The sequence below is a fragment of the Pseudomonas sp. BBP2017 genome (assembly GCF_003024385.1).
Classification (GTDB): Bacteria; Pseudomonadota; Gammaproteobacteria; order Pseudomonadales; family Pseudomonadaceae; genus Aquipseudomonas.
The window spans coordinates 114,504-172,174 of record NZ_PVZN01000004.1 but is presented as its reverse complement, the minus strand read 5'-3'; the positions used below and the strand labels follow the sequence as shown (position 1 = coordinate 172,174).

Annotated in this window: 48 protein-coding genes, 1 pseudogene and 1 riboswitch (2 of these 50 cut by a window edge); of the genes and pseudogenes, 13 read left to right on the top strand and 36 right to left on the bottom strand. The window is 62.4% G+C overall.

The genetic code is table 11. The annotated features are described in order from the left end of the window. The 11 genes from C6382_RS07905 to C6382_RS07855 all read right to left on the bottom strand — a co-directional run. Positions 1-67, bottom strand: the 5' portion of a protein-coding gene (locus C6382_RS07905) for a PilN domain-containing protein (RefSeq protein ID WP_107023953.1). The gene continues 476 nt to the left of window position 1, outside the view; the window shows 67 of its 543 coding nt (coding positions 1-67); its start codon is at positions 65-67; its stop codon lies beyond the left edge, outside the window. Position 68: 1 nt separating this feature from the next. Then, entirely contained in the window at positions 69-887 is an 819-nt protein-coding gene (locus C6382_RS07900; RefSeq protein WP_371919582.1) for a hypothetical protein, read from the bottom strand. After that, positions 838-2,541 (bottom strand): GspE/PulE family protein, encoded by a 1,704-nt coding sequence (locus tag C6382_RS07895; protein ID WP_107023951.1) that lies wholly within the window; start codon positions 2,539-2,541, stop codon positions 838-840. The genes C6382_RS07900 and C6382_RS07895 overlap by 50 nt, the downstream gene beginning before the upstream one ends. 53 nt (positions 2,542-2,594) lie before the next feature. Next, positions 2,595-3,128: a response regulator gene (locus tag C6382_RS07890; protein ID WP_107023950.1), complete on the bottom strand. Its 534-nt coding sequence runs from the start codon at positions 3,126-3,128 to the stop codon at positions 2,595-2,597. A gap of 229 nt (positions 3,129-3,357) precedes the next feature. After that, positions 3,358-4,002: a SurA N-terminal domain-containing protein gene (locus C6382_RS07885; protein WP_107023949.1), complete on the bottom strand. Its 645-nt coding sequence runs from the start codon at positions 4,000-4,002 to the stop codon at positions 3,358-3,360. Next, a complete protein-coding gene (locus C6382_RS07880) occupies positions 3,999-5,534 on the bottom strand; it encodes an ABC transporter substrate-binding protein (protein ID WP_256589040.1) in 1,536 nt (511 codons plus the stop codon). Before C6382_RS07880 ends, C6382_RS07885 begins: the two co-directional genes overlap by 4 nt. A gap of 5 nt (positions 5,535-5,539) precedes the next feature. Next, positions 5,540-6,172: an SCO family protein gene (locus tag C6382_RS07875; protein WP_107024088.1), complete on the bottom strand. Its 633-nt coding sequence runs from the start codon at positions 6,170-6,172 to the stop codon at positions 5,540-5,542. A gap of 26 nt (positions 6,173-6,198) precedes the next feature. Further along, positions 6,199-6,858, bottom strand: a complete 660-nt coding sequence (locus tag C6382_RS07870) for an SCO family protein (RefSeq protein WP_107024087.1) — start codon at positions 6,856-6,858, stop codon at positions 6,199-6,201. A 2-nt stretch (positions 6,859-6,860) separates the two neighbouring features. Further along, positions 6,861-8,849 (bottom strand): cytochrome D1 domain-containing protein, encoded by a 1,989-nt coding sequence (locus C6382_RS07865; RefSeq protein WP_107023948.1) that lies wholly within the window; start codon positions 8,847-8,849, stop codon positions 6,861-6,863. A gap of 19 nt (positions 8,850-8,868) precedes the next feature. After that, positions 8,869-14,745: a manganese-oxidizing multicopper oxidase MnxG gene (mnxG, locus tag C6382_RS07860; protein WP_107023947.1), complete on the bottom strand. Its 5,877-nt coding sequence runs from the start codon at positions 14,743-14,745 to the stop codon at positions 8,869-8,871. Between the two features lie 155 nt (positions 14,746-14,900). Further along, positions 14,901-15,506 (bottom strand): lytic transglycosylase domain-containing protein, encoded by a 606-nt coding sequence (locus tag C6382_RS07855; RefSeq protein ID WP_107024086.1) that lies wholly within the window; start codon positions 15,504-15,506, stop codon positions 14,901-14,903. Between the two features lie 177 nt (positions 15,507-15,683). Between C6382_RS07855 and gspG the strand changes: the two genes are divergently transcribed. Together gspG and C6382_RS07845 are read left to right on the top strand one after the other, a co-directional pair. After that, positions 15,684-16,106: a type II secretion system major pseudopilin GspG gene (gene gspG, locus C6382_RS07850; RefSeq protein ID WP_038611359.1), complete on the top strand. Its 423-nt coding sequence runs from the start codon at positions 15,684-15,686 to the stop codon at positions 16,104-16,106. Between the two features lie 15 nt (positions 16,107-16,121). Next, positions 16,122-17,309, top strand: coding sequence for a type II secretion system F family protein (locus C6382_RS07845; protein WP_107023946.1), 1,188 nt, complete (start codon positions 16,122-16,124; stop codon positions 17,307-17,309). Positions 17,310-17,346: 37 nt separating this feature from the next. Beyond that, positions 17,347-17,462, top strand: a riboswitch (TPP riboswitch). Between the two features lie 123 nt (positions 17,463-17,585). Here the strand turns inward: C6382_RS07845 and C6382_RS07840 are convergent. Further along, complete coding sequence (locus C6382_RS07840) at positions 17,586-18,071, bottom strand: adenosine-specific kinase (RefSeq protein ID WP_107023945.1); 486 nt, start codon at positions 18,069-18,071, stop codon at positions 17,586-17,588. 160 nt (positions 18,072-18,231) lie between these two features. Between C6382_RS07840 and C6382_RS07835 the strand changes: the two genes are divergently transcribed. Next, the gene (locus C6382_RS07835; protein ID WP_107023944.1) at positions 18,232-18,744 is read left to right on the top strand and encodes an AAA family ATPase; all 513 of its coding nucleotides are present in this window, start codon (positions 18,232-18,234) and stop codon (positions 18,742-18,744) included. A 129-nt stretch (positions 18,745-18,873) separates the two neighbouring features. On the opposite strand, the gene C6382_RS07830 is transcribed toward C6382_RS07835, so the two are convergent. From C6382_RS07830 to gltS, 4 genes are all read right to left on the bottom strand, one after another. Beyond that, a complete protein-coding gene (locus C6382_RS07830; RefSeq protein ID WP_107023943.1) occupies positions 18,874-19,161 on the bottom strand; it encodes a DUF3303 domain-containing protein in 288 nt (95 codons plus the stop codon). A 193-nt stretch (positions 19,162-19,354) separates the two neighbouring features. Then, positions 19,355-19,573, bottom strand: a complete 219-nt coding sequence (locus C6382_RS07825) for a DUF4287 domain-containing protein (RefSeq protein ID WP_107023942.1) — start codon at positions 19,571-19,573, stop codon at positions 19,355-19,357. Positions 19,574-19,598: 25 nt separating this feature from the next. Next, positions 19,599-20,210: a cellulose synthase subunit BcsC-related outer membrane protein gene (locus C6382_RS07820; RefSeq protein ID WP_107023941.1), complete on the bottom strand. Its 612-nt coding sequence runs from the start codon at positions 20,208-20,210 to the stop codon at positions 19,599-19,601. A 286-nt stretch (positions 20,211-20,496) separates the two neighbouring features. After that, positions 20,497-21,711: a sodium/glutamate symporter gene (gltS, locus tag C6382_RS07815; protein WP_107023940.1), complete on the bottom strand. Its 1,215-nt coding sequence runs from the start codon at positions 21,709-21,711 to the stop codon at positions 20,497-20,499. Positions 21,712-21,891: 180 nt separating this feature from the next. Here gltS and C6382_RS07810 point away from each other — a divergent pair. Further along, positions 21,892-22,225: pseudogene (locus tag C6382_RS07810) on the top strand (HIT family protein); the annotation flags it as partial. A 151-nt stretch (positions 22,226-22,376) separates the two neighbouring features. Here C6382_RS07810 and C6382_RS07805 read toward each other — a convergent pair. Beyond that, positions 22,377-23,963, bottom strand: coding sequence for a winged helix-turn-helix domain-containing protein (locus C6382_RS07805; RefSeq protein WP_107024085.1), 1,587 nt, complete (start codon positions 23,961-23,963; stop codon positions 22,377-22,379). Positions 23,964-24,166: 203 nt separating this feature from the next. On the opposite strand from C6382_RS07805, the gene C6382_RS07800 reads away from it, so the two are divergent. The 4 genes from C6382_RS07800 (at position 24,167) to C6382_RS07785 (ending at position 28,159) form a co-directional block, all read left to right on the top strand. Continuing rightward, positions 24,167-24,928, top strand: coding sequence for an SDR family oxidoreductase (locus C6382_RS07800; RefSeq protein ID WP_107023939.1), 762 nt, complete (start codon positions 24,167-24,169; stop codon positions 24,926-24,928). Between the two features lie 33 nt (positions 24,929-24,961). Continuing rightward, entirely contained in the window at positions 24,962-25,375 is a 414-nt protein-coding gene (locus tag C6382_RS07795) for a cupin domain-containing protein (protein WP_107023938.1), read from the top strand. A 76-nt stretch (positions 25,376-25,451) separates the two neighbouring features. Then, positions 25,452-26,549 (top strand): HlyD family secretion protein, encoded by a 1,098-nt coding sequence (locus C6382_RS07790; protein ID WP_107023937.1) that lies wholly within the window; start codon positions 25,452-25,454, stop codon positions 26,547-26,549. Further along, positions 26,546-28,159, top strand: a complete 1,614-nt coding sequence (locus tag C6382_RS07785) for a DHA2 family efflux MFS transporter permease subunit (RefSeq protein WP_107024084.1) — start codon at positions 26,546-26,548, stop codon at positions 28,157-28,159. Before C6382_RS07790 ends, C6382_RS07785 begins: the two co-directional genes overlap by 4 nt. Here the strand turns inward: C6382_RS07785 and C6382_RS07780 are convergent. The 14 genes from C6382_RS07780 to speB all read right to left on the bottom strand — a co-directional run bounded on the left by C6382_RS07780 (position 28,146) and on the right by speB (position 46,963). After that, complete coding sequence (locus C6382_RS07780) at positions 28,146-28,958, bottom strand: class I SAM-dependent methyltransferase (RefSeq protein ID WP_107023936.1); 813 nt, start codon at positions 28,956-28,958, stop codon at positions 28,146-28,148. The two genes, C6382_RS07785 and C6382_RS07780, sit on opposite strands and share 14 nt — an antisense overlap. A gap of 237 nt (positions 28,959-29,195) precedes the next feature. Then, positions 29,196-30,164, bottom strand: a complete 969-nt coding sequence (gene lipA, locus C6382_RS07775) for a lipoyl synthase (RefSeq protein WP_371919581.1) — start codon at positions 30,162-30,164, stop codon at positions 29,196-29,198. Positions 30,165-30,194: 30 nt separating this feature from the next. Then, positions 30,195-31,319, bottom strand: coding sequence for a glycine cleavage system aminomethyltransferase GcvT (gene gcvT / locus C6382_RS07770; protein WP_107023934.1), 1,125 nt, complete (start codon positions 31,317-31,319; stop codon positions 30,195-30,197). A gap of 9 nt (positions 31,320-31,328) precedes the next feature. Continuing rightward, the gene (locus C6382_RS07765; protein WP_107023933.1) at positions 31,329-32,705 is read right to left on the bottom strand and encodes an L-serine ammonia-lyase; all 1,377 of its coding nucleotides are present in this window, start codon (positions 32,703-32,705) and stop codon (positions 31,329-31,331) included. A 27-nt stretch (positions 32,706-32,732) separates the two neighbouring features. Then, a complete protein-coding gene (glyA, locus tag C6382_RS07760; RefSeq protein WP_107023932.1) occupies positions 32,733-33,986 on the bottom strand; it encodes a serine hydroxymethyltransferase in 1,254 nt (417 codons plus the stop codon). Between the two features lie 127 nt (positions 33,987-34,113). Beyond that, positions 34,114-36,984 (bottom strand): aminomethyl-transferring glycine dehydrogenase, encoded by a 2,871-nt coding sequence (gene gcvP / locus C6382_RS07755; protein ID WP_107023931.1) that lies wholly within the window; start codon positions 36,982-36,984, stop codon positions 34,114-34,116. A 14-nt stretch (positions 36,985-36,998) separates the two neighbouring features. Further along, the gene (gene gcvH, locus C6382_RS07750) at positions 36,999-37,376 is read right to left on the bottom strand and encodes a glycine cleavage system protein GcvH (protein WP_107023930.1); all 378 of its coding nucleotides are present in this window, start codon (positions 37,374-37,376) and stop codon (positions 36,999-37,001) included. A 261-nt stretch (positions 37,377-37,637) separates the two neighbouring features. After that, positions 37,638-39,170, bottom strand: a complete 1,533-nt coding sequence (locus tag C6382_RS07745; RefSeq protein ID WP_107023929.1) for a sigma-54-dependent transcriptional regulator — start codon at positions 39,168-39,170, stop codon at positions 37,638-37,640. Positions 39,171-39,251: 81 nt separating this feature from the next. Next, positions 39,252-40,670, bottom strand: a complete 1,419-nt coding sequence (gene cycA, locus C6382_RS07740; RefSeq protein WP_107023928.1) for a D-serine/D-alanine/glycine transporter — start codon at positions 40,668-40,670, stop codon at positions 39,252-39,254. A 365-nt stretch (positions 40,671-41,035) separates the two neighbouring features. Next, positions 41,036-42,721 carry a choline dehydrogenase gene (gene betA / locus C6382_RS07735; RefSeq protein ID WP_107023927.1) on the bottom strand — a complete coding sequence of 562 codons (1,686 nt, stop codon included), beginning with the start codon at positions 42,719-42,721 and terminating at the stop codon, positions 41,036-41,038. A gap of 4 nt (positions 42,722-42,725) precedes the next feature. Further along, complete coding sequence (locus C6382_RS07730; RefSeq protein ID WP_107023926.1) at positions 42,726-44,195, bottom strand: cytosine permease; 1,470 nt, start codon at positions 44,193-44,195, stop codon at positions 42,726-42,728. Continuing rightward, the gene (locus C6382_RS07725) at positions 44,192-44,371 is read right to left on the bottom strand and encodes a hypothetical protein (protein WP_107024083.1); all 180 of its coding nucleotides are present in this window, start codon (positions 44,369-44,371) and stop codon (positions 44,192-44,194) included. Before C6382_RS07725 ends, C6382_RS07730 begins: the two co-directional genes overlap by 4 nt. Positions 44,372-44,468: 97 nt before the next feature. Then, positions 44,469-45,977 (bottom strand): aldehyde dehydrogenase, encoded by a 1,509-nt coding sequence (locus C6382_RS07720; RefSeq protein WP_107023925.1) that lies wholly within the window; start codon positions 45,975-45,977, stop codon positions 44,469-44,471. A gap of 14 nt (positions 45,978-45,991) precedes the next feature. Then, positions 45,992-46,963, bottom strand: coding sequence for an agmatinase (gene speB / locus C6382_RS07715; protein WP_107023924.1), 972 nt, complete (start codon positions 46,961-46,963; stop codon positions 45,992-45,994). A 303-nt stretch (positions 46,964-47,266) separates the two neighbouring features. Between speB and C6382_RS07710 the strand changes: the two genes are divergently transcribed. Both C6382_RS07710 and C6382_RS07705 read left to right on the top strand, forming a co-directional pair. Continuing rightward, on the top strand, positions 47,267-48,178 hold the full coding sequence (locus C6382_RS07710; RefSeq protein ID WP_107023923.1) for a LysR family transcriptional regulator: 912 nt from the start codon (positions 47,267-47,269) through the stop codon (positions 48,176-48,178). A gap of 120 nt (positions 48,179-48,298) precedes the next feature. After that, on the top strand, positions 48,299-48,937 hold the full coding sequence (locus C6382_RS07705) for a hypothetical protein (RefSeq protein WP_107023922.1): 639 nt from the start codon (positions 48,299-48,301) through the stop codon (positions 48,935-48,937). On the opposite strand, the gene C6382_RS07700 is transcribed toward C6382_RS07705, so the two are convergent. The 5 genes from C6382_RS07700 to C6382_RS07680 form a co-directional block, all read right to left on the bottom strand. Further along, positions 48,898-50,457 (bottom strand): sensor domain-containing diguanylate cyclase, encoded by a 1,560-nt coding sequence (locus C6382_RS07700; RefSeq protein ID WP_107023921.1) that lies wholly within the window; start codon positions 50,455-50,457, stop codon positions 48,898-48,900. The two genes, C6382_RS07705 and C6382_RS07700, sit on opposite strands and share 40 nt — an antisense overlap. A 148-nt stretch (positions 50,458-50,605) precedes the next feature. Continuing rightward, entirely contained in the window at positions 50,606-53,029 is a 2,424-nt protein-coding gene (locus C6382_RS07695; RefSeq protein ID WP_107023920.1) for a TonB-dependent receptor, read from the bottom strand. 133 nt (positions 53,030-53,162) lie between these two features. Then, on the bottom strand, positions 53,163-53,672 hold the full coding sequence (locus C6382_RS07690; RefSeq protein WP_107023919.1) for a GNAT family N-acetyltransferase: 510 nt from the start codon (positions 53,670-53,672) through the stop codon (positions 53,163-53,165). 90 nt (positions 53,673-53,762) lie between these two features. After that, a complete protein-coding gene (locus tag C6382_RS07685; RefSeq protein ID WP_107023918.1) occupies positions 53,763-54,938 on the bottom strand; it encodes a PLP-dependent aspartate aminotransferase family protein in 1,176 nt (391 codons plus the stop codon). After that, positions 54,935-56,311, bottom strand: a complete 1,377-nt coding sequence (locus C6382_RS07680) for a pyridoxal-phosphate dependent enzyme (protein WP_107023917.1) — start codon at positions 56,309-56,311, stop codon at positions 54,935-54,937. The genes C6382_RS07685 and C6382_RS07680 overlap by 4 nt, the downstream gene beginning before the upstream one ends. Before the next feature lie 213 nt (positions 56,312-56,524). Here C6382_RS07680 and C6382_RS07675 point away from each other — a divergent pair, with 213 nt between their 5' ends. The 3 genes in view from C6382_RS07675 to C6382_RS07665 are tightly spaced (at most 15 nt apart) and all read left to right on the top strand, a layout consistent with a single transcriptional unit that may run on beyond the window. Then, entirely contained in the window at positions 56,525-56,854 is a 330-nt protein-coding gene (locus tag C6382_RS07675) for a hypothetical protein (RefSeq protein ID WP_107023916.1), read from the top strand. Between the two features lie 15 nt (positions 56,855-56,869). Further along, positions 56,870-57,376, top strand: coding sequence for a GFA family protein (locus C6382_RS07670; protein WP_256589039.1), 507 nt, complete (start codon positions 56,870-56,872; stop codon positions 57,374-57,376). 12 nt (positions 57,377-57,388) lie between these two features. After that, a protein-coding gene (locus tag C6382_RS07665; RefSeq protein WP_107023915.1) for a YegP family protein crosses the window boundary here: on the top strand, positions 57,389-57,671 show its 5' portion. Its footprint extends 50 nt past the window's final position; only the first 283 of its 333 coding nucleotides appear in the window; it begins with the start codon at positions 57,389-57,391; its stop codon lies beyond the right edge, outside the window.

Below are 57,671 nucleotides of genomic sequence, written 5' to 3'. Positions count from 1 at the left end.
CACCCAGCAGCACCCAGGCCGACAGGGCCGTGCGCCGAGGCTGAAAGTCCAGCTCCAGACGGCGCATTTCAGGCCACCGCCCAAGTCATGCGGCACAGCACGTCCGCTGCGACGCCGCCCAGCTCGCATAGCTGCACGCCCTCCAACGCCGGACGCTGCTCCTGGCGGCCCGGTGCATGCAGGAACACCGGCAGCGCGCGGCCCTGGGCATTGAGCTCGCACTGACGGGCAATCAGCGCTTGCAGCGCGGCGTCGCTGTCGTTGCCGCCTTGGGCACTGACCTGCTGCCAGACGCCGTTCTGCGCCAGCAGGCACACCGTGCGTTGTGGCTCGGCGAGCACAAAGAGGAAGTCACGCTGGCCCAGTTGTTCGGCAAAGCGGTTATAGGCCGCCATCAGGTAAGGGCGAACCGAGCGCAGGCGCAGCCCCAGGTCACGGCAATGATCGTGCAGCCGTTGCAGCAAGGTTTCCGGCACCGCCGTGGCGATTCGAGCAAGCCCTGCCGCCTCCGGTGACACCACCAGGCGCCAGCCATCCAGGCTCTGCCCGTAATGGGCCTCAAAGCACGCCCGGGCATACTGCTGCAGCTCATCAGGACGGCTGATGGCAGCACTCCAGGGCACGATGCAGAAGCGGCAGTATTGCGCCGACAGCAACAGCTGCAGTTCGGCGCCCTTGCACGGCTGTTCAGCCAGCAGGCTGTGCAACGTGTCCAGGGCGAGCGTGGCGGCCTGGCTGCGTTCGGCGATAAAGCCCTGGCTGCCCAGCCAGTGTTGTTCCGATCCCAGGCGTTGGCACAGACCGACACCCTGGGCGCCGAGCACGGCGATAAAACGATCAGGCGACAAATGTGACACGATTGATCTCCTCCAGAGTGGTCCGGCCATCGCGCACCAGTTCCAGTGCCGAGCTGCGCAGCAGGCGCAGGCCGCGTTGACAGGCCAGGGCCCTGATCTGCGCCAGAGGCCGACGTTCAACAATCATTTGCCGCAGTTCATCGTCCAGGTGCAGCAGTTCGGCGATCGCCGTACGCCCGCGATAACCGCTGCCACGGCACTGGCCGCAACCGCTGCCCTGAACAAACCGGTAATGGTCCACCTGCCCCGCTTCCAGGCCGGAAAGGCTGAGTTCTTCATCACTGGGCTGGTGGGGGCTGGCGCAGTGCGGGCAGACCAGGCGAATCAGGCGCTGGGCCAGCACGGCGTTGAGGGCGGAAACGAAGCTGTAGGGATCGACCTGCATCTGGCTGAAGCGGCCGATCACATCGAACACGTTGTTGGCGTGGATGGTGGTGAACACCAAGTGCCCGGTCAGCGCCGACTGCACGGCGATCTGTGCGGTGTCCGGGTCGCGGATCTCGCCGACCATGATCTTGTCCGGGTCATGGCGCAGGATCGAACGCAGGCCACGGGCGAAGGTCAGGCCTTTTTTCTCGTTGACCGGAATCTGCAGCACCCCCGGCAGCTGGTATTCAACCGGGTCTTCGATGGTGATGATCTTGTCCACGCCGTGGTTGATCTCGCTGATCATGGCGTAGAGGGTGGTGGTCTTGCCGCTGCCGGTGGGGCCGGTGACCAGAATCATGCCGTAGGGCTCGTTGGCCAGCCGGCGCAAACTGCGCAGGGTCTGGTCTTCGAAGCCCAGCGCTTGCAGCTGGACGCCGCTGACGCGATCGGCCAGGTCCTGTTTGTCGAGAACCCGCAACACCGCATCCTCACCGAAAATGCTCGGCATGATCGACACACGAAAGTCGATCTGGCGGGCGCTGATACCAATTTTGAAGCGGCCGTCCTGGGGCACGCGCTTTTCACCGATGTCCAGCTCGGCCATGACCTTGATCCGTGAGATCACCTGTTCGGCGAACTCGCTGCCACTGACCTTGCTGATGCTGTTGAGCACACCATCGATGCGGTACTTGATCACCAGACCAGTGCCGGTCACCCCCAGGTGGATGTCGCTGGCGTGCATCTTCAGGGCGTCATAGAGCGTCGAGTTGACCAGTTTGACCACCCGGCTCTGGTCTTCGCTGATGCTGGCCAGCGACAGGCTTTGCAGAGTGTCGAGTTCGTTGACCGCCTCGCTTTCGGTGTCTAGCGAGTCGACGGCGTGAAAGCTTTCTTCGTGGCGGGCAAGGAAACCGGCAAGGTCAGCGGCCTCGACCAGGTACAGCGGCGCACCTTGCAGGCACTCATCGATCCAGGCCAGTCGCGCGGTGTCGAAGGGATCGGCGAATACGCCCAGGGCCTGGCCGTCAAGTTCGAGCAAGAGGAATTCGCGCTTCAGGCATTGGGCCAGGCTGACCCGGTCGAACAACGGCGTGGCGGCGAACAATGCCTGGCTGTCGAGTACGGGGTAATGCAGGGTGGCGCCAAGACAGCCGACGAATTCGGCGGGATTCAGGCCGCTCAAGCGTTGCAGGGTATCGAGCAGGCGTTCGGCGCTCAGTTCGGCAGTGGCGCGTGCCTGGGCCAGCAATTCACGCCCAAGGGGTGCGGGGAGGCATTCCTGGGTGGAGACAACAGCGAGCGACACGGTTTCCATGACTTGCTCTCCAGCGCGGGGCGCGGCAAGCCATGTTCAGGTCTGCTCGCGCGCTATTCCCCAGTGAGCAGTTGGTCGTCGTCCGGTTCCGGCTTCCTCACGCCATTGCGTCGGCGATCAGCAAAAACCCAACTACCGTCGAACAACTGCAGGGGAAAACTCTCACTCCTGCCCTGGCGCCGTTCGACGAACCCTGTGTCCGCGTTGCCCTCACTCTCGATCTTTCGCTTGATGCCCATCAGGTCGTTGACTGCACGGGCCAGTTCCGCCAGCGGAAAAGGCTTGAACAGGATATGACTGACGCCCAGCTGGTTGGCACGCTCACGGACCTCGGCGGTCGGGTGGGCAGTGATCAGCACGAAATGACAGTTCCTGCTCTTGCGCACAGCCTCCAGTACCTGAAACCCCTCCATGTCGGGCAAGCGATAATCGAGCACTATCACGTCGGGTTGGATGCGCTCGGCTTCACCGATGGCACTGACTCCGTCGTAGGCAACATGGACGTTCAGGCCTTGCGCATCCAGGTAAGCCTGGATATTGCCCGCAAGGGTCTGTTCGTCATCGACTACCAAAACTGTGTTAACCAAGATCGACTCCTTCAAGCACCACAGGCCCGGTTTCCCGGTCTGGCGAAGTGCGACCTTGTAGAGGCTTACGCATGCTTCGTGCCAGACCAGAGACACCGCTTATCAATGTGCTATGTCGTTGATTCTTTAAGAATAGACGCAAATGGGCCATGGCCCCTTCCCCAATCCTGGGGGGCAGCTGGCGTTTTGCCTCTATTGGTGTCCCCAACATTGGGGGGCCGATGATTCGTCAATCAAGCCGCTGCACCTGCCCGGCGTCACGCAGACGCTGCAGCAAGGCGTGGCGCGCCTGCGCCTGTTGTTGGTCGACCAGTAGACGTTTTGCCAGTTCCAGCCCCTGCTCATCTTCGACAGAGGTAGTAGCGTTTTGGTTCTGTGCCTGTTGCAAAGAATTCGCATTGGCCAGGTAGAAAGCACGGACCTCGACCGGATCTGGCTCCGGAACCTGAGAGGCCTGCATGAATACCTGCTGCGCGGCCAGTTCATGGCGGGTGTAGTCAGCAAAGCTGTTGCTATCGAAACCGGCATCGGCCAGACGCTGCTCAAAGCTTTTGCCAGTGCCCAGCGCCTGACGCAGTTGCTCGATCTGCGCATTCACCTCACTGTCGCTGATCTTGATCCCCTGACGCTGGGCTTCCTGCCAGAGCAGTTCCTTGTCGATCAGATCATCCAGCGCCTGCTCACGCAAGCGCTTGTACACGCTGGGGTTGCGAATGCTGGTCAGGGCCCGGCCCTGGGCTTGCAGGTAGTCGGTAAAATAGCGCTCCAGACGCATCTGGCTGATCGGCACGCCGTTGACCTGGGCTGCCAGTGGTCCGTCCTGGGCCTGTACCTGCAGCGCCACCAGACACAACAACAAAGTGAGCAGCTTCATGGCTCATTCACCTCAGCGACAGGGCGATAGGCCGCCACCGGATAAAACACCGGGCCGGGCATTTCCAGGGTCACCACATGAGCCCCGGCCAGCCCCTGACGGCGCCCCGGACCAAAGCTCAGTGGCGGAGTGAGGCCAGTTTGCACATCGTGCAGGCCCTCCAGCGCCTGGATCAGCTTTTCGCGGCTGGCATCACGCCCGACGCGCTTGAGGGCGTCACCGAGCAGTTGCACCGCGCACCAGGTGCTGACCTGCAAAACACCCTGGCGGCCGTCCAGGCCCTGGCGCAGGCGCAGGTCGGTCAGCGCCTGGCGCCCCGCCGCCGTCCAGTCATCGGGCACGAAGGGATAGGCCAGGAACAGCCGTCGCGACCACGCCGCAGGCACTTGCGGCAACTGGCTGGAGACCTGATTGGCCGCGGCAAACAGGTAGGGCGTGCGACCTACCTGCTGCAGTTGTGTGGTCAGGCGGGCGAAATCTTCGGTCTGACCAAGAAAGAACAGCGCCTGCCCCTCTGGCGCCTGCCCGGCCAAGGCCTGGGCCTTGACCTCACGCCAGCCGCGGCGTTGCAGCTGCTGCTCAAGGTGCCGGGCCAGGCTGGCCAGGCCCGGATCGGCGTAGATAATCCGCGTATCGGCCTGTGGCAGCGCCAGGTTGACCTGGGCGTAGTCGGCCAGGCTGAGCAACTGCTCCTCCAGCCCCGGTAGCGGGTCAAAGATCTGCGTGCTCTGGGTCAGCAGCGGCGCCGCCCCAATCAACGGCACCCGCGCTTGCTCCAGACGGGTCGCCAGAGTCGCATCCAGCGCTGGCGCCAGCGGCGAAATCAGGGCAAACACCTGCTCCTGCTCGAGCAATCGCTTGAGCGCCTGCTCGGCACTGGCCAGATCAGCCCCGGGATCGACGTTGATCAACTGCAATTGCCGGCCATGAATACCGCCTTGCTGGTTGAGTTGCTTGATACGGTCTTCAAGCACTGCCGCCACCACCCGTGCCGGCGCAGCCAAGGCACCTTCGCCCGGCAGCAACGTACCCAGGCGCAGGGTCTGATCCTCCACTCCCGGATCGCGGTCATCGGCCAGACGCTTTAGGTAGGCATTGAGGTTACGCTGGTCGGCCATGCTCAAAACGAAGCGCGGCATCGCCGGGTCCAGGCGATTTCCCGCCGGGTCGCGGCCTTCCTGAATCGCCCGCGTCAGACTGGACTCGGTGTAGGCCGGGTAGGCTCGGCCATTGATCCTGCGTAACCCCTGCCCAAGCGCCATGCGTTGCCAGCTCAGGGGCGGTGGACGCACACCGCCCTCGGCCCGCCCCAGTCCATCGGCGCCATGGCAACTGCCACAGGGCACGACGCTGGCCGGCACCAGCATGTCGGCGGCACCGACCCGCGCCGACACCTGGGCATTGCTGCTCGACAGGCCCTCGCGGTACAAACGTTTGCCCGCCAGTTCCGCCGGTGTCAGGTCCAGGGCCAGCGCAACGCTGCTGGCGATCAACATCAGCAGCAAGGTCCCGCTACGCAGCGCCATACTCATGATGTTCAACGCCCGGCCAGGGGTTGCGAGAGCAGTTGCAGGCGTTGGGCAATGGCCACGGGCGGTGCGTCGGGGCGGATCTTGCTCCAGCGTTTGTTGGCCACATCGCCAGCGATCAGTTGAGTGGAATGTTGCTCGGGGCTGGGGATCAGGTGACCAAGGCGCATCAGCACCAGGTCCATCTGCGCCTTGTCTGCGGTCAGGAACAGCCAGTTGGGGCCGTCAACACCCTGCTTTTGCGCGAAGGCCTTGAGCACCTCTGGCGTATCGTTGGTCGGGTCGCTGCTCAAGGAGATAAACGTCACCTTGCTTGCCGCCTCCTCGCCCAGCGCTTCGCGCACCTCGCGCAACTTGCGGGTGATCAGTGGGCAGGCATCGTTGCAATGGGTAAAGATGACATTGAGCAGCACCACCCGATCCTTCAGCACATCACTGTAGAAACGCAGGCTGCGACCGTTCTGATCCTGCACCAGGCTGTCGGTGAAGTAGGTCTGCGCATCATGGGTGCCGACTGTCGGTGTGACGGCGCTGGTGCTGGTGCCGGTGCTGGCTTCGGGCGCATGCCCTTCATGGGCAAACGCCACCGAACTCAAGATCCACAGACAAGCCAGCAAGGCCAGCCAATCGCTACCGCGCATCACCGATTTGCGTGCAGTCGCGGCGCTCACGGTTGCACCTCCTGGGCGATCGCCGTGTGTTTAGCATGCACGCGGCGGGCACTGAGGCGATCAATTTCGCTGACCAACAGCGCCGGATCGGTAAAGCCGTAGAAACGCGTCCATTTGCCACTGCGACCGTCGCCTACCAGAATCAACGGTGGATGCTCGCTGAGGTTGGCGCTGAAGCTGCCCAGCCCCTTGAGGGTTTCATTGACTGCATAGGGTGAACCGGTCAACCAGCTCCAGCCCGGCCCGACCTGAAAGGCCTTGGCATAGTCTTGCAGACGCTTGGAGTCGTCGCGCTGCGGGTCAACGCTGATCGACACCAGTTGCACCTCATCGCCAACCCGACCGCCCAGTTGTTTTTGTACCTTGGCCATGATCGAGGACACCACCGGGCACACCGTGGTGCAGCTGGTATAGATAAAGCCCATGACCACCAGGCGATCAGCCACTAGGTCCTTCTCCAGGCGTACCGGCATGCCGTTCTGGTCCAGCAGCTGGACGTCGGCAAAGCGCACCGAGGTCTTTTCCTGGTGAGCGGCGGGTGCGGTATGGCCACTGTGATCATCATGGCCGCTGTGATCGACACCGCCATGGGCCTGGGCGAAACCACAACCGACGGCCAACAGGCAGAGGCTGAACAGTCTGCAGCGATCGAGCATTTTCATTGCACACTCCTTGAACCCGAATCGGACGCTTGTTGAGCCGCGGCAGGCAGTACCCGCAGGCTGGTGTAGTTTTTCTCGGCAAAGGCGCTACCCAGAGACGGCGCTTGCACATGCAGATACCAGGCACCGGCCTCGGCCAGCTCCAGCGGTGCTTCATAGACCCCATCGCCGACTTCACGCACGCGGCTATCACGGGCCCGGGAGGACGGCGCGAGGAAGTAGCGCACACTCAGGTCCTTGATGCCATTGCGCGGGCTGCCATTGCCTTCGACGATCCGAAAGCGCGCGGTGAACGGGCTGCCCTGCACCACCACCGAGGGTTCAAGCATGAACTCCACCTGCGGCAACAGCCGATGCGGGGCGCTGGGGGAAGCGGCCACTTCAGTGCTGAAGCAGTGAATGATCTGCGGCTGATTGAGCAAGAAGGCCACATCGAAAGTGCCGGCGGCGGGCAGTTTGATGGTCGAGCTGTAGACCCCCGGTGCCACTTCACGCAGGCTGCGGTCGACCACCAAGGCCGCGCGAGCGTTATGACCACGGTTGGCGTAGCCGGACATCGGTGCGTTCATGCCTTCGGCATAGAAGTAGGTGGTGTTGTCCACCGGGTTGACCACAAACACCGAGTTCTCGTCACGGGCCACGCTCAGGCCCTGAGCCAGCGGCAAATCGCCCGCCTGGCGCGGCGCGGCCGCGCCGGCATCGAAGCCCTGGACGATCGGCTGGCGGCCCTCGCCGAGGCTGCTCAGGTTGACCATGGTCACTTTGGGTGAAGCCAGCCCGCGAATGTAGGCATAGGCCTTGGTAAAGGTCAGCTGGTAGGGTTCAGCGGCCACCGGCAGGCTATGAATCAAGCGGTCGGTACTGGCGTCGATCACCAACGCCTGGCTTTCCAGGGTGTTGAGGACGATGCCGAAGCGCCCGTCGCTGCTGAAGCGCATCGGCCCCAGTCCCTGCTTACCCTCGATCCGGTGACGCAGTTCATGGCTGCGCGCATCGATCACGCTGATGCTGCCATCGCGTCCATCAGCGACATAAACCGCCTGCGACAGCGCCGAATAGGCAACCGACAATGGGTGCGAGCCGACCTTGAGGGTTTTCACCAGACGCATTTGGCTGGCATCGATCACACTCAGGGTGCCGCTGTCGCGGTTGCTGACAAAGGCAAAACGTGAGTCGGCACTAAACGCGATTTCGTGATGACCGCTGCCGGTGGCAAAGAACTTCATGTTCTTGCGACTGGTTACATCAATCACCGTAACGCCGCTGTGTGCCGGATCGCTGGCGTTGTTGCCGACCCACAGCAGGCGCTGGTCCGGTTGCAAGGCCACCCGCAACGGCTGCTTGCCAGCCGCAATGTTGCCTACGCGCTGGAAGGTCTCGGTGTCGATCAGCGCCACTTCACCGCGTTCAGGCATCGACACGAACACCTGTTTGTCATCGTTACTGGCCGTCCAATCCATGGGCACGCCCGGCAGCTCGATGCGCGCCAGGGTGCTGGTGACCCCGCCGACCGAGACCGACGGATCGATCACGGTCAGGCTGGCGTCCTTGTTCAGTACCAGCAGGAAGTAGCTGTTAAGGTCGAGCAACGGCCGCGCGCCGATACTGCTTTTGAGAAACAGCGCCACCCGCGCCTTGCAGCTGTTACTGCGGTCCTTGGCGGCATCGCCGGTCAGCGCCGGGTCCAGCCAGGCGCCGGGGGAAACCCCCGACAGGGGTTGGCCGCTGTTCTGGTCGGTGACTTTGAAACGCACACTGGCAAACGCCCCCTCAGTCAGCACCCCATCGCTGCCCAATGGCCGGGCTTCAAACTCGACGGTGACACCGTCGCGGCTGAGCCGGTGCAGCGCCTGCGGATCGCTGTCGGCCAGGTTGTTCAACTCGCTGCGCGGGTCGCACCACAAGCTGTCGTAACTGACCCCCAGGCCGATCAGCGTCAAACCTGCCATCAGGCCCAGGTACAACGGTCGATTTTTCTTGTTCATGACCTCTCCCCCCTTTCCCTTACTGCGCTGGCGCTGTAGTCGGTGGTGCTTCTTCGGTAACCCGCAGCAGCCCCCACAGTCCCGACGCGTTGCCAAAGGCGGCATAGTCGCGGAACAGGTAGTCACCGGGTATGGCGTTGCCGCCCCCGGCACTGGGCACCATGAAGCTGAAGTGCGCAGCCGGCAGCACGCTTTCCTGGGCACCGATGAACATCGCCTGCGGGTTGTAGCCGAAGCGCACCGAGCCGATCCCCGGCAGATTCAAAGGGTAGCCGTTGATGTCGGACTTCTCGGCCTGATAGTTATGCAGCGGCCACATGTGCCCATCGAGCTGATAAGTAATGCCGCGGCTGCCACCGGTCGGCATCAGCACATGGTTACGCAACGGTTGACCAGGCTTGGCCCACAACACCGGGGTTTGTGGATCGCCGCCGACCAGGGCGTTGCTGTAGGCCATATGGGCGTTGGGCACATCCGCCCAGCCATTGCCATCGGCATGCCCGAACGGCGCATCCGGGGCCAGGCCGAAGCGGAACCACAGCGGCTCGGTCTTGTAGTTGATGGCCATGTTAGAGTTGTCTTTCGGATCCCCCGGCACGCCATTGCCCTCAGTGGCGATGCCTTCCACCGGCCGACCATCCGCCCAGCGCATGTTCAGTGCCCGCTGCCAGAGGGTGGCGAAGTCGCGGTAGGCGGGTTGCCCCGGTACCTGCACCGTGGCCGAGGCCCGGCTGGCGCCGTCTTCGGTCCAGGTGGCGGTCTGCGGCACGATACTCATGCCACCGATCAGGCCTTTCTGCCCCTGCTTGATGACGTCGGCCGGAGTGATATTGAGCCCGCCGAACTCGATGGCGGTGCTGATGATGTTGTCTACCGAGCGTCCCATCTGCATCACTGGCTTGCCTTCACGCTCCAGGTGCCCGGCGTAGTACTGGAACACCTTGCTTGGATAGGCACCACTGCTGCCGCTGCGTGGTGGTACGGTCTGCACCGGGTTCTGACCGACGTTGACGCCGTCCGACTTGGTGATGTCGTAGGCCAGCAGTTGCGTATGCAGGCCGACGTGGCTGGACGGACGCATCAGGTTATTGTTGAAGGCGGTCGAGCCTTCACTGCCCTGACGGTCACGCTTGACCACGTTTTGCATCACAGCGGTGCTCGGCAGGTCTGGCATCACCAGCGGCAGGCGGTTTTCCAGGGTGACTTTCAGGCACTCGCCGGCAGCGGCGCGCAGCACCAGCGGCTCGATCGGTACACCGGGTTTGAGTTTGCCGGTGACGGGGTCGAGGTCGGCCTTGCGCACGTAGAGGATCGCGGTCGGGTCATGCAGCGGTCCGCTGTGGCCTCCGATGGTGAAGGTTTCACCGTCTTCAGGATCGGTCACGGTAACCTGCGGGATGCTGGTGCGCCGGCTGTTGTAGACCAGGGTGCCGCCATTGGCCTTCAGCGGACCGCCGACGTGCTGACCGACACCGCTTGGGTCAGTGATGCTTACCCCCAGTGGATTGCCGAGGATGTCGTTGGCCAGGGCCGCCACCACTTCATAGCTGCGTTGCACGGTTGGCCGGGTACCTATGCCGTTGGCGTTGGCGGTGTAGCGCGGGCAGATGCCGTCAAACGCCACGGTGTTGCGCGCCGCCATCGGCAGCGGGTTGTTCGGCAAGGCAAACAGGTCGCTGCGGCTGCTGGTGTAGTTGCGCATTACCCCCCAGATACCGTTCCAGTAACCTTCGTGGGCGGCATCGAGCGAGTACAGGTAGTCACCGTTGGGTGCTGCAGAACTGGAGATCATCGACACCGGAGCCATGAAACCCAGTTGTTCGGAGATGCCGACCATCTGCGAGGCCTTCCACCCCGAGTTGGAGCTGTTGCCGAAGCCCGAGCCGTTCTGCAGCCACTTGACGCCATGCAAGGTCACGTTGTGCTCCTCTTCATGGCCACCGGCATGCATACGCAGGCGTACGTTGTCACCGGAGTAGGTGCGCAGCATCGGTGTGAACGGGTCGCCCGGTTCAGCACCGCCTTTGTTGATGTGCGGTGGGAACAGGGTCGTACCACCGGTAGGGCCGACAGCCGAGGTGATCGCCGCTGGCGACAGGTTCATCGCCGGGATGGCCCGGTCGGTACGGCTCTGCATGGCGAACGCCAGGTCACCGCCCAGACCGTCAGCCTGCATGCCGCGCTTGCCATCCGGTGCCACTTTGTTGGGGTCATAAACCCGCAGGGCCAGCGGCTCGTTGCGGTAGTTGACGACGAACATGCCCGGGTCATCCACCGAAATCGCTTGCGGGCAAGGCCGCGACGGGCAGCCCGGGAACAGGCCACCGCGGGACTCGACCACCGCTTCAAGCAGGTTCGACGCTTTCTGCCGCACAGGCGGGTTGATCGCGTAGCGGAAGCTGTCGGCGGTTGCCGGGAAGGCCTGGGCATTGGGAATACCGTCAGGACCGGCACCGACATACACTCCTGCCTCGTAGGCATGCTGGAAGTCGCTGTACTCCAGGAAGAACTCGCGGTAGCTGTCGTTGCGACCGTCACCATCGTGGTCGCCGGTCTTCACCACTGCTTGCCATGAGGTCGGACCACCGTCTTCACGCAGTGCCGGGTTGTACAGCTGCTCGCCGGTTTCAGCGTGGTACCAGGTCGATCCGGCGGGCTCGGCCAATACGGTGGCGTACAGGCCCAGTTGCTGGTGCGTCGATGGGCCGAGGTGGTCGTGGGTGAAAATGGTACCCAGGCCACGGTCGACGTTGTGCACGTTGACCACCGGGTCAGCGAACCAGCGTTGCATCGCGGTGCGCGCGCCAACCCAGTCGGCACGTCCGTAGCGACCGAAGAACGGATGCGTCTTGGCGACCGGACACTCGGCGCTGCCTTCACGCGGATCGCCGCTGGTGCATTTGTTGTACTCGCGAATAGCGTCGATGCGTTCAACCACAGTGCCGGGCGAGAGAATGCCGTCTTCGTAGTTCCAGCCGTTGGCTGAACCATCGGCCGCGGTCAAGTCCCATTTTGGCAGGTGAATGTGCTGGCCGATCACGTCGGTCGGGGTGCGCACTTGATAGTCATCCATCTCGTAGAACGACGGAATCAGGTTGGTGTGCTGGTACATCACACAGTCGAAGGTGTTCATGCGCATCACCAGCGGCTCTGGTGGGCGCTGCTTGTTGATCACAGGCCACGCATCTTCCCAGAGGGCAATGATGCGCGCCTGCGGGAAGTGGTAGCCAACTTTGTTATAGACCGCGTCGAACTGGATGTTGGCGCCCTTGTAGATCCGTGGGCGGTCGGCGGTAAAGGTCGAGGCGCCGGTGAAGCTCATGCCATCGAGGCGCTCGCCGCTGTTGTATTCACCCACGCCGACGGCCAGGGTCAGGCGCTTGGCCCGGTCGTCCATGCACGGTTCAAAGAACGGCGCGCCGGCAGTGGGCGCCGCGCCATTGGTGCGGAAGTTACGCGCCACCGTCTGGTTACCCGGCAGCACGGCATAGCTGGGGTGTTCAAGCTGGGAATGGAAGCTCATCGCGGCCTGTTCGACATCCGTGCCCTCTTCCGGCAGGAATACCGCTTTGGCCTTGGTGATCTGTTTGGTGAAGTCCAGCGCGGTGGTGGTCACGTTAACTTCACCGCCGGCCGAGATGCCGTCCAGCGCATGACGTGGCAAGCCACCGTCCCAACCGCCGACCTGGGCCGGATCAAGGTTGGCCCACAGAGCATTGCCGGTGTTTTTCAGCTGTTGTGCCTTGGCCGGGTCGAGCATGTCCAGTGGCGGGGTCGGCGGACGCTGCCCCACGGTGCTTTCAATGCCACCAATCCAGAAGGGATAGCCAGGGTTTTTCAGGCTGCCATCGGCATTGCGGTTGGCGTCACTGCGATCGACCAGGGCCAGTGAGCCAACAGCCCGCGGTGCGGCATCGTGATGAGCGGAATCGTCATCACCTTCCTGCTCGTCGTCATCGTCATCGTTTTCGGCGACCAGGGTTTCAGCCAGTTTGGGAATCACAGCGACTTTACCGGGCATCGGCGCCATGGCCTTGCCAGGTAGCGGAACGATGGCCGGAATCGGTGTACCGGCGATGATCTCCCCGTCCGGCAAGGCGCGAGCGCCTGCGGCCGGCTTGCCGCTGCGCAGGGCATACGGCTCGGTGTGATAACCGTCTGCCCCCTGGCTTGAGACTTCAAGTCGGGTGCCCTCTTCGAACACATCATGCACCCGCCACATGCTCCACATGCCCTGGGCGAAGTGCGGATAGAAGTGACAGTGATAGATCGCATCGCCCGCTACGCGGTTGCGGTTGCCCGAGCCGCCGTTGGCGATTTCATAGGTATAGCCGACACCCGGGCCAATGCCTTGGGCATCGACATAGTCGGAGTTGTCGTCGTTGGGGTTGAACAGCCACTGGTGTCCGTGCAGGTGGAAAATGTGCTGTTCATGACCATTGTGGGTATTGCGGAATTTGACGAAGTCCCCGATGTAGCTGTGGTTGACGTTGGCAGGTTCTGCCGGGAACAGGGCCATGCTGGCCTTGACCCCGACCTGGTCGGCGTCCGGTGTCTGCCCTGGGCGAATATTCTCCAGGCCGACGTTGGCCGGCACGTCCACCAGCATCGCCACATCGCCCACCGTGTGCGAGCTGAGGAAAAACTCTTCGTAGGCGCACGACAGGCAGTCATGCATCGGCCCCACACCCAGACGGTTGGCCACCACTTCTGCACCCATGCCACCCGAGCCGTAGTTGATCATGAATGAGTCGCGGGTCGGCTCCAGCACATGCCCCATTACCGGGTCAGCCCAATAGCCGGGGAACGCCTGGGTGGCGGCGGCCTCATCGGTGAACTGCGCGGCAAAGTCGCGGAACGGCTCCAGGCGATTGGGAACCGCCGGATTGCGCTTGCCGATGCTTTCCAGCGGGTAAGTCGAGGGCGGGAAACTGCCATCGGCATTCGGGCCCATGACCACGGCGTCGGTTTCGCTGTTGATGATCTCGTTGCCATCGACCATGGCAATGATCGGCGAACCCGCTTTGCCTTCACGGATCCAGGGTTCGCGCTGTGGATAGCGCGCCTGGTAATCGACGATCGGCTGACCGGTCGGTGCACGGCCGGTGGTGGCCAGGCGCATTTCTTCTTCGGTCAGGGTGTTGCGGTAGGTGCGGGCATATTTCGGCAGCACCACCACCTGACCAAACAGGCCGTTGGAAACGTTACCGGCGGCACCCTGGCCGCCGAATGTAGCGCCTTGGCTAGTGGCGGCGAACGCGCCTTCGCGCTCAGCGTACAAGGTGTAAGAGCGGCTGCCACCGGGGGCGATCAGGAAGTTGCCGTTGCGGCCGGTGTTGGCGGCAATGTCGCCGATGCTGTTGACCGCCTGCATGCCGTTGACTTGAAAGCCGACATGGCGGTCGGTGACCTGGTCATCGACCACGAAACCATGCTCGCCACCGGCTTCATTATCTTCGGCGCCTTCGTTCTCCTCGGCTTCGTTCTCCTCACCTTCATTTTCTTCTTCGTGATCGATGCCGTGCTTGTTCGGGTTGGCCTGGTAGGCCAACAGGTTCTGCAGGTTCACGGTGAGACAGTCACCGGCCGCCACCCGCAGCACGATCGGCCGCGGCCGCTTGTCCGGGCGCAGGGTGACCTTGCCCGGTACCGCCGCGCCGCCGTTGTCCAGCGACACCTGATTGACGTCGACCACGTCGCGGCGCAGGGCGAACATCATGCCGTTGGCATTTTGCGCACCGAGACGGTTGAACATAAGTGGCTGATCGAGTGCCACCACATTCGCCACCAGATTGCGCTCGCAGCGCACGGCGGCCTCGCTGACGGTTTGCCAGCCAAAGGTGGCGGCGGTGATCAGCAGTGAAGTCAGGACTGAGCCTTTGATCGGAGTCATCATGGCGTGCCTCGGGTGGTGCAAGTGGACCCTGGAAGGGCTGGAGCAAGCCTCATGCCATAGTTTTTTATTGTTGTTTTTCAGTCACTTGAACTATTGATTGAATCTCAATTGGGGGGTATTCCCCGGTATTCCCCACTATTCGGGGGGGCACAGGATCACAACGGCGCGTCCATAGCCAAGCCCTGCAAGCGCCGGTACTGACGTATTACTTTCGGCACATAACGCTGGGTCTCGGCATAAGGCGGCACCACCCGACCGCGGCGCATCACCGCATCAGGGCCGGCGTTATAGGCGGCCACGGCGAGGGTGATGTCGTTATCGAACAGCGTCAGCATGCGTTTGAGGTAGCGCGCCCCACCCTGCACGTTCGAGGCCGGATCCAGCGAATTCTTGACCCCTAATTCCCGGGCGGTGTCAGGCATCAGCTGCATCAGCCCAACCGCGCCACTGGGCGAGCGCGCATTGGGGTTGTAGCGGGACTCGGCCTGGATCACCGCATGCAGCAGTGCCGCCGGCAAGTCGTTGGCCTCGGCTGCCGCCGCCACCAGTTCGGCATAGGGCATACCGGTGATCAGTTGCGCCTGGCCGCTGCTGGCCAGGCTCACCCCGGGTTCGCTGATCACCCGTTGATAGGTGCGACCCGGTCGGTGGACGTTGGACAGCACGTAGCTGCCGTCGGTCTTGATGGATATGTACACATCGGCCTGGACCTGGTGGGTCCACGCCAGCCAGACAAAGAGTCCTGTAGTGAGCCAATGCATCATCGCGCCCTCCCCGTTGCGTTCCCCGAAAAGTGGGGCATATGCCCCGATTGCCGAGGCTTTTATCCACTGACGCAAGCACTGTGCCGCCTTGCCAGGCCCGTGGCGCAAAGGCTCGACGCAGACGCGCACGACAATTGCATAAGCCCTTGCAGGCGCACTACGGAGGGCCTTGTCATGAACAAAAAAAAATACTCGCAACAAGGGTTCACCCTGCTCGAACTGCTGGTGGTGTTGGTGGTACTGGGTCTGCTTGCCGGCATCGTCGCCCCCAAGTACTTCAGCCAGTTGGGGCGCTCGGAGGCCAAGGTGGCCCGCGCGCAGATTGAAGGCTTGAGCAAGGCGCTGGACCTGTATCGCCTGGAAGTGGGGCATTACCCCAATTCCGAGCAAGGGCTGCAGGCGCTGGTCACCGCGCCCAGCGATGAGAGCCGCTGGTCTGGCCCTTACCTGCAGAAAAAAGTCCCTCAGGACCCTTGGGGGCGTAATTACATCTACCGCCAACCCGGTGAAAACGGCGAGTACGACCTGCTCTCCATGGGCAAAGACGGCCAGCCTGGCGGCGACGGCGAGAACGCCGAGATCACCAGCTGGCAGTAAGCGGAGGATCGACACATGCGCTACGAGCTCAAGGCATTGGGCAAATCCGGTGTGGTCCTGCTCACGCTGGACGCTCAGGACGCCGGCCAGGCCCGCCTGCAGGCCGAGCAACAAGGCTTGCGGGTGGTCAGCGTGCGTAACGCTGAGCACTTCGCCAGATTGCGCTGGCGCCGCAGCGAAACCTTCGACCTGGTGCTGTTCAGCCAGGAACTGACCACCCTGCTCAATGCCGGCCTGCCGCTGATTGACGCGCTGGAAAGCCTGGCGGAAAAAGAGTCGGCGCCGCAGGCGCGCAAGACCCTCGGCGAGCTGGTGCGCCTGCTCTATGAAGGCAAATCCTTCTCCCAGGCTTTGGGGCAATTACCCAGCGTGTTCCCGGCGCTGTACATCGCCCTGGTGCAATCGAGCGAGAAAACCGGTGCCCTGGGCGATGCCCTGGGGCGCTACGTCGCCTACCGCCAACGCATGGACGAAGTGCGGCAGAAGATCGTCAGCGCCTCGATCTACCCCTTGTTGCTGTTGCTGGTCGGCGGTGGCGTGGTGCTGTTTCTGCTCGGCTATGTGGTGCCACGCTTCAGCCTGGTGTTCGAAGGCCTGGGTACCGAACTGCCGTGGCTGTCGCGTTGGCTGATGCAGGCCGGGATGTTCCTGCATGCCCACCAGGCCCCGCTGGGCCTGGGCTTTCTCGGCTTGATGGTGGGCTTGTTTGTACTGCGTCGTGATCCCCGGGTGCGGCGCTGGCTGAACCGTCAGATTGAGCGTCTTCCGGCCCTGCACCGCCGCCTGGTGATGTACGAACTGGCGCGTTTCTACCGCTCCCTGGGGATCCTGCTGCAAGGCGGCATCCCGATCCTCACTGCCATGGAAATGGCCCGCGGCCTGCTCGGCGTCGCGGCCAAACAACGCCTGGAACATGCCTGTGAGCGGGTGCGCGAAGGCCTGTCATTGTCGGCTGCGCTGGAGGCCGGGCACCTGGTGACACCGGTGTCCCTGCGCTTGCTGCGGGCTGGCGAACAGTCAGGCAACCTCGGGCAGATGATGGAACGCAGCGCCGACTTCTATGACGAAGAAATCAGCCGCTGGATCGAATGGTTCGTACGCCTGTTCGAACCTTTACTGATGACCTTCATCGGCCTGCTGATCGGCCTGATCGTGATTCTGATGTACATGCCGATCTTCGAATTGGCGTCCAGCATTCACTAGCCGCCGACGTGACAATCCTGCCCGCTTGCTGAATAGATTCGGCCACCAAGGGGAGCTCGGCAACGGGCTGAGAAACCGCTGTCAGCTGCAGCGCGGTGACCCTTCGAAGCTGATCCGGATCATGCCGGCGAAGGAAGCAGGAGCATCATGCCGCATAGCCATGGCTTCTTGCATTACTTCGCCCATGACTTAGATTGGGCACTTGAAATCGAAGCGCTTACCTCAGCTCCAGCCTGGCTTTTAGTCGGCTCGGAAGCATTCGTCACCCGCTGTAATTCACAGCTTGTAGCCAATCTGGCGCAACAAGCTCTTGCGCCAGAGGATGTCATCGTCGCTTTCAATGTCATTGGCACAGAAGCCATCCACTACGCCCAGGATGGCTCGTCCTTGTTCTGTCTCAGCGAGAATCACTTCAACTGGATTGGCTGTTGCACAAAAAATACGGCAGACCTCTGGAACCATTTTGAGGGTGTTCAACACGTTAAGCGGATAGAAACCCTCGCCCAGAAAAATGATGAAGCTATGGCCTGCGCCAATGGCTTTCGCATTCTTCTGTGCAAGGTCAATCATTGCGGCATCGGTGCCAGACCATCGCACCAGGCATTTGCCAGAGGCCTCACAAAAGGCCACACCAAACTGGATGCCTGGCACGGCATTGACCAACGCTTCGTGGATGTCCTCGACGGACTTGATGAAGTGCGTCTGCCCCAAAATGAAGTTTGTCACATCTGGCTTATCGATTTTCAACGTGATGAGTTGCATTGCAAACGCCTCCTTTCACGATGTTGCTGCCAGCGTCCGGCAACAGATCAAGCATAGCTACTCATTTGTAATTGCTCCGCTCACCACCAGCTCCCGCGGTGATCTGTTACTGCCCACAGAAAACCTGCACAATTATCGGTTCGCCGAAAAGGACTTCTTCATGCAACGCATTGTAATTCTGGGCAACGCCGGCAGCGGCAAATCAACCCTGGCGCGCGCGTTGGGCAAGCGCCTGGGGGTGCCTGTCGTGCACCTGGACAAACTGTTCTGGGAACCCGGCTGGATCGAACCCGATGCCGAACAGTTCCGCCAACGCGTTAGCCACGCAGTTTCATCAGACGCGTGGATCTGTGAGGGCAACTATTCTCGGCGAACCTTTGATTTAAGGCTCCCACGCGCGCAGTTGATCATCTGGCTGGATACACCACGCACTACCTGTTTTCGCCGGGTGATTGTGCGCAGTGTGTTGAACCGCCCCCGCGCCGATATGCCAGCCGGCTGCAACGAGAAGCTGGACAGGGCGTTCCTGACCTTTCTCAACTATGTGTGGACTTTTGATCGTGGCTATCGTCCCTCTATCGAGGCGATGCGAGTGGCTGTCGGGCCACATGTTCCTGTCGTGCATTTACGCGGAGCTCGACAAATAGCCGAGTTCTTACAAGGGCCTACGTAAGTCTTGCCCTCTACCGGGCAACTGCTGATTTCGGCACAGACGGTCTGCTTACCCACCTTGCCGTTGGCCAGGCCAGCAACGAGGACCGCCCCCCTGCGGTCCTCTTGCCGCAACAGTGTCTGCGAAAACTCAAACACTCATCTGACTCACCACCGCCTTTAGCAAGGGCGCGGCTTGCTCGTCAGTCATCGCCGGAAACACCTGCATGTCCATCAGGTCGCTCCAGTCCAGTACCCATTTGAGCACCAGGCTCAGGTCATCGGTTTCGGCCACGGCAAAGCCTTGGCGGCTACCGACGGCATGCCAGCGGCCAAGGACTTTGAGGTTAGCGGGTGGAACGCCGCCGGTCTGAACAAAGCGGGCCAAGGCAGCGTTGCGGTTTTCCGTGCTGACGGTCCAGTGAATGATGTACAGCATGGGGCACCTCCCAGTCGGGATCGGCGCCTGTTCGCCACGCCTGGCTGCAGGGCGTCGAGGCCACAGCAGGCGGCTGCCATACAGGTGTGTTCATGCCTCGCCAACCACGCCTGAAACTACAGGTTCAACTATTAGGAATAGCAGAGATTCAGAGCCAAGGCTTGCTGTGGGAGCGCTATCCCACCGGGCACGCTCAGGTGTTTTTGCTGGCAGTCAGATAATGGGCAACCAGGGCATTGGCATGACCATGCCCCAGACCATGCTCAGTCTTCAGCCACGCCACCATTTCCATGTGCTTTTTACCACTGACTGTTTTAAGCAAATCCAGCCAATGAGTGATGGGTTGCCCATACTTTTTTTCAATCGAAGGAAAGTACGAAGCGGGTCCTTTGACTTGTGTATCTTCGCTCACGGTGCACACTCCTGTTCCATCGGTCTCAACGATATTCCGCATAAGGCTTGAGCGGATTTACCGGCAACGGCAGGTTGCCCTGCCAGGGGTCAAAGCTGTAACGCAGGTAGATCAACGCACGATTGGGTGAATAGTCCTCGCTGCGCTGCAGCGTGAACCCGCCGCCCAGCACCCAATGATCATCCAGGCGCCGCTCGACCAATGCCTGGGCCAGATAACCCAGCCCCTGGTTGTTGTCGCCTTCACGCGTACCGTCGATGTTTCCTTGCGCCCCACCATAGTAGTTGACGATGTCGTCGTTGACCGAAGACAGCGGGAAGGTGCGCTCATCATCACTGCGCGCCCAGGAATAGCCCAGCGAGCCTTCCAGGTACACCGACCAGTCAGGGTTGCGCCAGGCATAGCTGACCGGCACGCCGAACGACAGGTAGCGCTGCGGGCTGTAGTAACCACCCTGGCCCAGGGTGTAGCCGCTGAGGTTGCGGTCGTAGTGCCAGGTCATGGCCGTGGCACCGATGCGCAGTTCTTCGTCGGCACGGTTGATCAACCGGTAGTAGTAACCGCCCATGGCGCGCCAGCGTTTGTTGTCTTCGACGTTCTTGCCTTGCAGCCAGTGGTAACCGAGGCTGGCCCACACGCCATCGTCGAGGGTGCTGGGGGTTTAAAATAGAACGGGCCTGCAGCAAAGACTTTAGACCGATTTTCTCAGGTCGTATGACGTTTTCCCGGCAGCAGGAAAAGTCCTGTAGCGGTAGCCCCCTGCAGCACCGGGTGTGCGAATCTGCGCTGATGATCACTAGGGTATCGGCCCAGGGTTGGCTATTTTTGCGCGCGGCAAGGTATCGGAGTTTGATGCAGATCAGCAGTGCAGGCTAATGATCAGACTGCCTGTAGCCGCAGCCTGCGATGTATACCGGACGCTGCTAAAGACCACTGAACATGCCGATGATCACGGCATTGACCAGGTCAATGAAAAAGCCGCACACCAGCGGCACGATCAGGAAAGCCTGGTGGGCCGCACCGTACTTTTGCGTCACGGTTGTCATGTTGACGATGGCCGTCGCTGTGGAGCCAAGGGTAATCCCGCCGAATCCGGAAGCAACCACACTGGCTTCGTAATCACGCCCCATGCAGCGGAACACCACAAAATAGGTATAGAGGACCGTCAGCAGCACCTGCAGGGTCAAGGCGCACAGAATGAACATCAACGCCCCGCTGAGCTGCCATAACTGCAGCCCCATCAGGGCCATGGTCAAAAACATGCCCAGACAGATATCGGAGATCAACGCCAGGCCCAGGCTGGCGCCGCTCCAGCTTTTCAGCTTCTTCTCACCGACAACGGCAAGCACGATGTGGTGGATGACGATGCCGGCGAACAGGCAGCTGACGAATTTTGGCAGGGTGATGCCGGCATCGACCAGCAACAGGTTGAGGCCATAGCCGAGCATCAGGGTCAGGTTGAGCCACATCCATGCCCAGAGCACGTCGTAGTAGTTCACGCCCTGGTTCGGTTGATGCTCGAGAATGCCGATTTCCAGCGCGGCATCCCTGGAAGGCGTCAGATTATGGCGTCGTATCAACTGGTTGGCGATCGGGCCGCCGATCACGCACGCGGCAATCAGGCCGACGGTGTTACTGGCGATGCCCAGCTCATGTGCATTGCTGATGCCGAGCTTCTCGACGAACAGCGGTGCCCAGGCCAGTGTTGTGCCCACCCCGCCGGTCAGGGAAATCGAACCCACCATCAACCCCGCCTTGGGATCCAGGCCAAACGCCTCGGCCAGGCCCATGCCCAGGGTATTTTGCAGGACGATGAAGACACTGGCGAGCACCAGCAGGATCACTAGCGGGCGTCCGCCCTTGAGCAGTTGGCGGACATCCGATTTCAAGCCGATGCCGGCAAAGAAATACAGCAGCAAGGTGTCGCGAACCTGCAGATCGAACTCGATCTGGATATTCAGACCGAAGTACAGCAGGCTGGTAACCGCGGCACAGACGAAGCCGCCGACAACCGATTCGGGAATGCAGTATTGACGCAGCAAGGTGCTGTGCTGGACAAGGGTTTTGCCCAGGAACAGCAGGAGGATCGCAAGGGTAAAGCTCACGAGACCGTGAACCGGGAAAAGCTGGGAGGTCATCAACGCCTTCCTCTAATCTGAAAAAAGCATTATCACGATGTGCCGACTGCGGGTTCAGATCCGAATCAATAAAAGGTGAATCAGATCGCCAGCGTGGTGCACATTGACCAACCTGCGTAGAGTCCCCTGCAAGGCTAGTCTCGATCCACTCGCTACGCACAGCATTATCAAGGACTATGAATGCCGCTGATCTCGCAACGTGTAGCGCTGGCACGCAATGGCGCAAACGTTAAAGTCATTTGCCGCATGGCATCGGGTTAGGCGGTCATGGGCGATGTGCAATTTCTACCGGGATACTGCCTGTTACTACCCGATCCCGTGGTTGCGAGCCTCAATGATCTGGACGCTGAGGCCAGAGCGACCTATCTGCTCGACATGGCCCGCATCGGTGACAACGTTTTACAGGCAACCGGGGGCGGTTCGCATAAACTACTAAATTTTAGGGAACCCAGAGCCCGAGCTGCATTGCCAAATTTTCCCACGCCACTCCTCAGAGCCGGAACACACCAGCAGGGGCAGTATGGGATCATTCATCGCCATGCTCCCTTGACTGTGCTGTGTGTGTGTGTGAAAACCCTGGCCAGCCTGTTCAGCGGCAAGTTGTTGGCCAATTGACGCCTACCCCACCCTGGCGAAACGGAACGCCACAAGGATCAATGTATCGACTACGACAGCCCGGCCAGGCGCAAGCCTTCGGCAAACCGGGCAAGATCCTCCGCCCGCTGAATCGGTAGCCAGTCCCGCAAATTGCCCAACCGTAGCGTCGGATCCAGCGCCCGCAGCCGCTGCATCGCCAGTTGCGCCTTGTCCATCCGGCCGTTGTGTGCATGGCTGGCCACCAGCAGGGCAACCGCCGGCAGCAGGCTGGGCAGGTTGCCCTGGGCTTTTTCCGCCCAGGCTGCGGCAATTTCGTAGCGTCCGGCGAAAAAGTGTGCGAGTGCCATGCCCACCTGCATACGAAACATTTCCGGGTCCAGCGGGCTCAGGCGTACGGCATGGTTAAGGTTGTCGATGGCAGTGTCGGTTTCGCCCTTGAGCGCCCGCAGGATGCCGCCGAGGAACCAGGCCGGTGCGAGGTTGGGGTTGAGCAGCCGCGCCCGGTCGAGCAAGGCGATGCCGCTGTCGACATCGCCGGCCAAGTGGGCCAGGGCATGGCCGCCACGGGTCAGCGCCACGGCGTCATCGCGCCCCAGCTCCACAGCCAGGCGAGCAAGGCGCACACCTTCGGCGATTTCGCCGGTACGCTCGCCCATCCAGCCATTGATCTTGCGCCAGAAGTGACACCAGGCGGCCATTCCATAGGCTGAGGCGTATTCCGGGTCGAGCTCGATGGCCTTATAGAACCACAGCAGCGCCTGGTCGATCGCTTCCCGGGTGCCGTTGTGCAGTTTCGCGGTGCCGCGCAGGTAGTAATCATAAGCATCGAGGCTGTCGGTGGGTTTGCGTTTCGCCCGTTCGATTTCTGCCCGTTCCAGTTGCGGGGCGATGGCGCCGACGACACTCTCGGCGATCTGGTCCTGCAGATCGAAGATGCTATCGAGCAAGCCTTCGAAACGCTCCGCCCAGATATGCGTGCCGCTGGTGGCATCGATCAACTGGCCGGTGATGCGCACTTTGTTGCCGCACTTGCGCACACTGCCTTCGAGCACGTAGCGCACGCCCAGCGCCTGACCGACACCCTGGACGTCCACCGCCCTGCCCTTGTAGGTAAAGCTGGAGTTGCGGGCAATGACGAACAGCCAGCGGATACGCGACAAGGCGCCGATGATGTCTTCGACGATGCCATCAGCAAAATAATCCTGCTCCGGATCGCCACTGAGGTTCTGGAAGGGCAAGACCGTGATCGACGGTTTGTCGGGCAGAACCAGCGCGGCTGGCGCTGTTTGCTGAGCTTCGCCGGGGGCGTTGAGGCCCGGCTCGGCAGACAGTGCCTGTACGCCGCCGCTGATCCTGACCTGGCCAACAAAGCGGTAGCCCTTGCGGGCCACGGTGCGCACCAGGCGCTGTTCTTCGCCGGTGTCGCCAATGGCCTTGCGCACGGCGTTGATGTGGCTGGTGATGGTCGATTCAGAGACGATCCGGCCAGTCCATACCGCCGCGAGCAACTCGTCCTTGCTGACCACCCGTTCGTGCTGGCTGACCAGTTGCAGTAACAGATCAAAGACCTGCGGCCCGACGGCCACGACCTGTCCACGCTGGGTCAGTTCTCGGCGTTCCTGGTCGAGCACGTAGTCCTCAAACGCGAATGGCAACGGCTGTATCCCCGGCATTAATGCGAACAATTGATGATACGGCAGCCCATCGTCCGCCGCACCGTCCACCCAGCGGCTTTGGACGAAAAAGCAGGCTGGCGCCAAGGTAAACCCACGGCCGACACAAGGACTTGCCGCCCGCGCAACGGCACTCTGAAGCTACCTCGACGGCAATGGGTGCCGTCCGTAAGCGGAGAGATAGCATGAAGATCGTCGTCATCGGAGGCACCGGCCTCATTGGATCGAAGCTTGTAAAAAACCTCACCGAGCGCGGCCATCAGGCACTGGCCGCCTCGCCCAACACCGGCGTCAACAGCATCACCCGCGAAGGCCTGGCCGAAGCGATGGATGGCGCGGATGTGGTTATCGATGTGGCTAACGCGCCGTCGTGGGAAGACCAGGCGGTACTGGAGTTTTTCCAGACCTCGACCCGCAACCTGCTGGCGGCCGAAGCTGCCGCGGGTGTTGGTCATCACATTGCCCTGTCGATCGTCGCCTGCGAACGCTCGCCCGAGAACGGCTACTTTCGCGCCAAGTTCGCCCAGGAAGAACTGATCAAAGCTTCGGGCAGACCTTTCACCCTGGTGCGCGCCACCCAATTCTTTGAATTTGTCGGCGGTATTGCCGAATCGGCCGTGGTCGGCGATGAGGTTCACCTGTCGCCGGCGCTGATCCAGCCCATGGCCTCCGACGATGTTGCAGCGGCGCTCACCGATGTGGCCCTGGCGCCACCGGCCAACGCCACAGTGGAAATTGCCGGCCCCGAGGCCATGCCGCTGGACGAGCTGGTCAGACGCCTGTTCCGCGCCACCGAGGACTCGCGCAAAGTCGTTGCCGATGTACACGCACGCTACTTCGGCGGCGTGCTCGACGACCAGTCCCTGACCCCCGGCAGCAAGCCGCGCCTGGGCACAATCCATTTCGAAGACTGGCTCACCCAGTCGAGCGCTCAGGCGCCACGTTGAGCCGCACTCCCCTCACTACCAAGGAGCACAGCTATGTTCATTCGATTCCTTCTGACCGCTGCCTTCTGCGCACTCACGGTCAGCTCAGCATCGGCCGCCGACCCGGCTCCCGGCAAGGTCACAGTGGTGTTCGATCGCCCGTTGCCGAACGTACCGGGCAAGAGCATGCGCGGCGTACTGGTCGAGTACGCACCAGGCGCTTCGTCGCCGTCCCACACCCATCCGAAGTCGGCCTTCATCTACGCCACGGTGCTTGAAGGCGCGGTGCGCAGCCAGGTCAATGACGGACCGGAAAAGGTCTACAAGGCCGGGGAAAACTTCGTCGAAGAGCCGGGCTCGTACCATGCGGTCAGCGCCAATGCCAGCGACACGCAACCGGCCCGCCTACTGGCGGTGTTTGTCCTCGACAGCACTGAGAAGGAGCTGGTCACGCCGACAAAAAAATAACCGATCAACCTGCTGATCGCCCCCCGCAAGCCTCCAAGGCTGCCGGGGGCATTGGCCTTTTCACAGGACAGAGAACATGAACGCGTTCGAGGACAAGGCCGCCATGACCACCGACACCCGCGCCGAAGCCTGTTGCGCCGCGCCGCAGCGCAACAGGAAAAAGCTGATCGGCATGCTGCTCTGCCTGAGCGCCGTGGCACTGGTGGCGGGCGGTTGGGCTATGGCATTCAGCTACGGCACCACCTCGACCGACAATGCCTATGTGCGCGGCGACGTCACGTCGCTCGCTGCCAAGGTGTCCGGCTACGTCACCGCGGTAGAGGTCGAGGATAACCAGAGCGTGCGGGCCGGGGATGTGTTGTTTCGCATTGACGCCGAAGACTATCGCGCGCACCTGGCCCAGGCCGAGGCCAATATCAGTGCGGCGCAGGCGCGCCTGAGCAATGTCGATGCCGAAACCCGGCTGCAGCGCGCTCTGATCCGCCAGGCCGAAGCCCAGCGCCGTTCTGCCGGGGCCGAGATGAATCTGGCAAGCAAAACCCATGATCGCAGCCGCAAGCTGATTATCAGCCATGCGGTCAGCCAGGCGCTGGTCGATGAAACCGACGCGGCACGCTCAAAAGCTGGCGCGACGCTGTCGGCCGCGGTGGCCAGCGTGGAAGCGCAACAGCAGCGCATTGCCGTGCTACAGGCCCGGCGCGAAGCGGCCGTTGCCGCCGTTGCCCAGGCCGAGGCCGCGCGCGAGCTGGCACGGATCGATCTGGACAGCACCGTGGTACGCGCCCCCGTAGATGGCGTTGTCGGTAATCGTCAGGTCCGCGTCGGCCGCTTTGTGACGCCGGGCGTTGCCCTGCTGGATATCGTGCCCGTGCACGATGTGTGGGTGGTGGCGAACTTCAAGGAAACCCAGCTCGAACACATTCGCCCCGGCCAGTCCGTGCGCATCGATGTCGATGGCTACCCCAACGACACCCTTGAAGGCGTGGTCGACAGCTTTGCCCCCGGTAGCGGCTCGGCCTTCAGCCTGTTGCCCAGCGACAACGCCACCGGCAACTTCGTGCGCGTGGTGCAGCGGGTGCCGGTGAAGATCCGCCTGGCCCATAACCCGCTACCGGGCCGCATCGTCCCGGGCCTGTCAGCTCGCGTCGAGGTGGCGCAAGGAGGTGGATGGTGAACACGTCTGCCAGTGCCACGCGCCGCCACGCCACAACCACCAGCGGTGTCCTGCTCATGACGGGCATCGTCCTCGCCACACTGACCGAGGCCATCGCCAGCACCGTACTGTCGCTTGGTCGCAGCGACATCATTGGCGACACCTACGCCACGCCGGATGAGTTTGCCTGGCTGGACATCGGCTACACTGCGTTCAAATTGATCGGGTTCATGAGCACTGCCTGGCTGTTGAGTCGCTTCAACCCCCGCAACGTGGTGGTGGGCGCCACGTTGACGATGGGCCTGGCCTGCGCCCTGGCCGCCCTCAGCACCCGCATGGACCTGCTGGTGGCCCTGCGCATCATCCAGGGCTTTAGCGGCGGCACCTTGCTGGTCGGTGGTCAGGCCATCATCTTTAGCGCCTATGCACGGCACCAGCAACCCTTGCTGCAAGCCCTGTTTGCCATGGGTGCAGTGGTCGCTTCGGCGACTATCGCCCCGGCTCTGCATGGCTGGCTGATCGATAGCCAGTCCTGGGTGTGGATTTTCTTCTGCGTGGTGCCGCTGGCTCTGGCGGCCAGCGGATTGCTGCTGATCGCAGACGTACCAGCGCTCATCGAGGCCGAACACCGTCCGTTTGACGCGATCGGCTTCACGCTGATGGCTGCCTCCCTGCTCTGCTTCACCTACGTCTTGACTCAAGGCAGCCGCTGGGACTGGTTCGAAGAGCCACGGATTGTCTGGCTGACCCTGATCGGTGCAGCCGCCCTGCTCGCCTTTGTCGGTCAACAGCTGCTGATCAAAGGGCCAGGACTGCTTGACTTCAGCCTGTTCCGGTCGAAGGATTTTTCTTTTGCCTTGATCGTCAGTTTTGTCGCCGGCGCCGCCTTGTTCGGCAGTGCCTTTCTGATCCCTGCATTCGCCTTGTCAGTCCTCGGTTTCAGACCAACCGATGCCGGCCTGCTGCTGTTGCCCAGTGGCGGCTGTTTTATCGCCGCGCTACTGATTGCCGCCTGGCTCATGCAGGCTCGCCGCGTCGCGCCGTTCACCACGGTGCCCTTTGGCATTGTGATGATCATGGTAGCGATGTGGATGCTGTCCGGCTCCACCAGCGAAAGCGGCGCGCACGACATGATGGCCGCAGTCCTGTTGCGCGGTCTGGGCCTGGGCTTCCTGTTCCTGTCCATCACCCTGATTGCCTTCAGCGACCTCAACCGTCGCAACCTCGCCAGCGGCATCGGGCTGTTCAATACCGGTCGGCAACTGGGTGGCCTGATGGGCGTCGCGGCCTTGCAGAGCCTGATCGAACACGATCTCGCCAGCAATGCTGTGGTGCTGGGCAGCCATGTCACTGCAGGTACAGCCGCGGTGATCGAACGCCTGACGAGCCTGTCCGCCTTGCTGGCAGGCAAAGGCATTGACGCCGTGAGCGCTGGCCGTGCCGCGACCAGCCTGCTGGGCCGGGCGGTGCTGGGGCAATCCACGGTGATTGCCTTCGACACCGCATTCATGGCCGTAACCCTGCTGTTTGCGGTGGCGGCGCCGATTCTGGTGGCCATCAAGATCGGATTTGCGCGGTCTGGAAACGCAGCGCATCGCGGAGCAGGCCCCACCGGGATCAGCGTCGACTGATAACCACCTCCAGGTACTCGCTGGGCACCACCAACGACGAGGCGCCGGCCACGTTGTTGTCGTTCAGCAGTTGGCTAAGATCGCGTTCCAAAGCGTAGGCGGCGTCACTCTGCAACGAGGCAAAGGCTTTATGCACCGGGCCATACCAGGTCCTGAATACGTCGATGAAATGCGCCGCCGAGCGATAGCGAAAATTGAAATGCTGACGGCTGGCATTGATAACCCCGACGTTGTCGCCGAACAGCTGCTGCAACTGTTCTTCATCACCCCAGCGTGAGGGCGGCAGCGCCCCGGCGGGTGGCGGGACATGCCGCCCGAGGGTCTTGAACATCTGCCCGATGAAGCCCTGTGGCGTCCAGTTCGCCAGACCGATCCGCCCGCCTGAGCGGCAAACCCGTGCGAGTTCCCTCGCCGCTTGAGCCTGATCCGGGGCAAACATCACGCCGAAGGTCGATATCACTGCATCAAAGGCGCCGTCGGCAAACGGCAGCGCCTCGGCATCGGCGGTTTGAAACACTACGCTCAGATGCTCGGCCCGTGCGCGTTCTTCACCGCGTTTCAACAGCTCGGGCACGTAGTCTGTGGAGGTCACCTGACAGCCGCGCCGTGCCGCGGCAAGAGTGGCATTGCCGTTGCCGGCAGCCACATCAAGGACCTTTTCGTCCCAGCGCAAGTCACAGGCTTCGGCCAGGCGTTCGCCGACCAGCTGCAAGGTTGTGCCAATCACCGCGTAATCGCCGCTGGCCCATGCCGTCTGCTGGCGCGCCTTCAAGGCATTCAAATCCAGGGGTGTGCTCATTGTCTGCACCTGATATATCCGCGCGACCGTCAGCCTCTACGGCGGTCAACGCGCCTTGGTCTTTTGGATGGTTCACATCGCGGCGGCGGGCTGAGGATGCGCGCCCGCGCCTGCGACTAGCTAAAACCCAACGCTGGCTGCGGTACAAGACCTGTTGGATACATGCATATAGCCCTTGCGAATAATCCCCCTGTGGGAGCGGGCTTGCCCCGCGATTGATAATCGCGGGGCCCGCGTTTAGGGCAACCGAGCCTGTTGGTCGGCATGGTAGGAGGAGCGCACCAGCGGCCCGGAGGCCACGTTCCTGAACCCCATTGCCACTGCCTGTTCGGCAAACCAGGCAAAGCGCTCCGGGTGGACGAAACGCTGCACCGGCAGGTGGCTGCGCGAGGGCTGCAAGTACTGCCCCAAGGTCAGCATGTCGACCTGATGCTCGCGCATGCGTTGCATCACCTCGATCACTTCGTCATCGGTTTCACCCAGCCCCAGCATCAGCCCGGACTTGGTCGGTACCGCGGGCACGCGCTGCTTGAAATTTTCCAGCAAATCCAGCGACCACTCGAAATCCGAGCCTGGCCGTGCGGCTTTGTACAGGCGTGGCACGGTTTCCAGGTTGTGGTTGAACACATCCGGCGGCTCCTGTTCGGTGATCGCCAGGGCCACGTCCATGCGCCCCCGATAGTCAGGCACCAGGGTTTCCAGACGGATACCCGGCGACAGTTTGCGGATCTCGCGCAAGCAGTCGACGAAGTGCTGGGCGCCGCCGTCGCGCAGGTCGTCGCGGTCGACCGAGGTGATAACCACGTACTTCAGGCGCAGGTCGGCGATGGCAATGGCCAGGTTCTTTGGCTCATTTACGTCCAATGGCTTGGGTCGGCCGTGACCGACGTCGCAGAACGGGCAACGACGGGTACAGATGTCGCCCATGATCATGAAGGTCGCCGTACCGCCAGTGAAACATTCTCCCAGGTTCGGACACGAGGCTTCCTCGCAGACGCTGTGCAGCTTGTGCTTGCGCAACAGCGCCTTGACGCGCGCCACCTGCGGTGAAGTTGCAATCTCCACGCGGATCCACTCGGGTTTGCGTGGTACCTCTTCGGTGGGCAGGATCTTCACCGGGATACGCGCCACCTTCTCGGCACCGCGCAGTTTCACCCCGGCCTGCAGCGGCTGTGGGCGAGTGGCGACAGATTGGGTTTCGTTCATGCTCATGCTCATGCTCCGACGATCTGGCCTTCAGCCACGGTAGTAACGTTGCGCCACGAACGGCGTGCGGGCGACGACCATCGGCACCAACTTGCCACGCACCTGGGCAAAAACTTCGCTGTCCAGCGCTGCATGCTCGCTCTGTACAAAGCCCATCGCCAGCGGCCCACCCAGGCTCGGGCCAAATCCGCCACTGGTAACACGGCCGATCACCTGCTCTTGGGCATCGACGATCAGTGCCCCTTCGCGCACTGGCACCCGCTCTGTAGGCAGCAGGCCGACGCGCTTGCTGTGCACACCGTCGCGCTGCTGGGCAAAAATCCGCTCGGCACCGGGGAAGCCGCCGGGGCGTATGCCATCAGCGCGCCGGGCCTTGGAAATCGCCCAGGTCAGACTGGCCTCGATCGGCGTGGTGCACCGTTCCATGTCATGGCCGTACAGGCACAATCCGGCCTCCAGGCGCAACGAATCACGGGCGCCCAGGCCAATGGCCTCGACCTCGGGCTCGGCCAGCAGCGAACGGGCAAGCATTTGCGCAGCCTCTGCCGGCACGGAGATTTCGTAACCATCCTCACCGGTGTAACCGGAGCGGCTGACGTAGCAGTCGACACCGAGCATCCTCACCTTGGCGAACTGCATGAAGGTCATGCTGCCGACCTGCGGCGCCAGACGCGCCAGCACCCTGGCCGCCGCCGGGCCTTGCAGCGCCAGCAAGGCGCGGCTGTCGAACAGCGACTCGACTTCGCACTGCCCTTCCAGATACTGCTTGAGGTGGGTCAGGTCCTGGTCCTTGCAGCCGGCGTTGACCACCAGGAACAGCTCGTCGCTGCCCAGGTTGGCGACCATCAGGTCATCGAGGATGCCGCCCTCGTCGTTGGTGAACAATGCATAGCGCTGCATGCCCACCGGCAGGTCGACGATATCGACCGGCACCAGCGCTTCCAGCGCCTTGGCGGCAGCGGCGCCGCGCAGGCGGATCTGGCCCATGTGCGAAACGTCGAACAGGCCGGCCTGTTCACGTGTGTGCAAGTGCTCCTTGAGCACGCCCAGCGGGTACTGGACCGGCATGGCGTAGCCGGCGAACGGCACCATACGCGCGCCCAGTTCCAGGTGCAGACCATGCAACGGCGTTTGTTGTAGTTGTTCTGTAGACATGGGTGACTCCTAGCATTCGATGATATTGACCGCCAGCCCGCCGCGGGCAGTCTCTTTGTATTTGCTTTTCATGTCGGCGCCGGTCTGGCGCATGGTACGGATCACCTTGTCGAGGGAGACGAAGTGCTGGCCATCGCCGCGCAGGGCCATGCGTGCGGCATTGATGGCCTTGACCGAGCCCATGGCATTGCGCTCGATGCACGGCACCTGGACCAACCCGCCAATCGGGTCGCAGGTCAGCCCGAGGTTGTGCTCCATGCCGATTTCGGCGGCGTTCTCCACTTGCTGCACGGTGCCGCCAAGCACTTCGCACAAGGCCCCGGCCGCCATTGAGCAGGCCACCCCGACCTCGCCCTGGCAGCCGACTTCAGCCCCGGAGATCGAAGCGTTTTCCTTGTACAGGATGCCGATCGCGGCGGCCGTGAGCAGAAAGCGCACCACCCCGTCCTCGTTGGCCCCTGGCACGAAACGCGTGTAGTAATGCAGCACCGCCGGGATGATGCCGGCCGCGCCATTGGTCGGCGCGGTGACCACCCGCCCGCCGCTGGCGTTTTCCTCGTTGACCGCCAGGGCGTAGAGGTTGACCCAGTCGAGCACCGAGAGGCTGTCGCGCAAGCCGGCTTCAGGGCTGGCGCTCAGTTGCCGGTGCAGCGCCGCGGCACGGCGCTTTACCTTGAGCCCGCCGGGCATGATGCCCTCGGTGCGGCAACCAGCCTTGACGCAGTCCTGCATCACCTGCCAGATGTGCAGCAAGCCCTGGCGCGTCTGCTCCGGGCTGCGCCAGGCGGTCTCGTTCTCGGCCATCAACTGGCTGATCGAGAGCCCGTGCTGGGCGCATTGCGCCAACAGCTCGCGCCCGCTCAGAAACGGGAAGCGCAACGGCGTACGGTCTTCGACGATACGATCGACGCCCACCGCCGCCTCGTCCACCACAAAGCCGCCGCCCACCGAGTAATACTCGCGGCTGCACAGTTGCAGCCCGGCCGCATCAAAGGCGCGCAAGATCATGCCGTTGGGGTGATAGGGCAAGGGCTTGCGGATCATCGCCAGGTGTTCTTTCTCGACGAAGCAGATGCGTTTTTCACCGAGCAACGACAGCGTCCCGCTCTGGCGAATCATCCCCAGACGATCGGCCACCAGCGAGGTCTCGACGGTATCCGGGTGCTCACCCTCAAGCCCCAGCAGCACCGCCTTATCGCTGCCGTGGCCTTTGCCGGTGGCGCCGAGCGAGCCGTACAACTCGGCGCGCACGTTTTCCACCTGGGCCAGCAGCCCTTGCTCCCTGAGCCCTTCGACAAAGCGCGCCGCGGCGCGCATCGGCCCGACCGTGTGGGAGCTGGACGGGCCGATGCCCACCTTGAACAGATCAAAAACACTCAGCGACATACAGGCCTCCGCCATCACACTCAGGGTTCAGGCCGAATAAACCGGGAACAGGCGGCACAGCTCGGCCACCTGCCGGGCCACCTGGGCCTCGACGTCGGCATCGCCGAGGTGGTCGAGGATGTCGCAGATCCAGGTCGCCAGGGCGCGGCACTCCGGCACCTGGAAACCACGAGTGGTCACCGCCGGGGTACCGATGCGCAGGCCCGAGGTCACGAATGGCGATTGCGGGTCGTTGGGCACGGCGTTCTTGTTCACGGTGATATGCGCACGACCCAACGCAGCATCGGCATCCTTGCCGGTAATGCCCTGGCGGATCAGGCTGACCAGGAACAGGTGATTGTCGGTACCGCCGGAGACCACGTCATAACCGCGCTGACGGAAAATGTCCGCCATGGCCTGGGCGTTGTTGATGACCTGGAACTGGTAATCCTTGAAGCCCGGTTCCAGGGCTTCCTTGAAGCACACGGCCTTGGCGGCGATCACATGCATCAGCGGCCCGCCCTGCCCGCCCGGGAACACTGCCGAGTTGAGTTTCTTCTCCAGCTCCGGGTCGGCCTTGGCCAGGATCAGCCCACCGCGCGGACCGCGCAGGGTCTTGTGGGTAGTGGTGGTGACCACATCGGCGTATGGCAGCGGATTGGGGTACAGGCCCGCCGCAACCAGGCCGGCGACGTGGGCCATGTCGACGAACAGGTAGGCACCGACCTTGTCGGCGATCTGGCGGAAACGCGGGAAGTCCAGGGTCTTGGAGTAGGCAGAGAAGCCCGCCACGATCATTTTCGGCTGATGCTCGACGGCCAGGCGCTCGACCTCGTCGTAATCGATCAGGCCGTTGGCGTCGATGCCGTACTGCACGGCGTTGTACAGCTTGCCCGAGGAGCTGACCTTGGCACCGTGAGTGAGGTGGCCACCATGGGCCAGGTTCATGCCCAGAAGAGTGTCGCCGACTTGCAGCAGGGCCAGGTAGACCGCCGCGTTGGCCTGGGAGCCGGAGTGCGGCTGGACGTTGGCATAGCCTGCGCCGAACAGCTGCTTGGCACGATCGATGGCCAGTTGCTCGACCACATCGACATGCTCGCAACCGCCGTAGTAGCGCTTGCCTGGATAACCTTCGGCGTACTTGTTGGTCAGCTCGGTGCCCTGGGCCTGCATCACCTGCGGGCTGGTGTAGTTTTCCGAGGCGATCAGTTCGATATGGTCTTCCTGGCGTTGTGCTTCGCGGCGGATGGCGGCGGACAGTGCAGGGTCGAAATCGGAGAGGGTCAGGCTTTTATGGAACATGGCGGTTTTCCTTGTTATTAGTGTTCAACCAAATGGAACAGCTGCCTGTGGGAGCGGGCTTGCCCCGCGATTGCGTGCAGCCAGTCACATCGCATCGCGGGGCAAGCCCGCTCCCACCCAAGCATCGTCAAGCGTCTTGATAGATCGACATCGGTGGGCAGGCGCACGCCAGGTTGCGGTCGCCGTAGACGTTGTCCACGCGCCCCACCGGCGGCCAGTACTTGCTCTCGCGCAGCTCGGCCAGCGGGTACACCGCCAGCTCCCGGCCATAGCGATGAGGCCATTCGCCGACCAGCTCGCTGGCGGTGTGCGGGGCGTTCTTCAGCGGGTTGTCGAGCTTGTCCAGGGTGCCGTTTTCCACCGCACGGATTTCCTCGCGGATGCAGATCATCGCCTCACAGAAACGGTCCAGTTCCTCCTTCGACTCGCTCTCGGTCGGCTCGACCATCAAGGTGCCGGCCACCGGGAAGGACATGGTCGGGGCATGGAAGCCGAAATCGATCAGGCGCTTGGCCACGTCCTCGACGCTGATGCCGCTGCTGTCCTTGAGCGGGCGCAGGTCGAGAATGCATTCGTGGGCGACCAAGCCGTTCTCGCCGGTGTAGAGCACCGGGTAGTGTTCCTCCAGGCGTCGGGCGATGTAGTTGGCACTGAGGATCGCCAGCTGCGAGGCGCGCTTGAGCCCTTCGCCGCCCATCATGCGGATGTACATCCAGGTGATCGGCAGGATGCTGGCGCTGCCATACGGCGCTGCACTGACCGCACCGTACTGGTTCTGCATGTGACCGTGCCCCGGCAGGAACGGCGCCAGATGCGCCTTGACGCCGATCGGGCCGACACCTGGGCCGCCACCGCCGTGAGGGATGCAGAAGGTTTTGTGCAGGTTCAGATGGGAAACATCGCCACCGAACTTGCCCGGTGCGCAAAGGCCGACCATGGCGTTCATGTTGGCACCGTCCAGGTACACCTGGCCGCCGTGCTCATGGATGATGTCGCAGATGCGGGTGATGCCGTCTTCGAACACGCCATGGGTCGAGGGATAGGTGATCATCAGCGCGGCCAGGTGATTCTGGTGCTGCTCGGCCTTGCTTTGCAGGTCCGCCACATCGACGTTGCCGCGCTCATCGCAGTTGACCACCACCACACGCATGCCGGCCATTTGCGCCGTGGCCGGGTTGGTGCCATGGGCCGACGATGGAATCAGGCACACATCGCGCTGCGCCTGGCCACGGCTGGCGTGGTAGGCGCGGATCGCCAAGAGGCCTGCGTACTCGCCCTGGGAGCCGGCATTGGGCTGCAGTGACATGGCGTCATAACCGGTGGCCGCGCAAAGCATGGCCTCCAGCTCGTTTGTCAGCTGACGGTAACCCAGCGACTGCTCGGCCGGGGCGAACGGGTGCAAGGCGCCGAACTCGGGCCAGGTAATCGGGACCATTTCACTGGCAGCGTTGAGTTTCATGGTGCATGAGCCCAACGCGATCATGCTGCGGTCCAGGGCCAGGTCCTTGTCGGCCAAGCGCCGCAGATAGCGCATCAGTTCGGTTTCCGAGTGGTAGCGGTTGAACACCTGATGCTGCAGGAACGGCGTCCCGCGCAGCAGCGGCAACGGCAGGCTGTCGCCTGTGTCGGCGGCCAGCGCGACGAAGTCTGGAAGCGTCTGCCCGGATGCGGCGAAGACTTGCCACAAGGCCTCGACGGCGGCCTGCTCGCAGGTTTCATCCAGCGACAGGCCGACCCGCTGCTCGTCGATCAGCCGCAGGTTCAGACGCGCGGCGTTGGCGGCGGCCAGTACCCCGGCCACCGGGCCTGGGGTCACCACGCTGACGGTGTCGAAAAAGTGCTGCTGCTCGACCTTGTAGCCGAGCTGCTGCAAGCCGCGCACCAGAATCGCAGTCAACCGATGCACACGCCGGGCGATTTGTGCCAGGCCCTGCGGACCATGGTAAACCGCATACATGCTGGCGATGTTGGCTAGCAGCACCTGCGCGGTGCAGATGTTGCTGGTGGCTTTCTCACGGCGTATGTGTTGCTCGCGGGTCTGCATAGCCAGGCGCAGGGCCGGTTTGCCGAAGCGATCGATGGACACGCCGACCAGGCGCCCGGGCATGTCGCGCTTGAAGCTGTCGCGCGTGGCGAAGAACGCCGCGTGCGGGCCGCCAAAGCCCAGCGGCACGCCAAAACGCTGGGCACTGCCCACTACCACGTCGGCACCTAATTCACCCGGAGGAGTCAGCAAAGTCAGGGCCAAAAGGTCGGCGGCCACCGCCACCAGCGCGCCGATTGCATGGGCGCGCTGCACCAGGGCGCGATGGTCGACGATAGCGCCAGTGCTGGCCGGGTATTGCAGCAACAGGCCGAAATAGCCATCCAGGTTCTGGTTAAGCAGTGCCGACTCATCGCCGATGACCACTTCAATACCCAGCGGCTCGGCACGGGTGCGCAGTACGTCGAGGGTTTGCGGATGACAATGGCATGAGACGAAAAACGCCGGGGCCTTGCTCTTCGCCAGACGCTTGCAGAAGGTCATGGCTTCGGCGGCTGCGGTGGCTTCATCGAGCAACGAGGCGTTGGCGATCTCCATACCTGTCAGGTCGCTGATCAGGGTCTGGAAGTTCAGCAGCGCTTCCAGACGACCTTGGGAAATCTCCGGCTGGTAGGGTGTGTACGCGGTGTACCAGGCCGGGTTCTCCAGCAGGTTGCGCAGGATCGGCGTCGGTGTGTGGCAAGGGTAATAGCCCTGGCCGATATGATTGCGAAACAGCTGGTTGTTCGCGGCGATGGCCTTGAGCGAGGCCAGCGCCTCGCCCTCGCCCTGCCCTTTGCACAGCTCAAGCACACTGGTGCCCTTGATGCTGTCAGGAATGACCCTGTCGATCAGGCCGTCGAGGCTGTCATGGCCAATCAGCGCCAGCATCGCGTCGATGTCGTCTTCGCGCGGGCCGATGTGACGGGCGATGAACTCGTTGTCGGTTGTCAGTGGGATGGATGCATTGGTCATGTCGGTCCCCTGGCTCAGGCGTTGTCGGCCAGGAAACGGTCATAGCCTTCCTGGTCCATCAGGGCGTCGAGGTCGGCAAGGTTGGCCACCTGGATGCGGAAGAACCAGCCGTCTTGCATCGGCGAGGCGTTAACCAGTTCGGGGTCGTCAGCCAGGGCCTGATTGACCGCCACCACGGTACCGCTCAGGGGCATGCTGATGTTGCTGGCGGCCTTGACCGATTCCAGCACCGCGACTTCATTGCCCTCACCGTATTCGCCCGGCTCCGGCAACTGCACAAACACCACATCACCGAGGGCTTCCTGGGCGTAGGTGGTGATGCCGACGGTCAGTTCGCCAGTCGCTTCCAGACGCAGCCATTCGTGTTCGGGTGTAAAACGCAACGTGGTCATGGATCTTCCTCTCTTGTTATCAGGTGGGTCCTGGTGCAGGACTGATTGTTACAAGAGCAAGGGCAGTGCCAACTAATTAAAACCTTTATATTTCAATTAGTTGTATGACAAATCCAATCAATCTCAAGCCTCGGCGCTGGAGCGAAATCGCTCCGCTGCCTGGGCCCGGCAGCCAGCCCTGGCGGGACGGGCCAATGAAGCCGCGGCTCAGGCCCGACTGGAGCACAATCACTCCAGTGGAGCGTATTCGAACCAGGTCGGCTACGAGACCCGGTTGGCGATGCCGTATTTACGCAGGCGTTGGCCGATGGCCGTGTGCGAAGTCTGCAGGCGCACCGCCAGTTGCCGGGTCGAGGGATAGGCCGCGTACATCGTCTCCAGTAGCGATTTTTCGAAGCCCTGCACAGCCGCCTCCAGGCTGGTGACTTGCGGTGTATCGGGCTGCTGGTTGTTCAGGGCGGTACCGGCCAGCTCCAAGTCGCCGCAATCGATCACCTCCCCTTCACTGATGGCCGCAGCACGGAAGATCACGTTCTGCAACTGGCGCACGTTGCCTGCCCAGCGATTGCCCAGCAGCAGCGGATGGGTGGCCAGTGCCAGTCGGCACGGCGAGCGCTGTATCTGCGCGCAGGCAGAACGCAGGAAATGCTCGGCCAGCAACAGGATGTCCCGACCGCGCTCGCGCAACGGCGGCACCATCAGGTTGAGCACGTTGAGGCGGTAATAGAGGTCTTCACGAAAGCTGCCTTCGAGCACCATGTTTTCCAGGTTGCGGTGCGTCGCGCAGACCACCCGTACATTGACCCGCACCTCGCCGCCACCGCCAACCCGGCGAAAGCTGCCGTCGCTGAGAAAGCGCAGCAGCTTGGCCTGCAGGTACGGCGACATCTCGCCCACTTCATCGAGGAACACCGTGCCGCCGTCGGCCAGTTCCAGCAGGCCCGGCTTGCCGCCGCGCTGGGCGCCGGTAAACGCGCCAGCGGCGTAGCCGAACAGCTCGCTCTCGGCCAGGCTTTCCGGCAGCGCCGCACAGTTCAGCGCCAGGAAGGACGCATCACGGCGCACGCTCAATGCATGGCAGGCGCGCGCCACCAGCTCTTTGCCCGTGCCGGTTTCGCCCTGGATCAACACCGGCGCCTCCAGGCTCGCCACCTTGTGCAGGCGCGCCTTGAGCTCCTTGAGCGGCGCCGATTCGCCCAGCAGCGCCTGTAGCCCCTCAGCATGATCGTGCAACAGCGAAGCCAGACGCTCACCGATACGGCTTGGTGGGTACAGGGTTAGCAGGCCACCTACCAAGGCGTCGGCCCCACCGCTGATGGGCGTGGCTTCCAGCAGCAGCGCCTGGCCCTGCAAGCTGACCTCGCACATGGGCAGGCGAAAGCCCTTGTCGATCAGGGTCTGCGCCAGGTCGGGTTCGGCGAACAGCCTGGACAACGGCTCACCCGCTGGCTCGCGACCGACCAGGCTGACCAGCGTCGGATTGGCCAGCAGCACATGGCCACCGGGGTCCACCGCCAGTACCGGGTCGCTCATCGCCGCAAGCAAAGCGTCCAACTGCAGGTGCCGGCGCTGGCCGGGAAGAAAGTCGACAAGCTCCACCGCCTGGACCCCGATCACCCGCAGCAAGGCGTCGTGAAGTTCGTCGAGCACGGCCTGTGACAGCGCTGGAGCATCGATATAGACGTTGGGCGGGATCATTTCCACCGCGTCCAGGTTGAGGTTGCGCGCGCCCAGCAATGCCAGGATCTCCTGGGTAATGCCAACGCGGTCGATGAAAGTGACGTGGATGCGCATGACAACTCCCGGGTTGTGCAAAGACGACAGGGGAACGGCCCGTGCGTGCCGTCCCCCCGAGTAAAAGCGTGAATGTGGCTATCAGTCCGCGTCGTAGGACAACTGCACGCCCTCCGACTTTTTCTGGCGCATCGTTCGGTAAGCCATACCGAGGATTACGAACCAGGCCGGGACGAAGACCAGCGCTTTGCGGGTGTCTTCCTCCAGCGCCAGCAAGGCCAGCATGGCCACGAAAAACACCAGGCACGCCCAGCTCATGAAGATGCCGCCCGGCATGCGGTATTTCGAGGCACGATGCAGCTGTTCGCGCTGCTTGCGGTACGCCAGGTACGACAGCAGGATCATCGACCAGACGCACATGAACAGGATCGCCGACACCGTGGTGATCAGGGTGAAGGCATCGAGCATGTTCGGCACCAGGTAGATCACCAGCGCCCCCGCCGACAGGCAGACACAGGAAAAGATCAGACCGTTGGAGGGCACTGCGCGGCTGGACAACGCCTTGAACTTGCCAGGCGCATCGCCATCCACCGCCAGGCCATAGAGCATGCGGCTGGTGGAAAAGACGCCACTGTTTGCCGAAGACGCGGCAGAGCTCAGGACCACGAAGTTGATGATCCCGGCAGCCGCCGGCAGACCGGCCAGAACGAACAGCTCGACAAAGGGGCTCTTGTTGGCAACAACATCACGCCACGGCGTAACCGCCATGATCGCGATCAACGCGAACACATAGAAAACGATGATACGCAGCGGAATAGAATTGATCGCCCGTGGCAGGTTGCGTTCCGGGTTCTTGGTTTCTGCGGCCGTGGTACCCACCAGCTCAATCCCGGCAAAAGCAAAGATCGCAATCTGGAAGCCGGCGAAGAAGCCCATGGCACCATGGGGGAACATGCCGCCGTCATTCCACAGATTGGCCAGCGAGGCGACATTGCCAGCAGGCGACTGATAGGCCGCAACTACCATGTAAAGACCGGTGCAGACCAAAGCGCAAATGGCCACGATCTTGATCATGGCGAACCAGAACTCCAGTTCACCGAACATCTTCACGGTCAGCAGGTTGAGCGAAAGCAGCAGCCCCACACAACTGAGTGCCGGCAACCATTGCGGGATATCCGGGAACCAGAACTGTGAATAGGCGGAGATCGCAATAACATCGGCGATGCCGGTCACTATCCAGCAAAACCAATAGGTCCAGCCGGTGAAAAACCCTGCCCAGGGTCCCAAGAGATCAGCGGAGAAATCAATGAACGACTTGTACTTGAGGTTGGACAACAGTAACTCGCCCATTGCCCGCATTACAAAGAACAGCATGAAACCGATGATCATGTAGACAAAGATGATCGACGGCCCTGCCAGACTGATGGTCTTGCCAGAGCCCATGAACAGACCAGTGCCGATGGCGCCACCGATGGCGATCAGCTGGATATGGCGGTTGGAGAGATTACGTTGGAGTTCGTGCGCTTCGCTGTCAGGCGGACCCAGCGTCGAATTTTTCATTAGGCTTTACCTTGCTAGTTTAATTGTTTTTATAACGTCACAAGTTCAAACACCTCAGCCGGTGCGGCGGAGTGCCAATGAAAGAGCAAGGTCTATGCCAAGCGAAAAAGCGTTGTTTTATGCAGCGTTGTATTTATTGGGTGTAATGAAGTCACTCCATGAAAAGTCGTTAATCCGGCTGCCCAACGGCATTAAAACGTCATAAACCCTACGCCTGGGCCCAGTGTAGCGTTTTCGCTCCAATGGAACGCATTCAGTCCGGACTGATTGGTGCCGCCCGCCGGTGGGAGCGGGCTTGCCGCGCGATGCGATGTGTCTGACAGGTCGCAATCGCGGGACAAGCCCGCTCCCACACCACCGGGTCGTCAGGCGCTTACCTTGCGCAGCGGCACTCGACTGCGCTGTTGCTCTTCCCAACCCTCCACCAGGCCGACCGGTACTTCGGCCGGCGCCAGCGGCTCGCGCCCGCGCACCAGGTCGGCGGCGCGTTCGGCGAGCATGATGGTTGGCGCGTTGAGGTTGCCGTTGGGCTCGCTGGGGAACACCGAAGAGTCGATCACCCGCAGCCCCTGCAGACCCCGCACACGCAGCAAGGAATCAACCACCGCCATGTCATCCTCACCCATGCGGCAGGAGCCACAGGGGTGCATGGTGCTTTCCATGTTGGCGCGCACGAAGGCGTCGATCTGCTCATCGGTCTGCACCTGCGGCCCTGGCGCCAGCTCCTCGCCGCGGAAGCGGTCCATCGCCGGCTGGGCGATGATTTCCCGGGTCAGGCGCACGCAGCGGCGGAAACCCTCGCGGTCCTCTTCGCTCTCCAGGTAGTTGAAGCGGATTTCCGGGTGCTGGTAAGGGTCCGCCGACAGCGCCCGCACATGGCCACGGCTCTTGGGCTTGTTTGGCCCGGTCAGCACCATGAAACCATGGCCCTTGAACGGTTTGTCGCCGTCGTAGCGCATCGCTGCCGGCAGGAAGTGAAACTGGATGTCCGGCCAACGCAGCCCCTTGGACGAACGGATAAAGCCGCCCGCTTCGAAATGGTTGCTGGCACCCAGACCGTCTTTGAACAGCAGCCAGCGCAGGCCGATCATCGCCTTGCCCAGCAGGTTCATCTTGCCGTTGAGCGTCACCGGTTCCTTGCAGGCGTACTGGATGTAGATTTCCGAATGGTCCTGAAGGTTTTCGCCGACCCCAGGCAGGTCATGGCGCACCTCGATACCGGCCTTTTTCAGTACCGCCTGCGGGCCGATGCCCGAACGCTGCAACAGGTGCGGCGAGCCGATCGGACCGGACGACACCAGCACCTCGCGGTTGCAATAGACCTTGTGGGTCTGGCCACCCTCGTCGTACTCCACGCCCACCGCACGTTTACCGTCGAGCAGGATGCGCCGGGTCATGGCGTGGGTGACGACGGTCAGGTTGGGGCGGGTCATGGCCGGGCGCAGGTAGGCATTGGCGGTGGACCAGCGTACACCGTCCTTCACCGTCATGTGCATGGCACCGAAGCCTTCCTGCATGTAGCCATTGCAGTCGTCGGTCTTGATGTAGCCGGCCTCGGCACCGGCCTCCACCCAGGCGCCGTACAACGGGTTCTGCATGTTGTTGCCGTTGTTGGTGGCCAGGGGGCCTGCACCGCCGCGATAGTCATCTCCACCGAACTTGTAGGTCTCGGCGCGCTTGAAATATGGCAGGCAGTTTCGATAGCCCCAGTCCTTCGCGCCCAGGCTTTGCCATTCATCGAAATCACAGGCATGGCCACGGATGTAGACCAGGCCGTTGATCGAGGAGGAACCACCGAGCACCTTGCCCCGTGGGCAGTGCAGGCGCCGGCCGTCCAGGTGCGGCTCGGCGACTGTCTCGTAGCGCCAGTTGTACTTCTTGGTATTCATCGGCAATGAGAACGCGCTGGGCATCTGGATCAACACACTGCGGTCGCTGCCGCCGAACTCCAGGACCAGCACCGAAGTACCGGCGTCCTCGGTCAGGCGGTTGGCCAGAACGCAGCCGGCAGAGCCTGCACCGATGATGATGTAGTCGTATCGCTTGTTCATGGTTTTAGTCCTTTGCGCCGAAGCCTGCGGCCTCGATGTTGCGTTCATTGCCCTTGGAGTAGGCGCCCCAGCCCAGCCGCGTGGCCAGCAGCCGGGTCAGCCCGTAGTGAACCAGCCCGGCCAGCAGGCAGGACGGCAGCGAGGCGGTAGCGAAGGTGAAGAAGCTGGTGTTGGCCAGCGTCTGCGGGTTGAACACCACCACGTAAATCGCGAACCCCGCCACCAGCGCCAACAGGGCGATAGGGTTGAAGCCCTTGCAAAAGCGCACCGGCGATGCGCCTGGCGCGGCATACACATGGCGCAGGTTCACGCGCTGGTGACGCAGGAAGAAGTAATCGGCGATGCCGATACCGGCCAGCGCACTGTTCAACGCCGAGGTCCATACCAGGAAGATGAAGAAGCCGTCGTAGATACCCGGAAAGCACAGCACGATGAGCACCGGAATCACGCAGAACAGCCCGACCAGTGCCCCCCAGCGCACGCTACGCAAGCGCTCCCCGGCCAGTTGGCGCAGGCCGATGACGGCGGTGTAGAGGATGTTGACCATGCCGGTCAGGTTGGCCAGCGCCAGGAAAGCCAACGCCACCACGCCGAATCCCACACCACCGGCCAGGCGCATCCAGGTGGTCGGGTCGCTGCTGCCCAGGGTGGAAGCGGCGAACAGGCTGACGCTTTCGCCCAGCGCGGCGGCGCCGAAAATGCCCACCAGGTTGGGCCAGAAGGCCGTGCGCTGGTTGCTGCACAACCGCGACAGGTTGCCGATGTACGGCCACCAGGAGAAGCCGGCGGCGATATTGATTTCCACGGCGATCATGAAGTTGATGCGCTGATCGGCAAAAGGCGGCTGCAACGGCGGCATGGCCAGCAGCTCGGCGAAGCTGAAACGCTGGGAAATGAAGTACATCAGCGCCAGCATGATCAGGATCAGGCTCGGTGCGATCACCGCACTCAAGCGCCGGATCATGTCCGGGCCACGCATGGCCACCAGCGCTGCGAGGACGATGGCCAGCAACGCGCCCGCCGTCACCAGCCAGCCGTCGCCGTCGGGTTGGCTGTGCTGCACCAGGGTTTCCAGGTTGTCTAGCGCCCGCCCGCACATCAGCCCCAGCACCGCCAGCCAGCCCATGGTCAGCACTACCACCGACAGCACATAGACCAGACGGCTGCCGTTGAGGCCGAACATACTGCGCAGGTAAGTGAACTGCTCAACGCCGTACTTGCCGCACGGCAGGCAAGTGGATGACGCTGCGAGAATCACGCCAATGATGTTACCGATGACGATCGCACTGATGCCTTGCAAAGGCCCGACGAACAGCGCGGTGGCGCCGCCGATCAGAAACACCCAGGTGGCCACCGCCAACGCCGAGTTGGCATAGGCAAAGCCCCAGAAGCCCCACACCCGCTCGTTGGGCAGCAACGGCGTATCGCCCCGTTCGGCGCTCAGGCGAAATTCCTGCTCTCTGGACGAGTTCATGGATGACCTCCCAGCAAGTAAGCCCCGGCAACCATGACCAGCGTCAGCAAGGTCAGCGCGAGAAAATCGCCAGCGCTCAATGCCCCGGGCCAGTCCGCCCTGCTCTCCAGTTCTTCATAGGCGCGTATGCGCCTGTCCAGATCTTGCGCACGTTCTACATCCACTTGGCTGTTCATAAGCATCACCTCGATAGGTTCTTGTTCTTGAAATACGATGCATGTGATAAACCTGCGCCGCCCGCCAACCGTCAGCGACACAGGTCTGCCCTGTTCCTCAGGGCAAGGTGATCCAGACCGCCTTGGTCTCCAGGAAAAACTCCAGTTGTTCGGCGCCCATGTCCTTGCCATAGCCCGACTGTTTGTAGCCACCGAACGGCATGGACGGGTCCAGGGTGCTGTGGGCGTTGACGTAGACCGTGCCAGCACGCAACTGCGGAATCAGGCCGTGGACCCTGCCCAGGTCATTGGAGTAGATCGCCGCCGCCAGGCCGTACACCGAATCGTTGGCCAGGGCCAGCGCCTGCTCCTGGGTGTCGAACGGAGCGGTCACCAGTACCGGGCCAAAAATCTCCTCGCGCACGATACGCATGTCGTTGTTGCAGTCAGCGAAGATCGTCGGTTGTACGAAAAAGCCCTGGCCTTCGACAGGTTCGCCACCGTAGTACAGCTGCGCCCCTTCGGCCTTGCCCAGAGCGATGTAGTCCAGCACCCGCTGCTGTTGCTGACGCGACACCATGGGGCTGATGAAGCAGTCCGGATCCAGGCCCGGGGCGACCTTCAGGGTGGCGGTATACCTGGCCAGCGCCGCGAGGAACTGGGGGTAAATGCTACGCTCGACATAGGCGCGGGTACCAGCATCGCAAACCTGCCCCGAGTTGAAGAACACACCGTTGGCGACCGCCTCGGCCGCCGCCTCGATATCGGCGTCGGCGAACACGATCACCGGCGACTTGCCGCCCAGTTCGAGGGTCAGGCGTTTCATCTGGTCCATCGCCGTCTTGCCCACCGAGCAACCCACCGGGGTGGAGCCGGTAAAGCTCAGCTTGTCGATGCCCGGGTGGCTGGACATCGCCGTGCCGACCACGCTGCCGCGCCCGCTGACGATGTTCAGCACGCCGTCGGGAATGCCCGCCTCCTGGACCAGCTCGGCGAAACGCAGAGCTGAAAGCGAAGTCAGTTCTGCCGGCTTGACCACCACGGTGCAGCCGGTCGCCAGGGCCGCACCGAGCTTCCAGGCCATAGTCTGCAACGGGAAATTCCACGGCACAATGGCGCCGACCACGCCCACCGCTTCCTTGCGGGTGTAGGCCAGGTAATTGCCGGGCAGCGAGGGCTCGACCGTGCGCCCGTGGATCTTGCTGGCCCAGCCAGCGAAGTAGCGCAGCGTATCGACGGTGCCCTGGATATCCACGGCACGCGCCTGGACGACCGACTTGCCCATGTCGATGGACTCGATCTGTGCCAGCTCCTCGGCATTGGCGTCGATCAGGTCGGCCAGACGATGAATCAGGCGCTCGCGTTCCAGCGGCTTGAGCTGGCTCCAGGGGCCGCCATCGAACTGTGCACGCGCGGCACGCACGGCACGGTCCAGGTCTTCAGCGGTGCCCATCGGGATGCGCGTCAGCACGCCCTCGGTGGACGGCTCGATGACCTCGGCACTGGCACCGTCACTGGCCTCAAGCCACGCCCCACCGATAAACATGCGCTGGGGTTTGCAGAGAAAACGCTGGGCGGCCTCGGAAACACCGAAGGCCTGCAGGTAGGCTTTTACCTTGTTGTCCACTGGGATTCTCCGGATCAGCGAGCGTTGGCGCGCGCGTGGAAGATGAAGCCGATGCTGTTCATCAGCAGTTGCGCGGCGAGGATCGAGGTGACACCGGCCGGGTCGTAGGCCGGCGCCACTTCCACCAGGTCCATGCCGACGATCCGGCCCTGGCTGCGCCGGGCCAATGCCTGGATGATTTCCAGCACTTCGTAGTAGTAGAAACCGCCGTGGCTCGGTGTTCCCGTGCCCGGAGCAATGGACGGGTCGAAACCGTCGATGTCGATGGTGATGTAGTAGTCGCGGCCCTCGGGGATTTTCGCCATCACCCCCTCGCAGCCCAGACGCCGCACGTCGCGCACCGAGAGTATCTGTGACCCGGCTTCGCGGGCGGCATCGTAGTCGTCACGGTTGGAGGAAGACACGTTGCGGATGCCCATCTGGGTCATGCCGACGATATGGTCCAGCTCCGAGGCGCGGCGCAGCGGGCTGCCGTGGCCGTAACGCACGCCGTGGCGCTCATCGACGAAGTCCAGGTGCGCATCGAAATGCACGATATGGATCGGCCCGTGCCCTTCGAAAGCCTTGATCACCGGGGCGTGGATCGAGTGGTCACCGCCCAACACCACCGGCATGGCGCCTGCGGCGAGGATCTGGCGCACGGCCGATTCGATGTTGGCGTTACTGGTTTGCATGTCGGTATGAACGATATCGGCATCGCCGACATCGACCATGCGCAGCTGGTCATCGGTCAGGTAGGTGGCGTCATCTTCAAAGTCGTAGGCGCCGGCATGGCCGAAGGAGAACAGCGTCGATGCCTCGCGGATGCCACGGGGTCCGAAACGTGCTCCAGAGCGCCATTGGGTGCCCATGTCGTTGGGCGCGCCAAGGATCGCCACGTCGGCATCGATGGCATCCCAGTCGGTGCAAATAGGCGACTTGGCGAAGGTGCAATGGCCCACGAAGGGCAGGTTCAGACGGCCGGATTCATAACCGTGCTTTGCCATGTTCGAGTTTCTCCACGTTATTGTTCTGGTCAGGAGACGGGGCGACTGCTCGACCACCGTTGCAGCCACTATGGCGGCAGGCCGGTCAAGGAAAAATGCTCAAGTGCAGATGCATACATCGTCTAACCTGAAGTATCCGTACGGATGTCAGTTGCCAGAAAAACACCGCCACTGCAGCCCAGCGTATTTTCAGACGCCAGGCATTGCGGTCGACACATGCACATGGTTAGCTTGGAAAAAAAAACAACAACGCCGTGCGTTCATATCAGCCGCCACGATGTGACGCCCGGCCGGGAGGCCAGGGTGATTCAGCTCCACGATGTCGACCTGAAACTGCTCAGGGTTTTCACCACCATTGTCAGGTGCGGTGGCTTTTCCGCCGCGCAAGCCGCACTCAATGCCGGCCAGTCGACGATCAGCGAGCAGATGACGCACCTGGAAACCCGCCTGGGGGTCAAGCTCTGCCAGCGCGGGCGCAGTGGCTTTCGCCTCACCGAGCAAGGCGTAGCGATCCATGAGGCCACCCTGCGTCTGCTCAGCGCGGTGGAGAGCTTCTGCCTGGACGCCGACGTGCTCAAACAGCACATCAGCGGCAAGCTCAACCTGGGCATCATCGACTCCACCCTGACCGATCCCGACTCGCCGCTGCCGCGTACCACCCAGCGTTTTGTCTCGCGCGGTCACGACGCCCATCTGCACATCTACATCGGCGCCCCCGCAGAGCTGGAGGAACGTGTCCTGGATGGTCGCCTGCACCTGGCCATCGGTCACTTTCCCCTGCGGGTACCGGGGCTGTCCTACCTGCCGCTCTACAACGAAGCCCTGGGACTCTACTGTGGGCGCCGCCATCCGCTGTTTGCCAGCAAGGCGTCGAACGGTCGTCTGCTCGAGGACGTTCGCGCCTGCCGTATCGTTGTGCGCGGTTACATGAATGAGTACGACCTGGAGCAACTGGGCATGACCAAGGCCGCTGCCACCGTCGAGAACATCGAGGCGGCGGCGATCCTGATCATTTCCGGCGCCTACATCGGCTTCCTGCCGGTGCACTTCGCCGAGCAGTGGGTAAAGACCGGCGAGATGCGCCGCCTGGGTGCCAGCGCGCTGGACCTGACCTCGCCGTTCGATGTCGTTACCCGTCGCGGGGTATCACCGCCACCGATCCTGCACGCCTTCCTCGAAGACCTCGCCGCCTGCATGCCCCAGCAACTGCCTTGACCGCCCCCTGCTCCCACTCATAGCCGCACTCTTGCCAACTGATAGTAAAAAACGCTTGTACGAACCCCTGGCGGGAGGAAGATGGTGTGATCAGCGACCTGCACGAACAAGGCCCGGATCATGAACACTCGCCCGCGCTGCACTGCCTTCCATGAAGCAGGCCACGTTCTGGCCTTCTGGTGGAATGGCCAGCGCATCAAGCGAGTGACCGTACGCACCCGCGCCGAAGCACTGATCGGCCCGATGGTGGATCTGCGTGGCAACCTGCAGGCGGTCAAGGGCCTGGTAGAAGCCGACTACCTGGTGCCGCTCCCTGCCTTCGAGCCGCCCGGCATCGCTGAACACCTGCCTTCGATGATCAGCGCCATTGAGCGCGACCTGGTGGATTGCTTCGCAGGCCCTATGGCCGAAGCGATCTACAGACACTGCCCAGTCGACAGGTGCCTGCAGCGTAGTGGTGCCGGCGACCGTCAGCGCGGCATGGAGTTGATCCGCCTGCTTCCAGCGCGCATGGTACTCGAGGCCGAGCCTCTGGCCATTGCCCGTGCCAGCTGCCTGGTACATAGATACTGGGCGGTGGTCAGCGCTGTTGCGCAGTATCTGCATGCCCAGGGCACGGTCAATGGAGAGGACATCAGCGCGCTGCTGTGCCAGCTCTCCGGCGAGTCACCGACACCGCTGGGCAACCTCCTGAGCGACCTCGACACACGACACAATCGTCATGCTACGACCCGATTACGGCCTGTCTGCTTGGCGTGATAAAGGTGCTCGTCGGCGCGTTTGAGGATGGATTCAGGCGTCGGTGTTTCATCATTACGGCAGGCAACCCCAATGGAAATGGTCAGTGGCCCGGACGGTGCTATCTGGGTCGTGGCAATGGTCTGGCGGATACGCTCGGCAATGTCACGGGCTGCCTGCAAGTCGGTTTCAGGCAGTATCAGCGCAAACTCCTCACCGCCAGCCCTGAAGGCCAGATCGTCTTCCCGGGAATCCTGCGCGATGATCGCTGCCACCTGTTTGAGGGTTTCGTCGCCGACATCATGGCCGAAGGTGTCGTTGACCCGCTTGAAATGATCGATATCCAGCGCCAGCACCGCGTACTCACGCTGCGCCAGGGTCAGTGCCTCCAGCGCCGCCGACATGGCGCGGCGGTTGGCCAGGCCGGTCAAGGGGTCACTCTGTGCTTGATGGCTGAGATGCCCGAGTTTCTGCTGCAATAGCTGCACCCCGGCCAGCAGCGCCCGGCGGATGGCCGCCGCCTCCGCGTACCAGCCATTGATGGCTTGCAACTGCTCAGAGGCCTGCGGTGCCGACAGTTGTTTCGCGCTGTGTGCCAGTTGCCGCAAAGGCCGGGAAATAAGCAGGGTTGCCACCCAGATCACCAGCAGCCCTACCAGACCGGCTGGAATGACTTTGATAAACATGTCACGCAACAGTTGCGCCAATGGAGCCAGCGCTTGCTCACGAGGCTGTTGCGCGACCACCGCCCAGTTGGCGTCGGGCACCTGCGCGTAGCCTGCGAGCATGGGAATGCCCTGGTAGTTGATAGCCTCCATCGAACCGTGCTCGCCGCGTAGCGCCGCATCGAGCGTTGCGCTGGTGGTCAGCACTTCACCGGTCCTGCGGTGGTCAGAGTGGTACAACAGGCGCCGGTTCTCATCGGCGACGAAGGCAAAGGTACCGTCCTGGTGATAGTGACTACCGATCAGGGTGTGCAATATGCCTTGCTTGCGGATATAGATCGATGCGCCAATGATGCCGAGAAACTGCCCTGACGGGCTGAACACCGGTTGCGAGATGAATACGATCAGGTTGTCGGCCGCATTCACGTAGGCATGGCTGACCAGCGGGCGCCGCTCCTTCAGCGCTTGCTGGACGTCTTCGGTGGTCAACGTAGTACCGATGATCTGCGCTTTGTCCGGGTAGATCTGCAGGACCTTGCCGCTGGCATCGACAATCAGCACGGCATTGAAGGCTTTGTCTTCGGCCTGCAGGTGCACGGCTTCTTCCCTGAGCAACTGCAGGTCATTGAAGTTGCGGCCCAACAACCGGCTACTGTAGCTCAGGCGGCTATGCGCGGAGTCCAGGAACTGGCCAATACTGGAGGCAACCTTGGAGGTATAGGCTTGGTTGGCCTGCAGCGCCGAATGCACAAGCGCATCGCGTTGCACGCCGTAGGCCACCCATAAGCTGTTACACAGCGTGGCGATGACCGTCAACAGCACGAGCACCAGAATCAGGCCGCGCAGGCCGATGGATAAAGGACGCAACTTGCTCATGAACCCTGCCGTCTGATTTCTTCCCTGCGCTGGAGCGGTGCTGCCCCGCAGTCGTCTGACACTTCAACATAGCCTGGGCGGTGTGCAATACCGCCCTTTGCATCTGTAGCGTAGCCGCTTTTGCCCAGCGCCTGGGCTGAACCTGCGGTCAGAAACCCACGCTGGCAGATAGCAGGTAGGTCCTGGGGGTAGACAACGTCAGCCCGGCTTCGCTGTCATCGGAGGCGCCCGCCGAAGCCCAGTAGCGCTCATCCAGCAGATTCTCGACGCTGGCGCGCAGGGTGATGTCCTTGCCGTCGACCTTGAAGGCATAGCGGGCACCGGCATCGAAGCGCTCCCAGCCGTCGATCTGCTTGCTGTTGCCCTGATCCAGGTACTGCGAGCTGGAATGGATGCCGCGGACCGTCAGGGTCAATCCCGACAGGGTCGGCACGTCCCACTCGGCCCCCAGGTTGACGTTGTACTCGGGCGTTGCCGGGGCGCGGTTGCCGTCGAAGGTGCCGCCATTGGTGCCAGTCAGTTGACTGTCGATGAACATCACCCCACCCAGCAGGCGAAAGCCCTTGAGCGGTTCACCGAACACACTCAGCTCGACGCCTTTGTTCTCGCGCTTGCCGTTGGGGCCGAAGACCCGGGTAGTGGCGTTAGTCTCGTAGGCCGGCTGACGGATCCGGAAGGCGCTGGCAGTCAGGGCAAAGTTGCCCAGGTCATACTTGGCACCGACTTCCACCTGGCGGCTGATGAACGGCGCAAAGATCTGGTCTTCGTTGATCGCGGTCGAAGGCGCGACCTTGCCCTGGCTCAGGCCTTCCATGTAGTTGGCATAAAGGGACAGCTGATCAGTGACCTTGTACAGAACCCCGCCCGACGGCGAGACCTTCTCTTCGTCATAAGCCGTAGCGCCTTTGACATTGTTGCTCCAGTCGTCGACCTGGACCCGCTGCCAGCGCGCGCCGAGGGTCAGCAGCACACGGTCATCGAAGAACCCGAGGGTGTCGGCCAACGCCACGCCAGTGAAGCGGTTCTCGGTGTACACCTTGGCGTCCTGGCGCGTGGGGGTGCCGGGCGTAGGTGTCGGCCGCGGGTCGTAGAGGTTGCTTGGCGCCGATGCATACCGGGCACCGCCGTTCTCGAAATCCATATAGAAGTAGCTGGCGGCCAGGTTCACTTCGTGGCTCACGGGACCGGTATGGAACCAGTTGCGCAGGCCGGCGGTGGCGGTCTTGACGTTTTCATCGCGGGTGAAATCCCGTGGCTGGACGCTGAAGTTACCGGCATCGTTGGAGACCGGCACGTTGTGCCGGAGGAAGTCGTGGTCGCTTTTGCGCGCACCGACTGCTGCGTAGGCCATCAGCGAATCGCTGATGTCGTATTCGCCATTGAGGGTACCAAAGGTGTCGTTGGTACGGGCCTTGCTCCAGGCCTGGGCATAATTGCGCCGCACATCATCGGCGTCCGGCACCTTGGCATTGGCACCGACGATCACGCGCTCCTGCGGTGCATCGGTGTCGCGCTCGGTGTGGCCGAGATCCGCCGACAGCCGCAGTCGCTCACCGCGAAAGTCCAGACCCAATACAGCCATCTCACGTTCGACGCGCTGATGGTCCCACTCGGTGTCACCGCCCTGCTTGACGCCGTTGAAGCGCAGGCCGAACTGGTTCTGGTCACCGAATCGACGGCCAGTATCTACCGCACCACCCACCTGGCTGTCCGACACGTAGCTGCCGGTGAACTCGGTGAGCGGCTTGTCAGCCGCACGCTTGGCCACCACGTTGATGCCGCCGCCGACACTGCCTCGCGGCGAGATCCCGTTGATCAGCTGGCTGGGGCCTTTGATGATGTCGACGCGATCGGCCATTTCCATGTCGATCGAGTAGGTCGGCAGCACGCCGTACAGACCGTTGTAGGAAACATCGCTGTTAAACAGGCTGAAACCGCGGATGGTGAACTGTTCGAAACGTCCGCCAGCCGGGTTGGTCGCGCGTACCGAAGGGTCGCTGGCGATCAGGTCGCCGAGGGTCCGCGCCTGCTGGTTCTGCACCGCCTCGCTGGTGTAGGTGGTCATGCTGAACGGTGTTTCCATAAAGTCCCGCGAGCCCAGCAAACCCTGCGAGCCACGGCGGGCGACCTGCCCACCGGGATAACGCTCGCCGTCCAGGTCGGCGCGGGCATGACTGCCGAGGATGCTGGTCGGCGCGATTTCCACAGCAGCCGCCCCCTCAGGCAGCGGCACCAGGGTGTAGGCACCGGCACTGACCGGCTGCAGTTGCAGGCCACTACCCTGCAGCAGCCGGGCGAACCCTTCATCGATGCTGTAGTAGCCCGACAGGCCGGCGCTGCGCCGACCATTGACCAGGCCCGGCTCCACCGAGACACTCACCCCGGCCTGGCCAGCGAAGCGGATCAAGGCCGAACCCAAATCACCGGCAGGCACCTTGTAGCTGCGCTGCTCGCTGCCGGCCACTGCCATCTGCGGCGCCAACGGGCCGAAACCGAGCATCAGGCTCAAACACAAAGTGGAATAAGAAAACGAAGACGCCAGGTGCGTTCGGCGGCGTGTCACTGCGGGCATTGTTGCGCTCTCTTGTGGATTCACTTGCCCTTGATGACAACCGAGCGAAAGAAAGGGGACAGGCTTCAGGCAATTATTTCCAAATGTCTGGACGGCACGTCATTCCCGCTTTCTGCCCCGCGATGAAGCCCTACTAGTGCACCGCGCGTGTGACCAGGTAACTCAGCAGCTCAGGCTCGTCATTTAGTTCAATGGTCCGCACCGGACGTGGCAGGTTGTCCAGCACCGTACGCCAGAAGGCCTGGGCGGTTTCGTCCTGATCATAGAAACGCACCAACCAGTCACTCTCCCCGCTCATCAACACCTGGCTGGCGATCGCGCGGCCGATGCCTTTGCGCCGGTAACGCTTGAGGATGAACAGGTCGGCCAGTTCCAGGGCATTGAGTGCCGCGAACTCGCTGCGCTCGATCAACAGGAAACCAGCGATGAAGCCATCGACCAGAATCAGGTTGGCGCTCCACTGCGGCTCCTGCCAGTAGCGGATCAGGTGCTCTTCGTGGATGTAGAAGCGACCGTCCACTTCCACATCCTCTTGCTCCCAGTCCGAAGACTCATAGGCATAGAACTGATACAGGTTACGGATCAGTTCAGCCTGGTCGGGGGCGGTTTGCAGCAGTTCGACAGTGAAAGGGATCGAAGGCATGGGGATCTCGGTCAATAAACAGGGAGCGCTTTTTTAGCGGGCGCTATTGTTCACAAAACCCCTGACCAATACCAGCAGACAACCGCCCGCTCAGATGCGCGCCAGCGCCTGGGCCAGGTCCGCGCGCAAATCCTCGACGTCTTCCACCCCTACCGACAGGCGCACCAGCGCATCACCAATACCCAGCTGCGCGCGGGTTTCGGCGGGGATGCTGGCGTGGGTCATGATCGCCGGATGCTCGATCAGGCTTTCCACCCCGCCCAGGCTTTCGGCCAGGGCAAAGATGCGCACGCTTTCGAGAAAGCGCCGGGCGCCGGTCAGGTCGCTGTTGAGGTCCAGGGAAATCATCCCGCCGAAACCATGCATCTGCCGCCGTGCCAGACCATGCTGAGGGTGGGAGACCAGCCCGGGATAATAGACCCGCGCCACCTGCGGCTGGCGCTCCAGCCAGTGTGCCAGCTCCAGGGCATTGCTACAGTGGCGCTCCATGCGCAAGGCCAGGGTCTTGACCCCGCGCAAGGTGAGAAAAGCGTCGAACGGCCCGGCAATGGCCCCCACCGCATTCTGCAAAAAGCCCAGGCGCTCAGCCAGTTCGGGGTTCCCGACCACGGCAATCCCGCCAATCACGTCGGAGTGGCCGTTGAGGTACTTGGTGGTCGAGTGCAGGACGATATCGAAACCCAGCTCCAGCGGCCGTTGCACCCAGGGGCTGGCGAAGGTGTTGTCGGCGACACAGAGAATGCCGCGCTGACGACAGATGTCGGCAACGGCGACCAGATCAGTAAGTCTGAGCAAAGGGTTGCTGGGGGTCTCGACCCAGACCATGCTCGTGTCATCCTCCAATGCCGCTTCGAAGGTCTCCAGATCGGTCAGGTCGACAAAGCTGAAACGATGGCCGGCACTCTGCCGACGAACTTTGTCGAACAGACGAAACGTCCCCCCGTAGAGATCATTGCCAGAAACGATGTGCGAGCCAGCGTCGAGCAACTCGAGCACATTGGCAATGGTCGCCAGCCCCGAGGCGAACGCGAAGGCCTGGGTACCGCCCTCAAGATCGGCCACGCAACGCTCCAAGGCCCAGCGCGTGGGATTGTGTGAGCGCCCGTAATCCAGGCCTTTGTGCACGCCGGGGCTCTGCTGGGCGTAGGTGGAGTTGGCATAGATCGGCGGCATCAAGGCCCCGGTGGACGGGTCCGGGGTTTGTCCGGCGTGGATCACGCGGGTGGCGAAGGCGCGTGGCGCGGTGGTTTCGTCGTGCTGGCTCATGGCAAGGACCTGCGCAGGTGGTTGAGCATGTCGACACGGGTAATCAGGCCGTAGAAGCCCGAGGCATCGGCGATGATCGCCACCAACCCACGGTCGAGTTCCGCTTGCAGTGTAGTCAGGCTGGCACTCGGCGGCAGGGTTTGCAGCTTGTCGGTCATGGCGCTGGCAACCGGCAGGCGAAAGTGCGTGGGGTCGGCGTGCATGCCGACGAGAATATCCGACTCGTCGATCACCCCGACCAGCCGCTGGCCGTCTTCAAGCACCGGTAATTGCGAGACATCGGCCAGGCGCATGCGCTGGAAAGCGGTGAGTAAGGTGTCGCCGGGGCCGACGCTGATCACCCGGCCATCTTCGAAGCGCCGGGCGATAAGGTCGCGTAAATCGCCGTAGTGCTTGAACTGCAGCAGGCCCTGGTCGGTCATCCACTGGTCGTTGTAAACCTTCGACAAGTACCGGGTGCCAGTGTCGCAGACAAAGCTGACCACCCGTTTCGGTTCGCTCTGTTCGCGGCAATAGCGTAGCGCCGCAGCCAGCAAGGTGCCGGTCGAGGAGCCGCCGAGAATGCCTTCGGCGCGCAGCAACTGGCGGGCATGGTCGAAGCTGTCCTCATCGCTGATCGAGTAGGCCTGGCGCACGCTGGACAGGTCGGCAATCGAGGGAATGAAATCCTCACCAATGCCCTCCACGGCCCAGGAGCCGGGGGTGCCCAGGGCGCCGCTGCGGCTGTACTCGGCCACCACCGAGCCGACCGGATCGGCCAGCACCATGGCCAGATCCGGCTGCACCCGGCGAAAGAACCGGGTCAGGCCGGTCAAGGTGCCCGCCGAGCCGACACCGACGACGATGGCATCCACATCATGGTGCATCTGCGCCCAGATCTCCGGTGCCGTGCTGCACTCATGTGCCAGGGGGTTGGCCGGGTTATTGAACTGATCGGCGAAGAACGCATCGGGGATCTCCGTGGTCAGCCGCGCCGCCACGTCCTGGTAATACTCCGGATGCCCCTTGCCGACGTCGGAGCGGGTGATGTGCACCTCGGCGCCCATGGCCTTGAGGTGCAGGACCTTCTCGGTGGACATCTTGTCCGGCACCACCAGCACTACCCGATAGCCCTTGGCCCGGCCGACCAGGGCCAGCCCCAGGCCGGTATTGCCCGCAGTGGCTTCGACGATGGTGCCACCGGGACGCAGCCGGCCATCGCGCTCGGCCGCATCGATCATGGCCAGGCCGATACGGTCCTTGATCGAACCGCCGGGGTTCTGTGATTCAAGCTTGAGAAACAAGGTACAGGGGCCGGTATCGAAGCGGCTGACGCGGACCAGAGGTGTGTTGCCGATCAGTTCGAGTACGGCTGGGCGGGAGTCGTTGGGCATGGTGGCACCTCGCAGCGGGAAGCGGCCTGCGCCAGGTCAGCGCATCCGTCCCGGACAATGCTTCGGTTCGACCATAGGCCCGCTTGACGCCCACCGCAACCTCACCTGACAAGGCACCCCGAAGCCACGGCAATAATTAAGGCAATCTGCTGGCCCCCCGCCACCGCCTTCGTTGGCAAACTTGCTTTCCTTTCAACAGCTTAGGTTGACACTATGCGGGCTTATGGATTGACCCTTGCAACGTTTTTTCTCGCCGCTTTCGCCCTTGGCGCACAGGCCAAAGCGCTAGGCAAGAATGATCGCTATGTGTGCAGTTGGGGATCGGATATAGCCGCCGGCGCACAGCAGTCCAAGCTGTCTGGCGTAACCTTGTACTCGGCGCGCAAAAAGCTGCAGGTACGCAAATTCCCTAAACCGTGGATGCGTATGACCGCCATGGGCATTACCGAGCAAACCTATAACAGCCAGTCGCGGCTCAAGCCGGCAGCGATCAAACAGACTTACTACGAGCAGTGTGTCCAGCATGCGGTCGCGCAGCGCTAGCGAATTAGCGCGTGTATGATCTTCAACCTTTGGCCCTGGGCGCATCAACGGATGAATAGCACATCGGCGTATCACGGCAGCTGCCTATGCGGCGCCGTCACTTTCCATATTGACGGGCCAATCAAGGCCGTTACCCATTGCCATTGCAGCCAATGCCGCAAGGCTCATGGCGCAGCCTTTGCCAGCTATGGCAGCGTGCCTGGTACCCGCTTGACGGTCTGCGACGCTGATCAGGCGATACGCGTATTCAAGTCCTCGCCCAGTGTCAGTCGCAGTTTCTGTTCAAACTGTGGCGCGAACCTGTTCTGGCGCGATGCGGCGGGCACATTTGCCGATTGGGTCAGTATCGCGCTGGGAACGCTGGACACGCCGTTCGAGCCTGTCCGGCACAAGCATGTCCATGTGCAGTCAGGATTGTCCTGGGTGGACGCCCCCACGATTGGACAAGCGCACAAAGCCCACCATACTGACGTGTCACTGCAAGCGAGCACGCAAGCAGCGCACCCAGGCTTATCTGCGTAACAAGGAGTTCCTATGGCAGGATGGTTTGAGTTGAGTAACAGCAGTGACGGTCAGTTTCGCTTTGTTCTCAAGGCGGGCAATGGCGAAGTCATTCTTACCAGTGAGTTGTACAAGACCAAGGCCTCGGCCGAAAGTGGTATTGCCTCGGTCCAGACCAACAGCGGCACGGATGAGCGCTACGAGAAGAAAGAGGCCAGTAATGGCAAATTTCATTTCAACCTCAAAGCCGCCAACCACCAGATCATCGGCAGCAGCCAGATGTACGCCACTGCGCAATCGCGTGATGCGGGCATCG

Bases quoted from the DNA above. Each gene is read 5' to 3' on its own strand.
- C6382_RS07900 (WP_371919582.1), bottom strand. From the start codon at position 887: ATGGCCGGACCACTCTGGAGGAGATCAATCGTGTCACATTTGTCGCCT.
- C6382_RS07895 (WP_107023951.1), bottom strand. From the start codon at position 2,541: ATGGAAACCGTGTCGCTCGCTGTTGTCTCCACCCAGGAATGCCTCCCC.
- C6382_RS07885 (WP_107023949.1), bottom strand. From the start codon at position 4,002: ATGAAGCTGCTCACTTTGTTGTTGTGTCTGGTGGCGCTGCAGGTACAG.
- C6382_RS07880 (WP_256589040.1), bottom strand. From the start codon at position 5,534: ATGAGTATGGCGCTGCGTAGCGGGACCTTGCTGCTGATGTTGATCGCC.
- C6382_RS07875 (WP_107024088.1), bottom strand. From the start codon at position 6,172: ATGCGCGGTAGCGATTGGCTGGCCTTGCTGGCTTGTCTGTGGATCTTG.
- C6382_RS07870 (WP_107024087.1), bottom strand. From the start codon at position 6,858: ATGCTCGATCGCTGCAGACTGTTCAGCCTCTGCCTGTTGGCCGTCGGT.
- C6382_RS07865 (WP_107023948.1), bottom strand. From the start codon at position 8,849: ATGAACAAGAAAAATCGACCGTTGTACCTGGGCCTGATGGCAGGTTTG.
- mnxG (WP_107023947.1), bottom strand. From the start codon at position 14,745: ATGATGACTCCGATCAAAGGCTCAGTCCTGACTTCACTGCTGATCACC.
- C6382_RS07855 (WP_107024086.1), bottom strand. From the start codon at position 15,506: ATGCATTGGCTCACTACAGGACTCTTTGTCTGGCTGGCGTGGACCCAC.
- gspG (WP_038611359.1), top strand. From the start codon at position 15,684: ATGAACAAAAAAAAATACTCGCAACAAGGGTTCACCCTGCTCGAACTG.
- C6382_RS07845 (WP_107023946.1), top strand. From the start codon at position 16,122: ATGCGCTACGAGCTCAAGGCATTGGGCAAATCCGGTGTGGTCCTGCTC.
- C6382_RS07840 (WP_107023945.1), bottom strand. From the start codon at position 18,071: ATGCAACTCATCACGTTGAAAATCGATAAGCCAGATGTGACAAACTTC.
- C6382_RS07835 (WP_107023944.1), top strand. From the start codon at position 18,232: ATGCAACGCATTGTAATTCTGGGCAACGCCGGCAGCGGCAAATCAACC.
- C6382_RS07830 (WP_107023943.1), bottom strand. From the start codon at position 19,161: ATGCTGTACATCATTCACTGGACCGTCAGCACGGAAAACCGCAACGCT.
- gltS (WP_107023940.1), bottom strand. From the start codon at position 21,711: ATGACCTCCCAGCTTTTCCCGGTTCACGGTCTCGTGAGCTTTACCCTT.
- C6382_RS07800 (WP_107023939.1), top strand. From the start codon at position 24,167: ATGAAGATCGTCGTCATCGGAGGCACCGGCCTCATTGGATCGAAGCTT.
- C6382_RS07795 (WP_107023938.1), top strand. From the start codon at position 24,962: ATGTTCATTCGATTCCTTCTGACCGCTGCCTTCTGCGCACTCACGGTC.
- C6382_RS07790 (WP_107023937.1), top strand. From the start codon at position 25,452: ATGAACGCGTTCGAGGACAAGGCCGCCATGACCACCGACACCCGCGCC.
- C6382_RS07780 (WP_107023936.1), bottom strand. From the start codon at position 28,958: ATGAGCACACCCCTGGATTTGAATGCCTTGAAGGCGCGCCAGCAGACG.
- lipA (WP_371919581.1), bottom strand. From the start codon at position 30,164: ATGAACGAAACCCAATCTGTCGCCACTCGCCCACAGCCGCTGCAGGCC.
- gcvT (WP_107023934.1), bottom strand. From the start codon at position 31,319: ATGTCTACAGAACAACTACAACAAACGCCGTTGCATGGTCTGCACCTG.
- C6382_RS07765 (WP_107023933.1), bottom strand. From the start codon at position 32,705: ATGTCGCTGAGTGTTTTTGATCTGTTCAAGGTGGGCATCGGCCCGTCC.
- glyA (WP_107023932.1), bottom strand. From the start codon at position 33,986: ATGTTCCATAAAAGCCTGACCCTCTCCGATTTCGACCCTGCACTGTCC.
- gcvP (WP_107023931.1), bottom strand. From the start codon at position 36,984: ATGACCAATGCATCCATCCCACTGACAACCGACAACGAGTTCATCGCC.
- gcvH (WP_107023930.1), bottom strand. From the start codon at position 37,376: ATGACCACGTTGCGTTTTACACCCGAACACGAATGGCTGCGTCTGGAA.
- C6382_RS07745 (WP_107023929.1), bottom strand. From the start codon at position 39,170: ATGCGCATCCACGTCACTTTCATCGACCGCGTTGGCATTACCCAGGAG.
- cycA (WP_107023928.1), bottom strand. From the start codon at position 40,670: ATGAAAAATTCGACGCTGGGTCCGCCTGACAGCGAAGCGCACGAACTC.
- betA (WP_107023927.1), bottom strand. From the start codon at position 42,721: ATGAACAAGCGATACGACTACATCATCATCGGTGCAGGCTCTGCCGGC.
- C6382_RS07730 (WP_107023926.1), bottom strand. From the start codon at position 44,195: ATGAACTCGTCCAGAGAGCAGGAATTTCGCCTGAGCGCCGAACGGGGC.
- C6382_RS07725 (WP_107024083.1), bottom strand. From the start codon at position 44,371: ATGAACAGCCAAGTGGATGTAGAACGTGCGCAAGATCTGGACAGGCGC.
- speB (WP_107023924.1), bottom strand. From the start codon at position 46,963: ATGGCAAAGCACGGTTATGAATCCGGCCGTCTGAACCTGCCCTTCGTG.
- C6382_RS07705 (WP_107023922.1), top strand. From the start codon at position 48,299: ATGAACACTCGCCCGCGCTGCACTGCCTTCCATGAAGCAGGCCACGTT.
- C6382_RS07700 (WP_107023921.1), bottom strand. From the start codon at position 50,457: ATGAGCAAGTTGCGTCCTTTATCCATCGGCCTGCGCGGCCTGATTCTG.
- C6382_RS07695 (WP_107023920.1), bottom strand. From the start codon at position 53,029: ATGCCCGCAGTGACACGCCGCCGAACGCACCTGGCGTCTTCGTTTTCT.
- C6382_RS07690 (WP_107023919.1), bottom strand. From the start codon at position 53,672: ATGCCTTCGATCCCTTTCACTGTCGAACTGCTGCAAACCGCCCCCGAC.
- C6382_RS07685 (WP_107023918.1), bottom strand. From the start codon at position 54,938: ATGAGCCAGCACGACGAAACCACCGCGCCACGCGCCTTCGCCACCCGC.
- C6382_RS07680 (WP_107023917.1), bottom strand. From the start codon at position 56,311: ATGCCCAACGACTCCCGCCCAGCCGTACTCGAACTGATCGGCAACACA.
- C6382_RS07675 (WP_107023916.1), top strand. From the start codon at position 56,525: ATGCGGGCTTATGGATTGACCCTTGCAACGTTTTTTCTCGCCGCTTTC.
- C6382_RS07670 (WP_256589039.1), top strand. From the start codon at position 56,870: ATGATCTTCAACCTTTGGCCCTGGGCGCATCAACGGATGAATAGCACA.